The following is a 51,906-nucleotide window of genomic DNA, read 5'->3' as shown; positions in this document are numbered from 1 at the left end:
ACAAGCTTCACAGCGCCACAGCAACCGAAGGATTGATTCTGAATTTGTTTCCGGGGATCATGTTCACCACAAACCGGGAAACCAGCTTTAGCTTATTCTCCACAGGAACCTGTCCAACCTACCGGCACCACCGCAGGCTGCCGCTTTCAGCGTGATTTCGCCTCTAGTTTGCCGCTGAGATTTTCTCCATTTTTGCTTGCGTTGTTGTTACGCTGAATGGGCGCGGTCCGGAGCGTAGCTCACTCTACGCTAACAAAAATTTTTTGCTTCTTTTTTTCAAAAAAGAAGTCTTCCTGCGCTTGCCTGCCTCCTGCTCGCACTTCGAAGCGGTAACAGGGCGGTCACGAAAATATCGTTTGATGTCGAATGAATGTGGGTTTATGTGCAGGGTTCGGCAACATCCATAGGAGTGTGATCATGGCGAAGGTTTTGGTGCTTTATTACAGCACGTGGGGGCATGTGGAGGCGATGGCGAATGCGGTGGCTGAGGGGGCTGCCGGGGCTGGGGCTGATGTGACGGTCAAGCGGGTGCCGGAGACGATGCCGGCTGCGGTTGCGGCTTCGATTCATGCCAAGACGGACCAGGCGGCGCCGGTGGCTGAGCCTGGCGAGTTGGCGGATTATGATGCGATTATTTTTGGCACGCCGACGCGGTTTGGCAATATGTGTGGCCAGATGAGGAATTTTCTGGATCAGACGGGGGCTTTGTGGGCCAAGGGGGCTTTGGTCGGCAAGGTGGGGTCGGTGTTCATTTCGACTGGCAGCCAGCATGGCGGGCAGGAGACGACGATTACCTCGTTCCACACGACGTTGTTCCATCATGGCATGGTGGTGGTGGGCGTGCCGTATTCGGTGCCGGAGCTGGGCAATATGGATGAGATTACCGGTGGCACGCCGTATGGGGCTTCGACGATGTCGAAGAGTGACGGGTCGCGGATGCCGAGCGCGAATGAGCTGGCGATTGCGCGGGCGCAGGGCAAGCATGTCGCGTTGATTGCGGCGAAGCTGGCGGCGTAGGGTCTGGGCTGACACCGAACTGTCATATGACAAGCGTCCCTGTGCGGGATATGGCGGGAGCTGAACCGAGCAGGGACGCATCATGACGATATCACGCCGCCGTTTTCTGGAGTCGGGTGCCGAGCTCGGCGCGATTTCGATGCTGGCGGGGGCGCCGGCGCTGGCGGCCGCGGGCGGTGAGGCGCGGTTTTTCGTGATCGGCGATTGGGGGCGGGACGGGAAGCACCATCAGCGTGCGGTGGCGGGTGCGATGGCGGCGGCGGCGGTGGCGGCCGATCCGGCGTTCATTGTTTCGGCGGGCGATAATTTCTATGAATCCGGGGTGACGGGTCTGCATGATCCGCAGTGGCGGACGAGTTTCGAGGATGTGTATTCACAGGATTCGTTGCAGCGGCCGTGGCATGTGATTCTGGGCAATCATGATTACCGGGGCGATGTCGAGGCGCAGCTGGCGTATTCGACCCTGTCGCGCCGGTGGGAGATGCCGGCGCGGTATTATGCGCGCAAGCTGGCGGCGCCGGGGGGTGGGGCGGAGATTTTCTATCTCGATACATCGCCGTTCATTCGGAAATATGCAGGCACGGTGACGAACACGGCGGGGCAGGACCCGCGGGCGCAGCTGGCGTGGCTGGAGCGGGGGTTGGCGGCGTCGGGGGCGCGGTGGAAGATCGTGATCGGGCATCATCCGCTGTACACGGCGCTGGGCGGGCATGGGCATGACCAGCCGGACATGATTGCGGCGTTCGAGCCGGTGCTGCGGCGGCACAAGGTTGCGCTGTATATCAACGGGCATGACCATTCGATGCAGTATGTCGAGATGGGCGGGATTGCGTATGTGACGACGGGGGCGGGGTCGCACACGTATCAGCCGGGGCCGGCGAGCCGGGCGGGGTATTGTTCGGGCGACCATGGGTTTCTGGCGGTGGCGGTGGGTGCGGCTGCGGTGCGGCTGGATTTTATTGACGTGCGGGGCCGGACGGTGTTCGGCAAGACGCTGGCGGTGTAGCGGCGGCGGTGCCGGGGGGCACCGGCGGTGTTACAGTATTGCACATTCCGGCGCGAAATTGTGTGGGAGGGTTGCCCTATATCGGGCGCATCGGGGGTTGGCGGATCATGCCGGCCGGGTTGCGACCGATCATCCATTTCTGGAAAGGGGCTATTATGTTGAAACTTGCTTCACGCTCTCCCGTTCGTGTGCGGCTCCGCAAATTGGGGGCGGCTTTGTTGATTGCGGGTCTTGGATTGTCGCTGTCGGGCTGCGTGGTTTATCCTGGGCGGCCGGGCGGGTGGTGTTACTGGCATCCGTATCGCTGCCGGTGAGGGGTGACGCGGCGGGCGGTTGGGCGTGTGTGCTTGGCCCGCCGCTGTTTGCCGTCAATCCTCAAGGAAGCGTGATATTTCGAGCCGAAAAATGAATGCAGAAATTTGCGGAGGTTGGTCAGGCCTGGGGTGAGGCCGGGGCGTCCGTGAGGTGGCTGATGACGGCGCGCTGTTTGTTGCGGAGGTGCTGGAACAGCAGGTCGCTGAGTTCGGCGCCGGCGCGGCGGTGCAAGGCGTCGAGGATCGCTTCGTGTTCGCGCATGGCTTCGCTCCAGCGGTCGCGCTTGCGATCGAGGTTGGCGGCGTAGCGGATGCGGCGGATGCGGTTGGCGAAGCTGGCGTAGCTGGTGGTGAGGGTTTCGTTGCGGGCGGCGGCGACGATGTGGTGGTGGATGGCCTGGTTGCACTGGAAGTAGCCGTGCAGGTCGCGCCGGAGGTAGCAGCCGTACATCTGGTGGTGGAGGTGTTCGATGGCGGCGACTTCGTCATCGGTGATGCGTTCGCAGGCGAGGCGGCCGGCGAGGGCTTCGAGGCCGCCCATCAGGTCGAGCAGTTCGGCGATGTCCTGGGCGGTCAGGCGGCGGACGCGGGCGCCGCGGTTGGGCAGCAGGTCGATCAGACCTTCGGCGGCGAGGACCTTGAGGGCTTCGCGCAGGGGGGTGCGGGAGATGCCGAGCATGTCACAGAGCTGGCGTTCGGGCACGCGGGCGCCGTCTTCCAGATTGCCTTCGACGATGTAGTCGCGCAGACGGACCAGCACTTCGCCGTGCAGGGACTGGGCCGCCTGCGGTGCGGCGGCGAGTTCGGGCTGGGCCGGGTCGGTGGGCCGATGCTGCAGGGAGGCGCTATTCATTGCGGGGATGGTAATCCATTGCCTGCGGGGCGTCGACCGGTAATTGCATTCAAAAATAACTTGTTTTATATCGAATAAAATGCGATATCATTCGTGAAAAGCGGATCGTCGAGTCCGGCGGGAGGAGGAGCACCATGTCAGTGCCGCAAGGTCATCATTTTCTGCAGATCCCCGGGCCGAGTCCGGTGCCCGAGCGGGTGTTGCAGGCGATGCACAGGCAGATCATCGATCATCGGGGCCCGGCGTTCGCGCGGCTGGGCCGTGAGGTGCTCGAGGGGTGCCAGGCGATTTTCCAGACCGCCGGTCCGGTGATCATCTATCCGTCGTCGGGCACGGGGGCGTGGGAGGCGGCGATCGTGAATACGCTGTCGCCGGGCGTCCGGGTGCTGATGGCCGAGACCGGGCATTTCGCGACGCTGTGGCAGCGCATGGCGGCGCGGTTCGGGCTGGAGGTGGATTTCATCAGGGGGGATTGGCGGCATGGCGTCGATCCCGCGGCGATCGAGGCGAAGCTGGCGGCGGATGCGACGCGCTCGATCAGGGCGGTGATGGTGGTGCATAACGAGACCTCGACCGGGGTGCTGAGCCGGATACCGGATATCCGTGCGGCGATCGACCGGGCGGGGCATCCGGCGTTGCTGATGGTCGATACGATTTCATCGCTCGGTTCGGCGGATTACCGGCATGATGAATGGGGCGTCGATGTGACGGTGAGCTGCTCGCAGAAGGGGTTGATGCTGCCGCCCGGGCTTGGGTTCAACGCGATTTCGGAGAAGGCGCTGGAAGCGTCGCGGCGCAACACGATGCCGCGCTCGTACTGGGATTGGCAGGAGATGCTGAAACCCAATGCGAGCGGGTTTTTTCCGTCCACGCCGGCGACCAGCCTGTTGTATGGGCTGCGGGAATCGATTGCCATGCTGCTGGAGGAGGGGTTGGCGCGGGTGTTTGCCCGCCATGAGCGGCTGGCCGCCGCGACGCGGGCGGCGGTGAACGCCTGGGGGCTGGAGATTTTATGTCTGGAGCCGTCCGAGTATTCGCCGGTGCTGACCGCGGTGATCATGCCCGCCGGGCACGACGCCGATGCGTTCCGCAAGATTGTGCTGGAGCGCTACAACATGTCGCTCGGCTCCGGGCTGAGCCGGGTGGCGGGCAAGGTGTTCCGCATCGGGCATCTGGGTGAATGCAATGAGCTGACGCTGCTCGGCGCGCTGACCGGGGTCGAACTGGGGCTCGCCGCGGCCGGGGTGCCGCATCGGCCGGGCGGGGTGGCCGCGGCGATGGCCGATCTGGCGGGGCGCAACACCGACCCTGCGGTGCCATAGGGCTGACCCGATCGGGCCATAAAATTGCCGCGCTCCAGGGGCGCTATGGCAGCCTGACTGGAGCGGAGACCGATCATGGATAAGTTGACGATGGGTGTGCTGGGCGCGATTGCCGGTGTGGCGGTGGCGGGTTCGGCGCAGGCGGGCACGGGGACGGATGGCGGCGGGGCGCAGGCCCCGGCGGGGGTTTCGTCCTATGCTGATCTGCTGGCGCCAATTCCCAATGCCGCTGCCGTGCTCAAAGCGGAGGACGAGGCGATGCGGGCGGCGCCGCACATCGAGCTGGCGCAGGCTTATCTGCAGTTCCAGTATGGGCCGCCGCTGCCGCCGCCGCCGCCGTATTACGGGTATCCGGGCCCGTATTATCACCATCATCATCACCACCACCGGTATTACCGGCCGCAGTTTCATCATCATCACCACCACCATCACCACGGGTATGGCCGCGGCTGAGGCGCGCGACGGTCAGGCGGGGTCGCTGGCTGAATGTTCGGTGCGGGATTTTTCGAGCGCGGCGCGAAGCAGCCGGCGGTAGGTGGCATCGAACACCGTGTCGCTGGCGGAAAGCCAGCGGGAGTCGGCACCCAGCGTGTCGCGGCTGGCGTGGATGCGCCGGCCGCGCAGTTCGCGTTCGGCGGCTTCGTCGTCGTTCATCGGGACCAGGGTGAAATCGGGCGTGGTCGGCAGGAACAGCATCTGCATGAACGGCTCGCCGGGGCGGAAGATGTGGGTGACGCCCGCCGGTGGCGCCTTGAACACCACGAAGGAAATCATCGGCCACCAGCTGGTGCGGAGCAACGCGGGGACGGCGAGCGGCACGTCGTCCGCCGCACTCGTGTAGTAGCGTGGATGCGGCTCGGTGCGGACGGCGATATCGTCATCGACCATCAGGTCGAGGAGGAGTTGATAGGTGTAATACCCGTCGCCGAACGAGCGGAACGGCGGCCATTGCAGGTCGGGATCGGGCGGTGCGCCGAAATCGCCCTCGAGCGCGACGCGGCCATTGCGGCGCGTTACCCGTAATTCGGTGTCGTAGGGGTAGAACAGCTCGATGCCGTACTGCGCGCCTTCGACGAAGGGCATGCAGTGCCAGGCCTGTTCCAGCGAACCGTCCTTGCGGGGTTGCGCAACGCCGCCCCAGCCCGGCACAATGAGTTTGGTCCGCCGGGGCGCGAGGCGGGGTTCGAACAGGCGGTATTTGACGATGGTCATGACAATCTCCCTCGATACCAGGTGCCGGTGATCATGACCAACGACGCGCCGATGGCAATTTTTGGGCAGACCCTGGCGCGGGGCGGTGTGTGGTGACGGGGTATCGCGATCCGATCGACATCTATCTGCTGCGGGTGCTGCATACGCTGCTGGTGGAAGGCAGCGTGACGCGCACGGCGGTGCGGCTCAACCAGTCGCAGCCGGCGATCAGCGCGGCGCTGAAACGGTTGCGCGATATCATCGGTGATCCATTGCTGGTGCGAAGCCGGTCCGGCATGGTGCCGACCGAGCGCGGGGCGGCGCTGCTGGAGCCGACCATGATTGCGCTGCATGAGATCAGCCGGATCGCGATGCAGCAGACGCCGTTCGACCCGGCATCGAGCCTGCGGCGGTTTCGGGTGGGATCGCCGGATTATCTGAACATCCTGCTCGTGCCGACGCTGGTCGAACGGTTTCGCCGTGCGGCACCGAATGCGGCACTCGAATTGCATCCGCTGTCGCCGGATTCGCATTTCGAGGCCGGGTTGGAAGAGGGCCAGTTCGATCTGGTGATCGGCAACTGGCCCGATCCGCCGGCGCGGTTGCACCGGCGCGACCTGTTCACCGACGACGTCGTCTGCCTGGTCGGGCGCGCGCACAAGCTGGCGGGGCGCGCGTTGACCGAGGCGGATTATCTGGCGGCCGCCCATGTCGCGCCGACGCCCTATTCTTCGATGCAGCGCGGGCCGATCGACACGCATCTGGGCCGGGCCCGGCTCAAGCGGCACGTCGCGGTGATGGTGCCGTATTTCAGCCTGGCTCCGTCGCTGGTGGCGAAGACCGATCTGATGTTCACCACCACCCGACGCTTCGCCACCTACCACGCGCGCATCCTGCCGCTGGCGATACTGGAATCACCGATCGATTTTCCGCCGGTGCACTATTATGTCCTGTGGCACGCACGCTCGCATCTGTCGGCTGAGATCCAGTGGCTGATCGCGCTGATCGCAGGCGCGGTGTAAGGCGATCGGCGCACGGTCAGGTGATCAGGATCGCGCGGAAATCGTTGACATTGGTGCGGGTGGGGCCGGTGGTGATCAGATCGCCGAGCCGGCGGAACACCGTGTAGCCATCGTTATCGGCGAGCGCGGCGGCGGGGTCGATGCCGGCGGCGCGGGCGCGGGCGATGGTGTCGGGCGCGAGCCGGGCGCCGGCGTTGTCCTCGGTGCCGTCGATGCCATCGGTATCGCAGGCGATGGCGTGGATGCGCGGATGGCCGGCCAGCGCGATGGCGAGGGCGAGCAGGAATTCCGCGTTGCGGCCGCCACGGCCCCTGCCGCGCACGGTGACGGTGGTCTCCCCGCCCGAGATCAGCACGCAGGGCGGGGCGGCGGGTTGGCCGTGGCCCGCGCTGCTCTGCGCCATCGCGGCCATGACGCGGGCGACGTCGTTCGCTTCGCCTTCGATGGCATCGCCCAGGATGAGCGGCGTGATGCCGGCGGCGCGGGCGATGCCGGCGGCGGCTTCGAGCGCGTGCCAGGGGGTCGCGATCATGACGCTGGTGGCACGCCCGAACGCGGGGTCGCCGGGTTTGGGGGTTTCGGCTTCGGGGCGGCGCAGCCATGCGGCGACCGCGGCCGGCGGTTCGATGCCGTAGCGGGCGAGGATGGCGACGGCCTCGGCGCTGGTCGAGGCGTCCGGCACGGTCGGGCCGGAGCCGATCACCGAGGGATCGTCGCCCGGAACGTCCGAGATCATCAGCGTGACGATGCGGGCCGGCGCGCTTGCGGCGGCGAGGCGGCCGCCCTTGATGGCGGAGAGATGTTTGCGCACGCAGTTCATGTCGTGAATGGGCGCCCCGCTGCGCAGGAGGGCGCGGTTGATCGCCTGTTTGGCGGCGAGATCGATCCCCGGCGCGGGCAGGGCGAGCAGGGCGGAGGCGCCGCCGGACATCAGGCACAGGACGAGATCGTCCGCGGTGAGGCCCTGGACCAGGGTGAGCATGCGGGCGGCGGCGCGCTGGCCCGCATCGTCGGGTACGGGGTGTGAGGCTTCGACCACTTCGATCCGGGCGAGGTGATCGACGCCGTGGCCGTAGCGGGTGACCACCAGACCCGTGAGCGGCCGGTCCGCGGGCCACGCGGCCTCGACCACCGCGGCCATCGCGGCGGCGGCCTTGCCGGCGCCGACGACGATGGTGCGGCCCCTGGGCGGCGGCGGCAGGTGCGGCGCCATGCAGTGGGCGGGCAGCGCGGCGGCGACGGCGGCGTGGAACATGCGTTCCAGCAGCGCGGTGGCGGGTTCGCTCATCGGGGCGGGCGGTCCGGGCTCAGGCCGCGCCGATCTCGTGGTTGGCGAGGCGTTCGAGCACGCGGACCATGCCGGAGTGATCCCACCCGGCACCGCCAGCGGCGCTGGCCGCGTTGAACAATTCCTGGCAGGTCGCGGTGTTGGGCAGGCTGACGCCGAGGGCGCGGGCGCCATCGAGCGCGAGGTTGAGGTCTTTCTGGTGCAGTTCGATACGGAAACCAGGGGTGACGTTGTGCGCGATCATGCGTTCGCCGTGGACTTCGAGCACGCGCGAGCTGGCGAAACCGCCCATCAGCGCGGCGCGGACGCGGGCGGGATCGGCGCCGGCCTTGGAGGCGAACACGAGGGCTTCGCCGACCGCCTCGATGGTGAGGGCGACGATGATCTGGTTGGCGACCTTGGTGGTCTGGCCCGCGCCGTTGCCGCCGATCAGGGTGATGTTCTTGCCCATCAGCTCGAAGACGGGTTTGACTTTGGCGAAGGCGGCATCCGGTCCGCCGACCATGATGGTCAGGCTGGCGGCCTTGGCGCCGACCTCGCCGCCGGAGACCGGAGCGTCGAGATAATCGCAGCCGAGCGCGTTGATGCGTTCGGCGAAGGTTTTGGTCGCGATCGGCGAGATCGAGCTCATGTCGACCACGATCTTGCCGGGCGCGAGGCCGGCGGCGACGCCCTGCGGGCCGAACAGCACGGCCTCGACATCGGGCGTGTCGGGCACCATGGTGATGATGATATCGCTGGCGGCGGCGAGGCTGGCGGCATCGGCGCAGGATCTGGCGCCGGCTTCGACCAGGGCGGCACTCTGACGGCTGGCCGCGAGCACGAATACCTCGTGGCCGCCGGCGAGCAGATGGCCCGCCATCGGCCGGCCCATGATGCCGAGGCCGATAAATCCGATTTTACTCATAGGACGTTCTCCGTGCGATAGGTGTTCAGCCAGCCGAGGCCGGCGGTGGTCGTGGTCGCGGGTTTGTATTCGCAGCCGATCCATCCCTGGTAGCCCAGATCGTCGATCAGATGAAACAGGTGGGCGTAGTTGATTTCACCGGTGCCGGGTTCGTGGCGGCCGGGATTGTCGGCGAGCTGGATATGGCCGATGCGCGGGAAATGCGCCTCGATGGTGCGGCTCAGATCGCCCTCCATCACCTGGGCGTGATAGATATCGTACTGAAGTTTCAGGCTGGGGGATGCGACCGCATCGATGATACCGAGCGCCTGATCGGTGCGGTTGACGAAGAAGCCGGGAATGTCGCGGGTGTTGACCGGTTCGAGCAGCAAGGTGAGGCCGGCCTGTTGCAGGGCGTCGGCCGCGAAGGCGAGGTTTTCGATCAAGGTGTCGCGGGCGATGGCGTGGTGCCCGGCGGCGACGATGCCGGCGAGGCAGTTGAGCGCGGGGCAGCCGAGGGTGGTGGCGTAGTCGATCGCGCGGCCGACGCCGTCGCGAAATTCGCTGGTGCGGGCCGGATCGCAGGCGATGCCGCGTTCGCCCGCCTCCCAATTGCCAGCGGGCAGGTTGTGGAGCACGAGGCGGAGACCGTGCTGGCCGAGCGCGTCCTGCACGGCGGCTTTGGGGAAGGCGTAGGGGAACAGGAACTCGACGGCGTCGAACCCGGCGCCGCGCGCGGCGGCGAAGCGGTCGAGGAACGGCAGGTCGGTGAACAGCATGGTCAGGTTGGCGGCGAAACGCGGCATGGTCGGCTCCTGTCCTAAAGCGCGAGGTTGGGATCGAGGCAGAGGATGTCCTCGAATTCGTTGACCGCGTCGATCTCGGTGCCCATGGCGATGTTGGTGACGCGTTCGAGGATGAATTCGATCACCACGGGGACCTGGAACTCGGCCATCAGCGCATGGGCGCGGGCGAAGGCATCCTTGAATTCATTGGGGCTTTTTACCCGTATCGCCTTGCAGCCGAGCCCCTCGGCGACCGCGACGTGATCGACGCCGTAGCCGCGGACGTCGTCCTGATCGGGATCGGCGTTGATGTTGTCGAAGGCGAGGCTGACCTCGAAATCCATGCTGAAGCCGCGTTGCGCCTGACGGATCAGGCCGAGGTAGGAATTGTTCACCACCACATGCAGGTAAGGCAGTTTGTGCTGGGCGCCGACCGCGAGTTCCTCGATCATGAACTGGAAATCGTAGTCGCCGGAGAGGGCGACGATGGTTTTGTCCGGGCAGGCGGCGCGCACGCCGAGTGCGGCCGGCAGGGTCCAGCCGAGCGGGCCGGCCTGGCCGCAATTGACCCAGTTGCGCGGCTGGTAGACGCGCAGGAATTGCGCGCCCGCGATCTGCGACAGGCCGATGGTGGTGACGTAGCAGGTGTCGCGCGGCAGACTCTCGTTCATTTCCTGATAGACGCGCTGCGGCTTGAGGGGCACCTGATCGAAATGCGTCTTGCGCAGCATCACCGCCTTGCGATGGCCGCAGGCGGCGGCCCATTCGGACCGGTCGCGCAGCCGGCCTTGCTGTTTCAGATCGGCGGCGACGGCGATGAACTGGTCGAGCGCCGCGCCGGCATCGGAGACGATGCCGAAATCGGGCCCGAACACGCGGCCGATCTGGGTCGGTTCGATATCGACATGCACGAAAGTGCGGCCCCGCGTGTAGGTCTCGATCGAGCCGGTGTGGCGGTTGGCCCAGCGGTTGCCGATGCCCAGCGCGAAATCGGCGGCGAGGAAATTGGCGTTGCCGTAGCGGTGGCTGGTCTGCAGGCCGACCATGCCGGCCATCAGCGGATGATCGTCCGGGATGGCACCCCAGCCCATCAGCGTCGGGATCACCGGGATGCCGGCGAGCTCGGCGAAGGCGACCAGACGGTCGGCGGCGTCGGCGTTCAGGATGCCGCCGCCGGCGATGATGACCGGGCGCTCGGCGGCGTTGAGCATGGCAATCGCTTTTTCGGCCTGGCGGCGCGTGGCGGCGGGTTTGTGGACCGGCAGGGGTTCGTAGGTGTCGTCGTCGAATTCGATTTCGGCCATCTGCACGTCGATCGGCAGGTCGATCAGCACCGGACCGGGGCGGCCGGTGCGCATGGTGTGGAACGCCTGCTGGAACACCATTGGCACCAGGGCGGGTTCGCGCACGCAGACCGCCCATTTGGTGACGGGGCGGGCGATCGATTCGATATCGACGGCCTGGAAATCCTCCTTGTACAGACGCGCGCGCGGCGCCTGGCCCGTGATGCACAGCATGGGGATGGAATCCGCCTGGGCGGCGTAGAGGCCGGTGATCATGTCGGTGCCGGCCGGGCCGGAGGTGCCGATGCAGACACCGATGTTGCCGGCGGCGGCGCGGGAATAGCCATCCGCCATGTGGGACGCCCCTTCGACATGGCGCGCCAGGATGTGGCGGATGCCGCCATCCGCCCTGAGGGCGGCATAGAGCGGGTTGATCGCGGCACCGGGCACGCCGAACGCAGTGTTGACCCCCTCGCGCCGCAGCACGCGCACCGCCGCCTCGATTGCTTTCATTTTGGCCATTTTACCCCTCCGTCGGATTGTTTTTGTTTGGTGGCTGAGCATTGCGCCCGCTGATGTCGTTTGCAATAATGTTTTCACGATGTGAAAATGTCATTGGAATAGGCTTTTTTAACAACAGGTTGCGAGGTTCCATGCGGGCGCGCGTTTCGGCTGAGAGACCCCCGGCGGCGACGCGGGCGCGGACGGCGGCACCGGTGGAGCGGTCGATGCAGGTGCAATCGCTGGTGCGATCGCTGGCGATCCTGAACCGGCTGGCCGCGGCGGATGAGGGTGTGACGTTGACGGAGATCGCCCGGCTCGTGGGTCTGTCGCCCTCCACCGCGCATCGGCTGCTCACCACGCTGGAACAGGAGCGCTATGTGCATTTCGATGCCGAGCGGCGGTTGTGGTCGGTTGGGGTGCAGGCGTTCGTGGCGGGCAATGCGTTTCTGAAAACCCGCAATGTCGCGGGGCTGGCACGGCCGCATATGCGCGCGCTGATGGAGGAATCCGAGGAGACCGTGAACCTTGCGGTCGAGGATCAGCATGAGGCGGTGTATCTCGCGCAGGTCGAATGCCGGCAGATGATGCGCGCGTTCGCCCGGCCGGGCGGGCGGGTGCCGTTGCATTGTTCGGGTGTGGGCAAGGCGTTGCTGTCGGCGATGAGCGATGCCGAGATCGGGCGGGTGCTGCACCAGCGCGGCATGGCGCGGATGACGGTGAAGACGATCAACACCACGGCGGGCTTGCGCGCCGATCTGGCCGCGGCGCGGGCGCGGGGCTACGCGATCGATGACGAGGAGCACGCGATCGGCCTGCGGTGCATTGCCGCGGTGATCTTCAATGAGAGTGCCGAGGCGGTGGCGGCGGTTTCGGTGTCCGGCCCGATGGCGCGGATCAGCGATGCGCGCATCCCCCTGCTCGGCCAGCAGGTGAAGCGCAAGGCGGAGGCGATTACCGCGCTGTTCGGCGGGCGGATGCCATAAGCCTGCGCTTATGAGGTCGATTTGGCCTCACGGGGCCGATTTCGCTTGATTAGACCGGCGGCGATGTGTCCCAATCATGGGCTCGCAGGGTCCAATCGTCAGCGGAATCGGGACATGATGCAGCAGCCGATCAGTTTTTACTTCGACAACCGGATCGTCAAAATCGATGATCAACCGATCACCGCGACAGTGCTGGCGTGGCTGCGCGGCGTGGCGCGGCGGACCGGCACCAAGGAAGGTTGCGCCGAGGGCGATTGCGGCGCGTGCACGGTGATTGTCGCGGCGCTTGCCGATGAGGCGGGCGATGCGGGCGGCATCCGGGCGGGCGATCTGGTGTTGCGGCCGGTCAATGCGTGCATCCGGTTTCTGCCGACGCTGCATGGCAAGGCGCTGTTGACCATCGAGGATCTGGCGGGGATGACCGATCGGGTGCTGCACCCGGTGCAGCAGGCGATGGTGGATTGCCACGGGTCGCAGTGCGGTTTCTGCACGCCGGGCATCGTGATGTCGCTGTTCGCGACGTATCTGCGGCATCAGGCGGCGCGGACGACGCCGGACCGCACGGCGCTTGCGCATGATCTGGCGGGGAATTTATGCCGCTGCACCGGGTATCGCCCGATTCTGGATGCCGGGGCGCGGATGTTCACGCTGCCGCCGGCGATGCTGGATACCGCGCCGATCGAGGCGGCGCTGCGGGCGATCGCGGCGGAGACCGGCGCGGGGTTGCGGTATGCCGCGGCGCGCGAGGCGGGGGCGCGGTTTTATGCGCCGCGCACGGTTGAGGCGCTGGCATCCTGGTACGCCGGGCGGCCGGAGGCGACCTTGCTGGCCGGGGCGACCGACATCGGGTTGTGGGTGAACAAGCAGTTCCGTGATGTCGGGGATCTGGTCTATCTCGGCGATGTTGCTGCACTGCGCTGCATTGAACCCGAGGGCGACCTGCTGCGGATCGGCGCCGGGGCGACGCTGGAAGCCGCCTGGGCGGCGCTGGTCGGGCTGGAACCGGCCTTGGGTGAGATGGCGCTGCGGTTTGCCGGGCCGCCGGTGCGCCATGCGGGCACGATGGGCGGCAATGTCGCCAATGGCTCGCCGATCGGCGATGCGGCACCCGTTCTGATGGCGATGGATGCGCGACTGGTGCTGCAGCATGGCACGCGGTGCCGGGAAGTGCCGCTCGATGCGTTTTATCATGACTATATGCGCAACGATCTGGCGCCGGGCGAGTTTCTGCGCGCGATTCTGGTGCCGCTGCCGGACCCTGACACCCGGATGCGGGCCTACAAGATATCGAAGCGGTTCGATTGCGATATTTCCGCGCTGAGTTGCGGCCTGGCCGTGACGCTCGCGGGCGAGACGATCAGCCGGGTTCGGCTGGCGTTCGGCGGCATGGCCGCGACGGTGCGGCGGGCGCGCCATGCCGAGGCGGCACTGCAGGGTGCGGTGTGGGACGAGGCGGCGGTGCGGGCGGCGATGGTTGCGCTGGATGAGGATTTCGCACCGCTTTCGGATTTGCGGGCGAGCCGGGCGTATCGGCGCGTGGTGGCGCGGAACCTGCTGTGGCGGTTCTGGCTGGAGACGCGCAGGGCGGCACCGCTGCCTTCGGCTTCGGTGCGGGTGCGCCCGTTCGCGACGGCGGGGGCGGCATGAACCAGGATTTCAGCCCGGATCGTGCGGCGTGCGGGTTTGCGCGCGATATTCCGCTGCGGCTCGATGACAGTGAGGCGGCGGCGCTGCGCGCGGGCGCGCGGGTGGGGATCAGTGCCGCGCATGAATCGGCGCATCTGCATGTCGCCGGGGCGGCACCCTATGTCGATGACGTGCCGGAAGCGGCCGGCACGCTGCATGCGGCGCTGGCGCCCTCGCCGGTGGCTTCGGGTGTGCTGCGCGCGATCGATCGGGCCGCGCTGCTGGCGATGCCGGGGGTGGTTGCGGTGCTGACCGCTGCGGATATTCCAGGGGCGAATGATTGCGGCCCGGTGGTCCATGACGATCCGATTCTGGCCGAGGGCACGCTGCGCTATCGGGGGCAGCCGGTGGCGTTGATTGTTGCGACCGGGCGTGATCGGGCGCGCCAGGCCGCGGCGCGGAGCGGCCCGTGCCTGGACATCGAAGAGATGACGCCGGTGCTGAGCGCGCGCGAAGCCTATGCGCGGGGCGATGCGTTGGTGCCGCCGGCGCTTCTGGTCCGCGAATCGGCGCCCGGCGCGCTGGCGGCCGCGCTGGCGGCGGGGCCGCACCGGCTTGGCGGGCAGTTCAGTTTGGGTGGGCAGGAGCAGTTTTATCTGGAGGGGCAGATCACCTACGCGCTGCCCGCCGAGAACGAGGGGCTGCGTGTGCTGTGTTCCACGCAGCATCCGAGCGAGATGCAGCATCTGATCGCGCATGCGCTGGGGTGGCGCAGCCATCAGGTGCTGGTCGAATGCCGGCGGATGGGCGGCGGGTTCGGGGGCAAGGAATCGCAATCGGCGTTGTTCGCGTGCTGCGCGGGGATTGCCGCGGCACGGCTGGGCCGGCCGGTAAAATTGCGGCTCGATCGGGACGATGATTTCATCATGACCGGGCGGCGGCATCCGTTCGAATATGATTACGATGTCGCATTCGATGACGAGGGGCGGATCACCGGCATCGAGGCGACGCTGATCGCCAATGGCGGGCATTCGGCCGATCTGTCGGGTGCGGTGATGACGCGTGCGCTGTGCCATCTGGATAACGCTTATTACCTGCCGGAGGTCGCGATCCACGGGTTTGTCGCGCGCACCAATACCCAGAGCAACACGGCGTTTCGCGGGTTCGGCGGGCCGCAGGGGGCATTGCTGATCGAGATCGTGATGGACCGGATTGCGCGGCATCTCGGGCGCGATCCGCTCGCGGTGCGGCGGGCGAATTTCTACGGGGTGGCGGATCGCAACGTGACGCCATATCGCCAGACGATCGAGGATAATGTGAGTGCGGCACTGGTCGATGAGCTGGTGGCACAGGCGGATTACCCGGGGCGGGTTGCGGCGGTGGCGGCGTTCAATCGTTCGAATGTCGTATTGAAAAAGGGTATTGCGCTGACGCCGGTGAAATTCGGCATTTCGTTCAACGTGCCGCATCTCAACCAGGCCGGCGCGCTGGTGCATGTGTATGCCGACGGCAGCGTGCTGGTCAATCATGGCGGCACCGAGATGGGGCAGGGGCTGAACACCAAGGTGGCGCAGGTGGTCGCGGATGCGCTGGGTATCGGGTTTGCGGCGGTGCGGTGCAGTGCGGCAGATACCTCGAAGATCGCCAATACTTCGGCGACCGCCGCGTCGACCGGCGCCGATCTGAACGGCATGGCGGCGCGGGACGCGGCGATCACGATTCGCAACCGGCTGGCGGATTTCGCGGCGGCTCGTCATGGTGGCGAGGCGGGCGAAGTGAAATTCGCCAATGATGTTGTCCGGGTCGGCGGCACTGCGGTTTCCTTCGCGACCCTGGTGCGCCAGGCCTATGAGGCGCGGGTGCAGCTGTGGAGCGACGGGTTCTACGCAACGCCGAAAGTGCACTGGAATCCGAAGAGTTTGCATGGGCGGCCGTTTTATTACTTCGCCTATGGCGCCGCGGTGAGCGAGGTGATGATCGACACGCTGACCGGCGAGGTGTCGCTGCTGCGGGCGGATATTCTGCATGATGCCGGGCGCTCGCTGAACCCGGCGATCGATATCGGCCAGATCGAGGGCGGTTTCATCCAGAGCATGGGGTGGCTGACGACCGAGGAGCTGGTGTGGCACGCAACCGATGGGCGGCTGCTGACCCATGCGCCGAGCACCTACAAGATACCGACCGCGAATGATTGCCCGGCGGCACTGCATACCAGATTGTTTGACAATCCGAACGCCGAGCCGACGATCCACCGTTCGAAGGCGGTGGGTGAGCCGCCGATGTTGCTGGCGTTTTCGGTGTTGCTCGCAATTCGCGATGCGATTGCGGCAACCGGCGGGGTGGGGGCCGATCCGGATTTGCGCGCGCCGGCGACGCCCGAGGCGGTGCTCGATGCGATCGCTTCGATCGAGGCGAGGCAGCCATGACACCGTTGGGTGTGTGCATCGAAATATCGACGGTGCTGGGTTCGGCACCGCGCGAGCCGGGGGCGCGGATGCTGGTGCGGCCGGGCGACACCGAAGGCAGCATCGGCGGTGGTCAGCTCGAATATGGCGCGGTGGCGACGGCGCGGCGGCTGCTTGCGGCGTGGCGGGATGATCCGGCGCGTGCCACGGTATTTGCCGAAACCGCCGCGCTCGGGCCGCAGCTTGGCCAGTGCTGCGGCGGGGTGGTGAGCCTGCGCTATCTGCCCTGGTTTGCGGCGCATCTGCCGCCGGAGCCTGCGTTGTTTCATTTGCAATTGCACGGCGCGGGGCATGTCGGGCGGGCGCTGGTGGCGGTGCTGGCGGCTTTGCCGTGTTCGATCGACTGGATCGATAGCCGCGCCGGGGCGATGCCGGGGGATGAAGTGGGGGGCGTAGCGCGGATCGGCCGGCGGCACGTCGCGGACCCGGCTTGTGCTGTCGCCTGCGCGCCGGCGGGGAGTTTGTTTCTGGTGATGACGCATAGCCATGCGCTGGATGCGGCGATTACCGCCGCGGCGTTGCAGCGCGGCGATGCGGCGTATGTCGGGTTGATCGGCTCGGCGACCAAGCGGGCGCGATTTGAACATCGCTGGCGGCGACAGGGCTTTTCGGACCATACGATCGAGCGTCTGACATGCCCGATCGGGGTGGCCGGGATTGCGGGTAAGCAGCCGGCGGTGTTGGCTTTGGGGATCGCCGCACAACTGCTCCAGACATGTTCGGCGCGATCTGGCGTTCGATCGATCGCTGCGCTGCCGGCCGATGCCGCGTGCGGGCGGTGCGGCACGACGGCAGCGTGCGGAGCGCGGACGGAATGATCATACGAAGGCGCTTATGACCGGCATTTGCGCTCATCGTGCGGTCCGCCGGCGTGATAACCGCAGGACCCGCGACCATTGGAGACCCGCATGACCCGTTTGACGACCCATGTTCTCGACACTGCGACCGGCCGCCCGGCGGGTGGCGTTACGGTACGGCTGCACAGCGCGGCCGCACCGGCAACGCCGGTCGCCTGTGCGGTGACGGACGCCGACGGCCGTGCCCTATTGGTGAGCGGCGATCTGGCGAGCGGCGTGTACGATCTGGTGTTCGCGATGGGGCCTTATTTCGCAAACCCACCGGCGGCACCCGCATTTTTCGGTGACATCATCATTCGGGTCGGGATCGATGCCGCACAGTCGCATTATCATATTCCGCTCCTGGCATCGCCGTGGAGCTACACCACCTACCGGGGAAGCTGAACCCAGATGATGACGTACCTGACCGGCTGGGCGATGGCCCTGTTGATCTGGCTCCATGTGATCGCGGCGATCGCGTGGATCGGGGAATCGTTCTACTTCGTGATGCTCGATAACAGCCTGCACAAACCGGGTGACGCGGCGGCGCGGCAGCGCGGCGTGTTCGGCGAGCTTTGGGCGGTGCATGGCGGCGGGTTTTATCATTCGCAGAAATATCTGGTCTCGCCGCCGCAGATGCCGGCCGATCTGCATTGGTCGAAATGGAAATCCTACGCCACCTGGCTGTCGGGTTTTTCGTTGCTGACGGTGATGTATCTGCTCCAGCCCGGCACCTATCTGATCGACCCCGCGGTGGCGGCGCTGACCCCGCTGACCGCGGCGATTGCCGTGCTCGGTTTTCTGCTGGCCGGCTGGGTGGTGTATGATGCGGCGTGCCGCCTGCTGGGCGCGAACGACAGGCTGCTCGGTATCGTGATTGCCTTGTTCGTCGGTGCGGCCTGCTATGTTTCGACGCATCTTTTCTCGGCGCAGGCCGCGTTTCTGATCGTGGGCGCCATGCTGGGCACCATCATGACGGCTAATGTGTTCTTTCTGATCATTCCCGGCCAGCGCAAGATGGTCGATGCGCTGTCGCGCGGTGAGACGCCGGACCCGACGCCGGGCAGGCGCGGCAAGCAACGTTCGGTCCACAACACGTATTTCACCCTGCCGGTGGTGTTCGCCATGCTGAGCAGCCATTTCAGCATGCTGTATGGTGGTGCGGCGAATTGGCTGAATTTGTGGCTGGCGATGATCGGCGGTGCGCTGATCCGCCAGTATTTCGTCCTGCGCCACACGGGGCGCCAGGACTGGAAACTGCCTGCGGTGGCCGGAGTGCTGTTCGTTGCGTTGATCGTTCTGGTGGCGCCGACCGGCGGGCTCGGCCTGACCGGTCCGGCCCAGGCGGGGACGGCACCGATCGTGAAAACCGCAGCGATCATGCCCATCGTGCGCCAGCGCTGTGCGGCCTGCCATGCGGCGCACCCGCGCCTGATGGCGAGTGCGCCGGCCGGGTTGATGTTCGACACGGCGGTGGAGGTGCGCCGGCACGCTGCCTTGATCGATCAGCAGGCGGTGCAGGCGAAGTCGATGCCACCGGGCAACGTGACGCATATGACCAAGGCGGAGCGCGGTGAGATCGGTGCATGGTTTCGGGCCGGTGCGAAATGAGCCCGGATGCAGACATGATCGAGGCGCTCAACCGGATGAGTGCGGCCGGATTTTCAGCGACGCTGGCGGCTGTTTACGAGCATTCGCCCTGGGTTGCCGCGGAGGCGGCACGGTACCGGCCATTTGCAACGATCGAGGCTTTGGCCGAGACGATGCAGCGGGTTGTGCATGAAGCCGACCGGCAACAGGTGTTGGGGCTGTTGTGCGCGCATCCGGAACTTGGGCAGGCCGGATGCCTGACCGATCATTCATCGCGCGAGCAGAGTTTTGCCGGGTTCGATCGGCTCACGCCGGCGCGGGCGGCGGAGCTTGCCTGCCTCAATCGCCGCTATCGGGAGCGTTTCGGGTTTCCCTTCATCATCGCGGTCCGGGGGCAGAAGGATGCACCCGCAATCATCGAACGGCTCGAACAGCGGCTCGGTAACGATGCCTCCACCGAAACGACCATCGCGGTCGAGGAGATTGGCCGTATTGCGTGGTTTCGCCTGCAACAGTTGCGTGAGCTTGTGCGCTGAACCAACGGCGCCGGCAAAAATCAAGGAAACGTCATCATGAAGTCGAACGATATTCTGACGGTGGAAAGCAAGGGAATTGCCCGGATCGAGCCTGAAGAGGCGCACGGTACGCCGCGCGCACTGTTCCGCTTGTGGGCGGCGGCCAATGTGGAATTCGCGACGATCACCACGGGCGCGATTGCGACCGGCGTGTTCGGTTTGCCCGCGCTCGATGCGGTGGCGGCGATCGTGCTCGCCAATTTGATCGGCTGCACAATGCTTGGATTGTTTTCGACCTACGGCGTCGAATACGGCCTGCCGCAGATGGTGCAATGCGTGAACTGGTTCGGGGCGCCGGGCAACCGGTTCCTGTCGTTCCTCAATTTTCTCAATGGATTTTCCTGGTTCGCGATCAATACCGTGATCGGCAGCTACGCGCTGCATGCGACCGTCGGCATTGGGATCGATGCGGCCATCATGGGCTTGACGATTGCGCAGGTCTTCATCGCGCTGATCGGACATGATTTCATTGTGGCGGCAGAACGGTGGTTCTTCTATTTCCTGGCCTCCGTGTTCGTAATTTTGACGGTTCTGTCGGCTTTGAATATTACGCATCTGCCGCTCGCCAATCCGAAGAGTCTTGCGCAAGTCGGCGGCGTTTCCGGCGCGTTTTTATTGACGGTATCGATCATGCTGTCCTGGCTGGGCGGCTGGATATTGTATTCATCGGATTATACCCGCTACCTGTGTTATCGCGAGGGTCGCCCGGCGATGAAGCGGCGGGTGTTCGTGAACACGTTTCTGGGTTCGTTCATCTCCTGTGTCTGGCTGGAATGTCTGGGTGCGCTCATCGGGGCGACCGTGCAGTTGAATGCACCGTCCGATCTGTTCACGGCCTGGATACCCGAATGGTTTCGCCCGCTGTTGATCCTTGCGATCATTGTTGGCACCGTCAGCCCCAACATTCTGAACATCTATTCAGCCTCGCTCTCCGCGCTGGCGGCGGGTATTCGGCTCAAACAATACCAGGCGGCGTTGCTGACCGGCGTGGTCGGGCTGGCACTCGCTTTGTTCGGGCACAACAATTTCTACAAGCATTACGAGTTGCTGCTGTTCTTTCTGGGGTATGTGATCATTCCGCGCTTTCCGGTGATGATTATTGCGCATTTCTGGCCGCGCCGGGCGCGCTGGAATGGTGTTTCGGTCGGTCATCTCGGCTTCGTTGCGTGGTTGATCGGGGTCGCGTGCAGCGTGCCGTTTTTCAATCAATATCCGTTGTATGTCGGCGCGTTTGCGCGCGCCTGGCCGCAGTGGGGCGACATCTCGTTCTTCGTCGGTGCTGGCGCGACGACGCTCGCTTATCTAGCCTTGACGGCGCCACGCTATGCGCTGGCGCGGTCCGACGTGCCGTCCAACATCTGAACCCGGCTGATCACCATGCTGTCTGCGCTGCGCGGTCCGTTTTTGAGCTATACCGGCAATCCGTTCGAGGTGGATGATGCTTCATGCTTTCATTATGAATCCGATGGGCTGATCCTGATCGACCACGGTCGTATCCTGAGTGCGGGGGCGTATGATCCGGCCGTGCTGCCGGCGGGCGTGGTGCCGGTGCATTATCCCGATCATCTGATCATGCCGGGATTCATAGATGCCCATGTGCATTATCCGCAGATGCCGATGATCGGCGCGCATGGGCGGCAGTTGCTCGAATGGCTAAATCACTACGTATTCGAAACCGAACAGCGCTATGGCGATATCGATTTCGCGCGCCTGGTAGCGAAGGCGTTTTTGCGGGAATCGTTGCGCGCGGGCGTCACGACGCCGATTACCTATTGCACGGTGCATCCCGAATCGGTCGATGCCTATTTCGAGGAAGCATCGAAACTCGGGCTGCGGACCGGTGCCGGCAAGGTGTTGATGGATCGCAACGCGCCGGCGGGCCTGCGCGATACAGCACAGACGGGCTATGACCAATCAAAGCGTCTCGCCGCGCGCTGGCACGGCCAGGGGCGGTTGTTCTACGCGGTGACACCGCGCTTCGCACCGACCAGTACCGAGGCGCAGCTCGCGCTGGCGGGGACATTGCGCCACGAGATCGATGGGCTCTATCTGCAGACCCATCTTTCGGAAAATCGGGCGGAACTCGCGTGGGTCGCAGAATTGTTCCCCGGGTGCCGCGATTATCTCGATGTGTACGACCGGTTCGGACTGGTCGGCCGCCGCTGCCTGTTCGGGCATGCTGTTCATCTGAGCGAGCGCGAATGGGCGCGGCTCGCCCAGGCGGAGGCGACGGTGGTGCATTGCCCGACCTCCAATCTGTTTCTCGGCTCGGGGCTGTTCAATCTGAAGCGTGCGCTGGTTTCGGCCAATCCGGTCCGCACCGCGCTGGGCTCCGACCTGGGGGCGGGGACGAGTTTTTCACCGCTGGCGACCCTCGCCGAGGCCTACAAGATCGCCCAGTTGCGCGGCGATGCGTTGAGCCCGCATCAGGCGTTCTACCTCGCCACACGCGGTTCCGCCCACGCGATCGACCAGGCGGCGCATATCGGCCAGATTGCGCCGGGGCAGGACGCCGATCTGGTCGTGCTCGACCCCAGGGCGACGCCGCTGCTGGCGGCGCGGCAGGGGTTTGTTGATTCGCTGGAGGCGCTTTTGTTCGTGTTGATGACGCTTGGGAGCGATCGGGTGGTGCGGGCGACCTATGTCGCCGGGCACAAGCGCCACGATCGGGATGATGCGGCGGGCGAGCTCACATGAGTGGCGCGGAACGCGGTGCCCGTGTGATGGCGCGGCTCGATCAACTGGCGCGCCATTCCGCGACACCGGGCGCGCTGACGCGGTTGTATCTGACGCCGGAACACCGTGCGGCGGCCGATCAGGTAGCGGCGTGGATGCGCGAAGCGGGGCTGGCGGTGCGGATCGATGCGGTGGGTTCGGTGATCGGCCGGCGCGAAGGGGACCGACCGGGCTTGCCCGCGCTGCTGTTGGGCTCGCATATCGATACCGTGCGCGACGCCGGGAAATACGATGGCGCGCTCGGGGTGGTCGCCGCGATCGAGGCGGTCGCCGCGCTGGGGGATCGCCGGATGCCGTATGCGATCGAGGTGATCGCGTTCGGCGATGAGGAGGGCGTCCGTTTTCCGGTGACGCTGACCGGCTCGCGCGCGCTGGCCGGCACGCTCGACCCCGCTTCGCTCGATGCGTGCGACGCCGCCGGTGTTGCGATGCGGAGCGCGCTGGTGGCGTTCGGCGCGCCGGCGATTGGCGCTGCGGCGGCGCTCGGCTACCGCCGGGACGCGGTGCTTGGCTATTGCGAGGTGCATATCGAACAGGGGCCGGTGCTGGAGGCGGCGGGGCTGCCGGTCGGCATCGTGACCGCCATTGCCGGTGCCGCGCGCCACATGGTCGAGATCACCGGCGTGGCGGGGCATGCCGGTACGGTGCCGATGGCGCTGCGGCATGATCCGGTCTGCGCCGCCGCCGAGATGGTTCTCGCCGCCGAGCGGATCGCGCGCGAGACCGCGGGCCTGGTGATCACCACCGGCATCGTCGCGGCAGAGCCGGGCGCGATCAACGTGATTGCGGGGGGTGCGCGGCTTTCGCTCGATATCCGCAGTGGTGACGATGCGGTGCGCCATGCGGCGACCGCCGCGCTTCGCGCCGAAATTGCGGCGATTGCGGCACGGCGCGGTGTGGCGGTGGCGATCGCCGATCTATACGAGGCGAAGGCCGCGCCCTGCGCGCCGCCGCTGGTTGGCGCCCTTGCCGAGAGTGTCGCCCGCTGCGGCGTGACGCCGCGGCACCTGCCGAGCGGGGCCGGCCACGACGGGCTCGCCATGATCGATCTGTGCCCGATCGCGATGTTGTTCGTCCGCTGCAAATTGGGCATCAGTCACAACCCCGCCGAGTCGATCATGGCCGGGGATGCGGCGCTGGCCGTTGCCGTACTGACCGATTTTCTGACCCGTTTCGATCCCCGCCTTACCGAGCAAGGACCATCCCAGTGACCCAGCAAGTTGCCACCACGATCGCGACCTTTCTGCACGGCGAGCGCGCGCGCCAGACCGAATTTCTGGCCGCGCTGGTCCGTGCGCCGTCCGACAATCCGCCGGGCGATTGCGCGGGCCATGCCGAGGTTGCGGCACAATTGCTGGAAGGGTTGGGCCTGACCGTCGAACGCCATGTAGTGCCCGCGGCGCGCGCCGGCGCAACCGGCATGATCAGCGCGACCAATCTGGTGGTGCGCCATCGCTTCGGCCCGGGGCCGGTGGTGGCGCTGAATGCCCATGGCGACGTGGTGCCGCCGGGTGACGGCTGGACGCATGATCCGTATGGCGCGACGATCAAGGATGGCTGGATGTTCGGGCGCGGTGTCGCGGTGTCGAAATCGGATTTCGCGACCTATACCTGGGCGCTGCTCGCGTTGATCGCGCTCGATATACCGCTGCGGGGCGCCATCGAACTGCATTTCACCTACGACGAGGAAGCCGGCGGCGCGATCGGGCCGGGGTTGTTGCTGGAGGAGGGGATTTCGAAGCCCGATCTCGCGATCGGCGCCGGATTTTCCTATGCCGTGGTCAACGCGCATAACGGTTGCCTGCATCTTGAAGTGCAGGTCGAAGGCCGCTCGGCGCATGCCGCCATGCCGTTCACCGGCATCGATGCGTTGGAAGCGGGTACCGCCGTGCTCGCGGCGCTGTATGCCGAGCGCCCGGTGCTGGCCGGGACCACATCGGCGATCGGCGGCATCGGCAGTCCGCAGCTCACGGTGGGGCTGATCAAGGGGGGCATCAATACCAATGTGGTGCCCGATCGCGTCACGTTCCGGCTCGACCGGCGCATGATCCCCGAGGAAAATCCCGCAGCGGTTGAGGCGGACTTGCGCGCGATCATCGAGCAGGCGGTGCGGGCGGTGCCGGGCGCGACCGTGACGGTTCGCCGCATTCTGCTCGCCGAGCCGCTGGTGCCCGCGGCCGGGGCGGCGGCGCTGACCACGCTGCTGTGCCGCCACGCCTCGCGGATCATGGGCGAAACCGTGACCGCCAAGGGCGTGCCGCTCTATACCGATGCACGGCACTACGCGGCCGCCGGCGTGCCGATCGTGCTGTATGGCGCCGGGCCGCACACGATCGAAGAGGCGAACGCGCATCGGGCGGATGAAAAACTGCCGTTGAGCGATCTGTACAAGGCGACTGAGGTCGTGGCGCTGACACTTGTGGAGTTGTTCGGCGCGACGCCATGAGCGGTCCGGCGCCTTATCCGCGCGATCTGGCAGGATACGGGCGCACGCCGCCCGATCCGCAATGGCCGGGCGGGGCCAGGTTATGCGTGCAGTTCGTGGTCAATTACGAGGAAGGCGGCGAGAACAATATTCTGCATGGGGATGCTGCGTCCGAGGCGTTTCTGTCGGAGATTCCCGGTGCGGCGCCCTGGCCGCATGCGCGGCACTGGAACATGGAATCGGTGTATGAATATGGCGCGCGTGCGGGGTTCTGGCGGCTCTGGCGGCTGTTCAGCGGCCGGCAGATTCCGGTTACGGTGTATGGCGTCGCCACCGCCCTGATGCGCGGGCCCGAACAGGTTGCGGCGATGCAGGAGGCAGGGTGGGAAATCGCGTCCCACGGGCTCAAATGGATCGATTATCGCGATGTGCCGCGCGCGGTCGAGGCGGCGCATCTGCACGAGGCCATTGCGCTGCACACGCGGGTTACCGGCGCGGCGCCAAGCGGATTTTACCTCGGCCGTTGCTCGATGAACACGCGCGAGCTGGTGATGGCGGAGGCGTGTTTCGTCTATTCATCGGACAGCTATGCCGATGACTTGCCCTATTGGGTAGCGGCGGCGAACGGTAGCCATCTGATCATTCCCTACACGCTCGATGCCAATGACATGCGGTTTTCGACCAGCCCGGGTTTTGGCTCCGGCAATGATTTTTTTGCTTATCTGCGCGATAGTTTCGATTGGCTGCTGCATGAGGGACGCGCGGGCAGTCCGAAAATGCTGAGCGTCGGCCTGCATTGCCGTCTGGCCGGCCGGCCGGGGCGGGCAGCCGCGCTGGCCCGCTTCATCGACCATGTCGCGGCGCAGCCCGATGTGTGGATCGCGCGGCGGATTGATATCGCGCGGCATTGGCGTGCGGTTCACCCGCCGGGCTGAGGCGCGGATGATTCGAGCTGTGCGAGCGCGCGCGGCAGCAGGCGGGCGAGCCGGGCTGCCCAGGCAGCCTCGCCGGCCTGGGTCGCGATAAGGTCCTGGCGGATTTCGAGTTCGGCGTAATCGAGCCCGTTGCGTTCGGCGTGCACCGGCACACCGTAATCGGTGGCATCAGAGACGGCATAGGGGTCGTTTTCGGTGACGATCAGATCGCCCTCCGCACGCAGCAGATCGGCCAGGATCAGCGAGAGGCGGGGGTTGCGGTTGAACAGCACGGCGGCGTGCATCGGCCGGGCGTGGCCGTGAAAGACCGGTGTGAAACTATGCATGGCAAGGTAGATCGTTCGTTGGCCGCGCGCGCTGCGGGCCGCGATCTCGCCGGCGATCATGCTGTGATAGGGCGCGAAGATCGCCTGTATCCGCGCCTGTTTCGCCGCGTCGTCCAGCCCGCGATTGCCGGGGATCCGTGTCGCTTCGGAAACCTCTGGAAAGGCGCTTGGTACCGCGGGCGGGCGGTTGCAATCGATCACCAGGCGCGAATAAGTCTGCAAAATCGCGGTGGCATCAAGCTGTAGCGCGAGTTGTTCGGTCACGCCGGCGATGCCGATATCCCAGCCGATATGCCGCTGGCGGTCTGCCTCGCTCACGCCGAGGTCGCCGAGCGCGTGGGGAATGCGGCGCCCCGCATGATCGGCGGTGAGCAGGAAGGCGCTGGTGGCGTCGGGGTAGAGGCGGCGGCAGGGTGGCGGTTCGTCGGGAAGCAGCATGGGTGGAAGAGTATCGGGTTTTGGGCCGGGAGGCGAGGTTGGAAGTGAGGGAAGGGAAGGCTTCTTTTTTGTAAAAAAGAAGCAAAAAACTTTCCGACTCCGGAGCACGGGCGTTTTCAAAGGCACGGGCACAGATTAACGAGGTTTTTTTGCTTCTTTTTTGTTCACAAAAAAGAAGACTCTGCCCTTGCCTTCGCCTTCTACCCCCGCGCCCGCTGCGCCAACCCCAGCAGCGTCTGCCGCGCGATGGCTTCCGGGACGCTGCCGGTGCGTTTGCAATCGGCTTCGGCACGAAGAGCGCGGTCGATCGCGGCAATGATCGCGGGTTCGCGCCAGAGGCCGGCGGCCTTGATCACCGCGCCCTGGCGGCGAAAGAACACCGGCGGCCGGCGGGCGGCGAGCGCATCGCGCGGGTTGGCGCCGCGTGCGATGGCTTCCGCCATCAGGCGCAGGCCGGACAGCTCGGCGAGCAGGACGCGAAGGATCGCCACGGCCGCCGCGCCCTCATCGATCGCGAGGCTGATCGCGTGGTCCGCGGCGCTTGGGTTGCCGGCGAGGGCTGCGTCGATCGCATCATGCATCGAGGCGGTACCTTGGTCGTCGAGCACGGTATCGACATCGGCGAGGGTGATCGTGCCGCCGGGGCCGGCGTAGAGAATGAGGCGTTCGGCGGCATCGGCCAGGGCGCCGGATTCACCGCCCAGCCGGCCGGCGGCGAGGGTCAGCGCATCGCGCGCGATGCCGACACCCGCGGCGCGCAAGGCGGCCTCCAGCATCGGGCCACGCGCCGCGGCATCGGGGATGTAGCAGGCGATCGCGGCGGCGTCGCTGTGCTTTTCGGCGAGTGTGCGCAGTTTCGAGCGGCCGTTGAGGTCGCCGCCGGTCGCGATGACCAGCGCATCGCCCTTTGTGGCGAGTGCGGCCTCGACCGAGGGTGCCTGCTTGTCGCCGACATCGCGGATCAAAATCACTTTGCGACCGCCCCCGAATGCCTGCGCCGTCGCTTCCTCGGGCAGCCGATCCGCCTGCTCCGCATCGAGCTCGGCGAGGCGGAACGGATCGTCGAGCGAGCCGGCAATGCGCCGGGCGAGCGCGCGGGCCCGGTCGGTAACCAGGGAGGTATCCGGGCCGTAGATCAGTACGAAACGGGTGGCGCCGGGGTCGGCCAGAAACCGATCGGCCTGGCGCGCGTCCAGTTTCATGGGGTGGTGCCGTTTGGGAAGGAAGGCCAGATCAGTCGAACCATCGAGGCAGCGCCCTCCCCTTGCCTGAAACCGGCGGGTTCCAAGGGCTCCGCCGTTAGTGGGGGGTTCGGGGGGAAAAGCCCCCTGATCTTCCTTCCCAAACGGCACCACCCCAACGGCCCGGCACTACGCCCCATGATCGGGGTGAGCGCGGAAATAGAGTGCCAACTGCATCGCGATCTGATTGGCCAGTTCGCGCGCCAGCTGGTGGCGCATGACGCCGCCATCGAGCGTGTTGGCGAAATACTGGTTGTCGATGATGTTCTCCGCGTCCATCGCCTGGGCATTGCCTTCGGCGAGTTTCGTGGTCAGATTGCCTTCGGGCGTGAGTTCCCAGTGCGCGGTGGCGAGGAAGCGGTTGCGCGTGTTCGAGGTGTCCTGCTGCACGCCGATGATCTGCACTGAAATGCCGTACTGCACGGTCAGATGATAGCGGTAGAAGCTGGGCGCGCCATCGCGCTGCAACGCCGCTTCCAGCGCCTGGTGCATCACCTGACCCTGACGATCGGCCAGCGGTGCGATGTCGATTTCATCCATGCGTGAAGCGATGCGCGCGGGCTGTCCGGCCTCGGGGCCGTACAGCGGATGAAAACCGCAGGCCGACAGGGCCAGCGCGCAGGAGAGGGCGAGGTACCTACGCACGGATCACGAAATTCAAAATCCGGTCCGGCACGTGGATGCGCTTGACGATGGTGACGCCCGCGAGCGCCTGCGCGATTTTCGGCTCGGCCATCGCGGCGGCGATCGCGGTTGCGGCATCCGCTCCCGGCGCGAGTTCGATGGTGCCGCGCAGCTTACCCATGATCTGGACCGCGAGCGTCACCCGGTCGCGCCGCAGCAGGTCGGGCTCGGCGGTGAGCCAGGGCAGGTCCGCCACCAGCGGTGCGCCCGGTTCGATCAGCGCGTGGGCTTCCTCGGCGACGTGGGGAATGATTGGCGCCGCGAGGCGGATCAGCGCCGTTACGGCTTCGCGCTGTGCCGCCGCCATGCCGGGTGCGGTCCTGGCCTCGGCATCGGTGATCGCGTTGCTCAATTCATACAGCCGCGCAATCGCGACGTTGAAGGCGAAGGCATCAATCGCCTCGGTGACGCCGGCGATCGCCCGGTGGGTGGCCTGGCGCAGCGCGCGGGCGGGACCCTCTGCCTGATCGAGCGGCGTGGCATCGGGTGCGTCCTGCGTCAGGCCGCGCGCGAGGCGATAGACGCGCTGCACGAAGCGGAACGCGCCCTGGGCGCCGGCCTCGGTCCATTCGACATCGCGTTCCGGCGGATTGTCCGACAGGGTGAACCAGCGGGCCGCATCCGCGCCGAACCGCTCGATCACCACGCCGGGATCGACCGTGTTGCGCTTGGATTTCGACATTTTCTCGATCGGGCCGACGATCACGGGCCTGCCGTTGCTGGTCGCCGTGCCATCGCTGTGCTTGATCACCTCATCGGGATAGAGCCAGCGCCCGTCTTCGGATTTATAGCTCTCGTGGGTGACCATGCCCTGGGTGAACAGTCCGGCGAAGGGTTCATCGACCCCGACATGGCCGAGCCGGTGCATCGCCCGGGTGAAGAACCGCGCATAGAGCAGGTGCAGGATCGCGTGTTCGATGCCGCCGATATATTGATCGACCGGCATCCAATGTTTCGTCGCCGCCACATCGGTCGGGGTTTCGGCATGGGGGGCGCAGAACCGGGCGAAATACCACGAGCTGTCGACGAAAGTGTCGAACGTATCGGTCTCGCGCAGGGCAGCGGCGCCGCATTGCGGGCAGGCGACGTGCTTCCAGGTCGGGTGGTGATCGAGCGCGTTGCCCGGCCGGTCGAACGGCAGGTCGTCGGGCAGGCGCACCGGCAGGTCCTTGGCCGGCACCGGTACCGTGCCGCAGATTTCGCAATGGATCACCGGGATCGGGCAGCCCCAGGCGCGCTGGCGCGAGACGCCCCAGTCGCGCAGGCGCCAGTTGACCACGCCCTGGCCGATGCCGCGCTGTTCCAGCTCGGCGATCACGCGGGTTTTGGCGGCAGCGACATCGAGCCCATCGAGGAAATCCGAGGCGACGATCACGCCATCGCCGGTCAGGGCGGTCGTGCCGACTGTGGGTGCCGCTTCGCCTTTGGCCGCGACGACCACGGTCACGTCGAGCCCGTATTTGCGGGCGAAATCGAGGTCGCGCTGGTCATGCGCCGGGCAGCCGAAAATCGCGCCAGTGCCGTATTCCATCAGGACGAAATTGGCGATCCACACCGGATAGGTCGCGGCGGTGAACGGGTGTTTCACACGCAGGCCGGTATCGAACCCGCGCTTTTCCGCGGCTTCGATCGCGGCTTCGGAGGTGCCGTTGCTCTGGCACTCGGCGATGAAGGCAGCGGCCTCGGCGTTTTGGGCGGCAACCGCGGTTGCCAGCGAATGATCCGGCGCAATCGCGAGGAAGCTCATGCCGAACAGCGTATCCGGCCGCGTCGTGTAGACCTTGACGTGATCGATGCCGTCGAGCGGGTTGGCGAGGGCGAAGGACACATTCGCCCCTTCGCTCCGGCCGATCCAGTTGCGCTGCATGGTACGCACCCGTTCCGGCCAGCGGTCGAGCGTGTCGAGCCCGGCGAGGAGATCTTCCGCGAATTCGGTGATCTTGAAAAACCATTGGCGCAGCTTGCGCTTTTCGACCAGTGCGCCGGATTTCCAGCCGCGCCCGTCGATCACCTGTTCATTCGCCAGCACGGTGAGATCGACCGGGTCCCAGTTGACCGCCGATTCCCGCCGGTAGGCGAGGCCCGCGCGCCAGAAATCCAGAAAGATCTTTTGCTGCTGGCCGTAATATGCGGGATCGCAGGTGGCGAATTCGCGGGACCAGTCGATCGACAGGCCGACCAGTTTGAGGTCGTCGCGCATCGCCGCGATGTTCTGATGCGTCCATTGCGCGGGATCGACGCCGCGCTCACGCGCCGCGTTTTCCGCCGGCAGGCCGAAGGCGTCCCACCCCATCGGGTGCAGCACATCGAACCCCTGGGCGCGGCGGGTGCGCGCGATGACATCGCCGATCGCGTAGTTCCGCACATGACCGATGTGGATCTTGCCCGACGGATAGGGAAACATTTCCAGAACGTAGCATTTCGGCCGCGTGCCGCCCGGCTGGTCGGTCGTGATGAAACATCCGGCCGCAGCCCATGCCGCCTGCCAGCGCGGCTCGGCCGCCCGGAAGTCGTAGGCGTGGTCGGAGCCTTGATCGGGCGCGAGATCGGGCTTGTTCTGGTCCATCCGATCAGCCGTTCAACTGCCCGGCCGCCTTGAGTTGCGCGGCGCGCGCCAGGATGCGATCCTCGATGCCGTTGGCGGTTGCGGGATCGACCGGTTGATCGACCCAGCCGCCGCCCTGGCGGACCTGGCGGAAAATCGACACTTTCACGTCGTTGGCCGAGAGCATGCTGCCCAGCACGTAGGCGGTCGCCTTGAAGCGTTCGTTGGGGGTGGCGGGCGGGGAATACCAATCGGTGATGATGACGCCGGCGAACGGATCGGCCGAGGCGAGGGGCATGAAGCTCAACGTATCGAGCGAGGCGCGCCACAGATAGGCGTTCACCGCGACACCGGTTGCTGAGCCACCCGGCGCGGCGTGACCACCGCCACCGAGCGTGAGCAGATTGCCGAGCCCGCCGCCGGGATGGTTCATCGCGGGCGGGGTGTATTGCGTCTGCGGATTGTTGATCTGTGCCGCCGTCAATGGTTTGCTGCTGCTGCATGACGCAAGACCGAGGGCCGCGACCGCCAGACATGCCAGCGCCGGGCCTTGGTTGAAACGCTTTGTGACCAGTTTGCTGTGAAGCCGCACGTTCATCTCCGCTCAGTCGCAGCAGGAAGTCTGCGCGACACTGTGGGGTGTTTAGCCTTGCTGCCGGTTCACGCCAAGGGCAAGCGCGGCACGGGCAGGCAGCATGTGTTTTTTTGGAAATAACCCGTGCCGCCGCGCCCCGGGGCTGGCCGGCATGAAAAAAGGGGGCGACGGCTCGTACCGTCGCCCCCTTTATGGTCCCGGCGTTTCAGCCGATCGTCAGATTACCACTTGAGCGCGGCACCCGCGCCGATCGCCTGGCTGTGCATGCGGTTGCCCACCGTGGTGTCGGTTTTGCTGTTGGCAAAATCGAAGCCGTACTGCTTGCGCTGGCCATACAGATAGGTGACGAACAGGCCGAGGTTCGGGCTGACGGCGTAATTGGCGCCGATCGCAACACCATTGTCCTGCTCGGTCCGGCCGACGCCATTGCCCGGCAGATGCGCACCGGCGCTCTGGTTGTTGAAGTAGTAGCCGCCGAGGGTGACCGGGCCGGCAGTGTATTCGGCGCTGACCAGCCAATCGAAGGCGTTGCGCTGGCCGGGAAGCAGGAAGGTGTAGCCATTGTTGACCTGGCCGTCCTTCATGTTCGCACCGAGCATGAAGCCTGCGTAGGAAACCTGGCCGCCGACCGTGGCAATGCCCAGACCCTTGTAGCCGGTTTCATGCGTGATCGCGCCGGTTTCCGGCGAGACGATCGTCTCAAGCGAGGCGCCCGAGCTGTTGCCGATCGGCGAGGCCTTGATGTAGCCGGCCGAGACCTTCACGCCGACGCCGCTGAATGCACCGGTATACTGCACCATCGCATCGAGCGTGTTCTTGCGGCGGGCATTGCCCGCGCCGCCAGGCGCGCTGGCGAGGGCCGCGCAGGTGCTCTGCGCCACGGTGCAGGCCGCGAGGCCTTCCTTGATGCCGTTCGAATTCGGCTCGAAGCCGATTCCTGCATTGAAGCCGGCAAAGGTCGGGGTGAGGTAGACGATCTTGAGGCTGGTATAGAGCGCGCCGGTGTCAGAGAACAGCCAGGTCGGGTGCGCAGCGCTCGGCACGATCGAGCCGATGCCGCCGTCCGAGTTCCACTGATTGCCGTCACCGAAGTTTTCGAACACGCCGTCCTGCATCAGCGTCCACGGACCATCGCCCTGGCCGATCCGCACGATGCCGGCTTCTTTGGTGCCCAAATAGGCGTACGCACGGCGGATCACGAGCGATTCCGTTCCGTTCGCGGCACCGTTTGCGACAGCGTTTTCCTGTTCGCCCTGACCAGGATTGGTGTAGGCATCGCGGATTTCCGATGCAACGCCGTATTCGAACCCGTTTGTCGTCATCGCGTCAAAACCGGGGTACAGGCGCAGGAACCCTTCGTTTGCGATCGGGTTGAGCTTGTAACCGCCATAGCTGTTGACCGAGGAGCCAACGGCATCGAGCTGATAGGTGAACAAACCGTTCAAATGAACGACCAGCGTGCCCGGCTTCGGCGGCGTGGCCGCCTGTGCGTGCGCGGCACCGGTTGCTCCGGCTACCATGCCCAACGTGGCCACCGAGGCCAGTAGGAATTTGCGCATATAAACCTCCATGTTGCCGACCTAGCGGCGTTTAACCCTGTTTTCGATCGGGCCGGTGCTTGGCATCGACCTCTTGGCTGGCGCGCCCCAACACCGGCGCGAACGGCTGACCCACAGATAAAACGCATTTACCGAGACGGAAGCAACATGCTGAGCCGGTGTTTCCGGCTATTTCGATGGCCTGTTGTTTCGGGGCCACAGTATATGTCAACAGGATGACAGAGCATCGATGGCGCCGAATCCGGCGCAACCAGCCCGGAAGTGCCGCCCGACCGCGCCGGTGATGCCGCCCAGTGCCAGGACCGGTACGCGGCAGCGATGGGCCAGCGCGGCCCAGCGCACCGGGCCGAGAGCGCTGGCGCCCTGATGGCTCCGGGTTGCACAGGCTGGGGACAGGAACAGGAGCGATGCATCCGCCCGCCGCGCCGCGATCATCTGCCCACGATCATGCGCCGAAGCGGTGTTTACCGTGCCGCGATAACGCGACTGCGGTGGCACGCCACCGCGCAGATGCACCCCCGCCCCCAACGCGGCCGCCAGCCGCCAATCGCCGGCAATCACCAGCGTGATCCGCCGGCTCCGGCACAGCGCCGCCACCTGTCGGGCCAGCGCCGGCCGGCCGGGCGCACCGTCATGACGGAACACCACGCCGCTGATCCCGCGCGGCAGCGCCGCGATCGTCGCCAGCAGATCAGGCTGGCGACGTTCATCGGTAAACAGCCATAAAGTCGGATGCCGCGCCCGCCGCCGGCGCTTGACCGCGCGGGCCAGGCTGATCAGGTGTTGATCCATGACCGATGATCATCCGATTCCCCCTATCGCCGCAACCATCGCTGCCCTCAACCGCCGCCTCACCCAGGCCGCCGCCGGGCGCGCGGTCACGCTGATCGCCGTTTCGAAAACCAAACCCGCCGCCGCGATCGAGGCGGCGCTGGCCGCTGGCCAGTTGGTGTTCGGCGAAAACCGCGTCCAGGAAGCCGCGCTGAAATTCCCGCCGCTGCGGGTGACCCACCCGGATATCGACCTGCACCTGATCGGCCCGCTGCAAACCAACAAGGCACGCGACGCAGTTCTGCTGTTCGACCAGATCGAAACGCTCGACCGCCCCAAACTCGCCGACGCGCTCGCCGCCGCCGCCGAGCGTGAGGGGTCGATGCCGAACCTGCTGGTGCAGGTCAACATCGGCGATGAACCACAAAAAGCCGGCGTCGCGCGCGCGGAGGCCGATGCGTTCATCCGCGCGATGCGCGCCCGCTTCGGCACCGCGCTGCGCGGGCTCATGGCCATCCCGCCGGTCGGGCAGGACCCGGCACCCTATTTCCGTGATCTCGTGGCGATGGCCGATCACCACGGCCTGCCGGTTCGCTCGATCGGCATGTCGGATGATTTCGAAATCGCGATCGCCTGCGGGGCGACGCAGGTGCGGATCGGGTCCGCCTTGTTTGGCGGGCGGTAAGGCGGGGAAGCAAGGCCTACTTTTTTGTAAAAAAGTAGCAAAAAACTTTTATTCGTCAGTATAGAGTAGTGTTTTTACTGTTCTGATCATACTTGGCACTGAATCAGTGGTGGTCAGCCTCAGGATGGGGGTGGTCTGCGTTGCCAGCCATGTTTCGTGGCTGAGCAGGCTGCGGTGCCCGAGGCCACCGTCGTCATACGATGCCGCCCATTCCATGAACGCGGTGTGAATTGCCGCCATGTCGCCGCCCGCCGCGATGCGGTCACCATACCGGGCCACCTCACGCCGGCGCAACCGCGCCATGCGCTCGACCGGATCAAGCCGCAGAAACACGATCAGATCGTAGAACGGGGCAATTTCATCGTCCCATGACAGGGCCGATCCCGAAAAAACCCATGACCCCGAAACCGGCAGCGGCGCCCGCAGCAAAGCCCGCCGGTCAACGGTATCGCGCTTGGTGGTGAACGGCGGATTGGTCGGCAACCATAAAAAATCATCCGAATCCGCATGAGGCACGCCAAGCGCCGCCGCCAGCGCGTCTCCCTGCGTCGTCATGCCGGACCCCGAAGCACCCAGGACATAGACGCGCGGCATTATCGGTCGATCGCGGCGACCGATCGGCTCATATGAACGATCGTGCGGCCATCGTCCTTGACCTCCTCATGATCGATCGCAAAGCCAAGTTGTTGGTACAGCGAAATGTTACGGGTCATTTTCCGGTTGGTATAAAGCCGCACCCGGCCGAGCCGATGGTCCGCGGCCACACGATCCGCATGCGCCATCAACCGCCTGCCGTGGCCACGACCGGCATGTGCCGGCAGCACCGCGATATTCTCGATAACAAGACAGCGAGGCTCCGGCACCAGTTCGATCAGCGCGATGATCGTGCCATCCGATTCAAGCACGTCGATCAGGTGATCGCGCACCGCGACGGCATAATCCACCATCATCGGCACCGGCTTGCGCCCGATGATCGGCACCCATTTCGCATAGGGCGCGTCGGTCACCGCGGCAATCGCGTCGGCATCGGCTGCGGTCGCGCGGCGTAGGACCGGACCGATCGAGGCTTCGGCAGTGATCTCGAACGGCTTCAAACCAATCGGATCGTGAGCAAGGCTGTCCGCGATATCGCGCTTCATGTGCAGAAACCGCAGGATCTCCACGCGATCTTCATATTCCAGATAGAACAATCCATAGGGAAATTTTGGCAGCGTCCAGTGCCGTAGCCCCGGTATCTCCAGCAGGGCGGCGTAGCGCGGCGACCCGATACCAGGGTGGGCGGCCATTCGGCCGATTGCGGTCTCGATCGCATCGATCATGGCGGAGACCTGTTCAGGCGCTTCGGCCAAAAGGTAGTCGAGTGCTTTCCGAATATCCGCGTCCGCGCGCCGAGATCGCCTGACTTCCGTCAATTTCCGGACTTCGGTCCGGCTGGTTCGCTCGCGGATTCGGCATAACCCCGCAGGGATTGAATGAAACGCGCATCGGCTAGGCCTGCACTGCCCGACTCCAGTCCCTCGACGATCAAAGCCCTCAACGCCAACCGATCACGGTCTCGCCTGATCAATTCGCGGATATATTCGCTCGATGTGCCATAGCCGTGATCCTGCCGCTCATCGACGAAGCGCTTCAAATCGTCGGGCAGGGATATGTTCATCGTGGTCATCAGCACACGATATCAATTTGACAAAATTTGACAAGCCGCATCGTTGAGCACTGAGCGCAAATGTTAGAAAGCAAGGCCTTCTTTTTTTGAAAAAAAAGAAGCAAAAAAAACTTTTATCCATCAGGCCGCCGAAGATAAAACCAACGACGACCCAACGAATAAAAGTTTTTTGTTTCTTTTTTACAAAAAAGACGTCTTGTCTGACCTAAACCTCAAGCCGAGTAGTACATCTCAAACTCAACCGGATGCGGCGTATGCTCGAACCGGTACACTTCCGACCATTTCAGCTCGATATAGCTTTCGATCTGTTCCTTGCTGAACACGTCGCCGGCCAGCAGGAACTCGTGGTCGGCGGCGAGCGCGCCCAGGGCTTCACGCAGCGAACCGCAGACGGTGGGGATGCCTTTCAGCTCTTCCGGCGGCAGGTCGTAGAGGTCCTTGTCCATCGGGTCGCCCGGGTGAATCTTGTTCTTGATGCCGTCGAGTCCGGCCATCGCGATGGCCGAATAGGCCAGATACGGGTTGGCCGAGGCATCCGGGAACCGCACTTCGACGCGTTTGGCCTTCGGATTGGTGGTGTAGGGAATCCGGCATGAGGCCGAGCGGTTGCGTGCCGAATACGCCAGCAGCACCGGCGCCTCGAACCCGGGGATCAGCCGTTTGTAGCTGTTGGTCGAGGGGTTGGTGAACGCGTTGATCGCCTTGGCGTGTTTGATGATGCCGCCGATGAAATACAGGCACAGTTCCGACAGGTCGGCATAGCCGTTGCCGGCGAACAGCGGCTTGCCGTTCTTCCAGATCGACTGATGGGTATGCATGCCCGATCCATTGTCGCCATAGATCGGCTTGGGCATGAAGGTCGCGGTCTTGCCGTAGGAATGGGCGACGTTGTGGACGCAGTATTTATAGATCTGCATCTGGTCGGCCATTTTGGTCAGCGAGCCGAACCGGGTGCCCAGCTCGTGCTGGCTCTGTGCCACCTCGTGGTGATGTTTCTCGATCGGCAGGCCCATTTCGCCCATGGTCGCCAGCATTTCCGCACGCAGATCGCTTTCGGAATCGACCGGCGGAACCGGGAAATATCCGCCCTTCACGCTCGGCCGGTGGCCCATGTTGCCTTCGGGATAATCCTTCAGCGACGAGCCGGGGCCTTCCATGCTGTCGATCTGATACATGCCGAAATTGCCGCCGGTGCCGAATTTCACTGAATCGAACACGAAAAACTCAGCCTCGGCGCCGACCACGATGGTATCACCGATGCCGGTCGACTTCAGGTATGCCTCGACGCGCTTGGCCGTGCCGCGCGGGTCGCGCGCATAGCCCAGACCGGTCGAGGGTTCGATAATGTCGCAGAACAGGATCATGCTTGGCTTGGCCGAGAACGGGTCCATCACCGCGGTCTCGGCATCCGGCATCAGGATCATGTCGGATTCATTGATCGCCTTCCAACCGGCGATCGAAGACCCGTCGAACATGATGCCGTCGCGGAATGCATCCTCGTCCATCGTTGAAATATGCTGGGACGTATGCTGCCACTTGCCACGCGGATCGGTGAACCGCAGGTCGACGTAGTCGGCCCCGTTCTCCTTCATCATCGCGATCGCTTTTGCTACTGCATCGCCGCTGCCGGCTGGCTTCTTCGCCATCTTGGTCCTCACTGCTGGTCAGATTTAAGATGCCGCACGATGCGGCACCGTTACGGAAACTGTCAAATCGCGGCTTCGCCCTTTTCGCCGGTCCGAATGCGGATGACGTCTTCGATGGTGGAGACGAAAATCTTGCCATCGCCAATCCGCCCGGTGCGGGCGGCATTGGTGATCGCCTCGATCGCGCGCTCGGCGACGCCATCCTCGCAGATCACTTCGATCTTCACCTTGGGCAGAAAATCCACCACATATTCAGCGCCGCGATACAATTCGGTATGACCCTTCTGGCGGCCGAATCCCTTGGCTTCCATCACGGTGATGCCCTGAAGCCCAACCTCGTGCAAGGCTTCCTTCACCTCGTCCAGCTTGAACGGTTTGATAATCGCTTCGATTTTTTTCATCCGGTTCACGCCCGATCCGAGACGGGCACCCTCCTTGTTGCTGGTTTATCTCGGCGGGCAAATGCACGCACCGGCCCTTGCCCGACCGGCGACACAATGATGCATATGCCGTGCCAACCGCATGTGACGCCATGGATCGTTGCGTTGCTCACGGCGTTGGCATGATGAATGCTCAAAACAAGGGCAATTCATGCCTAGTTAACGAACGCCCCATGCCAAACCCCTTGCCCTTCCGCTCTTCGCCACGATACTGCACCCTCAGCGCGGTCAGCGCCATGCCCACCACCACCACATCGGGAGCCAAGCCGTGAAATCGCCCAACCTCATGCTCGACGCCATCGGCACCACAATCTTCACCGTGATGTCCGCGCTCGCGACCCGGCATGGCGCGATCAACCTCGGCCAGGGCTTCCCCGATACCGATGGGCCGCAGGACGTGATCGATGCCGCCGCCGCTGCCCTGCGCGATGGCCGCAACCAGTACCCGCCGCTGACCGGCGTTGCCGAACTGCGCGAAGCCGTCGCCGCCGCCAACCAGCGTTTCTACGGCATTACCGTTGACCCCGCGACCGAAGTGGTCGTCACCTCCGGCGCCACCGAGGCGATCACCGCCTGCCTGATGGCGCTGCTTAACCCCGGCGACGAGGCCGTGCTGATCGAGCCGCTCTACGATACCTATCTGCCCGTCGTGCGGATGCTCGGCGCCACCGCCAGGCTGGTCCGCCTCGATCCGCCGGACTGGCAACTGCCGCGCGCCGCGCTCGAAGCCGCGTTCGGCCCCAAAACCAAACTGCTGCTGCTCAATTCACCGATGAACCCGACCGGCAAGGTCTTCTCCGCCGACGATCTCGCCTTCATCGCAGACCTGCTGGCCCGGCACGATTGCTACGCCGTATGCGACGAGGTCTACGAACATCTGATTTTCGATGGTCTGAAACACACGCCCCTGATGAGCCTGCCCGGGATGCGCGAACGCTGCCTGCGCATCGGCAGCGCCGGCAAGACCTTCAGCCTGACCGGGTGGAAAATCGGCTACGTCACCGCCCCTGCCCGTCTCGCCACGCTGGTCGCCCGCGCGCACCAGAACCTCACCTTCACCACGCCGCCCAATCTGCAACGCGCCGTCGCCCTCGGCCTCGCCAAGGACGATGCCTATTTCGCGGGCCTCAGCACCGACCTCGCCGCCAAGCGCGACATCCTCGCCGCCGGCCTCCGCGACATCGGGTTCATCGTGCTGCCGAGTTCCGGCTCCTACTTCATCACGACCGATTTCACCCCGCTCGGCTTCGAGGGCGATGATGTCGCCTTCTGCCGGCACATCACCGAACACGCGGGCGTTGCCGCCATTCCGGTCTCCGCCTTCTATCCGGCTGACGCGCCGACCCACTACGCCCGCTTCGCCTTCTGCAAACGCGAAAGCGTGCTGCGGGATGCGATCGATCGCCTCCGCCGGCATTTTGCTGCGCGACAGGCGGCGGAGTAGGGTAGGAGACGCAAGAAATCGCTACTTTTTTTGAAAAAAGTAGCAAAAAACTTTTCGGAATCGCGTGCCGGGCCCTTCGAATGGCTATTGGCCGATCGGCTCGGTCCGTTTCGGGCGTTTTTCATCTTGATGACAGATCGAATAAAAACGCCTAACAGAAACGATATCATAATAAAGGGATGGCAATGAAGCGCTCGAATCTGACCACAGCGATACTGGTTCTCACCATGCTCGGGGTTGCCACGGTGGCGCACGCCACTACCCCGTCGCAAAGCGCCAGTGGATCGAAAAAGACTACAAACAAGGCCGATCAGCTCAACAAGAAGGAACTGGCCAAACTGCATCACGGGCCCGCCAACCAGGCGAAAATCACGACACCCACCAATTGAGGCATCGCGGCCCTCAGACCGCGCAGGCCAGCACGGCCGCCTCGCGCAGATTGAGCGGCGCCGCGTCCGTTCGCAGATCACCCAAAATTGCGATCATCGCTGCCCAGACCGTCTGCTCCGCGACATCGCGGACCATGCCGCGTGACGCGAAAAACTCATCCGTGCAGGCCGCGATGGCGAGCGCCGTGGCGGACGCACCCGACAGGGCCGCCAGATACGCCATGCTCTCGCAGCAGATCGCCAGAAACACCTCGTCGCTCTGTTCCAGCAGCAGCCCGATCGCCTCGCGGCCGGCGCTCCGCGCGGTTGCGGTCTCGCCGATCATCAGAGAATAGGTCGTGAGGTTGGTCAGCGCGCTCGACAGCAGGGCCTGATCCTCGCTGTCGCGGCAGGTCTGCACCACCTCCGCCGTCGCGCGGGCGGCCTCGGCGTATTGGCCGAGCGAGGCCTCGAAATCCGCGAGGTTGAGGGCTGCCAGCCGCACCGTGATCGTATCCTGGAACCGCTCGGCGATGCTGATCGCCTCCTGCCACAGCAGGCGCGGCTGCGCCTGATCGCCGGCGTAGCACGCAAGCGTCGCCAGCCGGTGCAGAATGATCCCCCGATGCTTGTCGATCGGCAGGCTCGGCAGGCAGGACATCACATAATCGATATAGGGTTGCGCCGGCGCCACATCGCCCGGCCGCGCCAGCGCCCAGGCCAGCGACATCGCGGCCCGGCAGCCGCGCACGGTGTCGCCCAGCCCGACGAACAGCGCATGAGCCGCGCGGCATCCCTCGATATCGCGCGCATCGCCGATCGTGTAGCCGCCCGAGGCAATGAAACGCAGCCGCGCCACACTCTCCGGTGCCGTATCAGGGCCCATCGCCGCGATCGCCTGGTCCACCCAGCCCGCGTGCTCCCGGCCCACCAGCCCGTCCCGCGCGGCCTCCGTGGTGCGGGCGACCAGCGCCACCCCCAGCGCCGGGTCGCCGTGCGGGCCGAACGCCCAGGCGATCGCCGAGCGTAGATTGTCGATATCGGGCTGATATTCGGCGCGCCAGCTCGGCGTGTCGCACAAGGCCCAGCGGGCTTCGGCCTCGGCGAACACCGCGACCAGATGCGCCGCCAGCACGCGCTGCACCGCATCGGCCTCGCCCGAGGCTTCGAGCTGTTCCAGCGCAAAGGCGCGCGTCGATTCCAGCAGCCGCAGCCTTGTGTCATGGGCGAGTTGCGGCACCCGCGCGATCAGTGATTTGTCGAGCAGCCCGGTCACCAGATCGAGCGTGGCGAACGCCTCGATCGGGCCACCGGCGATCACCGCCTCGGCGGAGGCGAGGGTGATGCTGCCGGCGAACACCGCCAGGCGCCGAAACGCGATCTGTTCCTGATGGTTCAGCAGATCATGGCTCCAACCGATCAGCGCCCGCAACGTCTGCTGATGCGGCAGGCCGGATCGTGCGCCGCCGGTGAGCAGACGAAACCGATCATCGAGCCGGGCCAGCAACGCCGCGGGGTCGAGCAGCCGCACCCGTGCCGCCGCCAGCTCGATCGCGAGCGCAATGCCATCCAGCCGCCGGCAGATCGTGGCGACCACCGGCGCATTCGCGTCGTCGAGCACGAACCCGGGGTGGGCATTCTGCGCCCGTGCAACGAACAGGCGCATCGCCGGGTAGTCGCGCGCCGCCGCGGCGGTGACCGGTGTGCGGCCGGGCCGCACCGGCGGTGGCGCATCGAGCGGCGGTACCGGATAGCATTGCTCGCCCGCCACGCCCAGCTTCATCCGGCTCGAAGCGAGCACCACGACGCCACGGCACGCCCGCAACAGCGTCGCGACCACCTGCGCCGCGCCTTCGATCAGGTGTTCGCAATTATCAATGATCAGCAGCAGCGTGCGCTGGCGCAGCGTTGCCGCCACCGTCTCGATCACCGGCCGCCCGCCCTCGGCGCGGATGCCGAACAGCCTTGCCAGCGCCTCGCCGATCTGGGCGGCCTCGCTGAGCGGTGCCAGTTCCAGAAACCAAACGCCATCAGCAAACCGGTCGAGCCGGTCGGCGCCGATCTGCAACGAAAGCCTGGTCTTGCCGATGCCGCCGGGACCGAGCAGCGTCACCAGCCGGTGGCCTGCCAGCATATCCTGCAACACCGCCAGATCCCGCTCGCGCCCGATGAAGCTGCTGGCATGGATCGGCAGGTTGTTCGGCCGCGCATCGAGCGAGCGCAGCGCCGGGAACAGATCATCGAGCGCGGGACCGGTCAACTGATAAAGCTCTTCCGCCTCGGTCAGGTCCTTCAACCGATGCGCGCCCAGGCCGCGCAGGCCGAACCCGGTGGCGTGCAGCGCATCATCCGCCGCTTCGGCGGCCGCGGCGGACATCAGCACCTGCCCGCCATGCCCGATCGCCATGATCCGGGCGCAGCGGTTAAGGGTCGGGCCAAAAAAATCGCCATCCCGCGCCTCGGCCGGCCCGATATGCACGCCGATCCTGACCCGCAGCCCATCGACCGCGCTGAAATCCGCCGCCGCCATACGATGCTGGATCGAAGCCGCCGCGCGCAACGCATCCGCCGCGGTCGCAAAGGCCGCGCACGCGCCATCGCCGGTGCGCTTGATCAAGGTGCCGCCCGCCTCTGCGATCACGGCGGCGATCAGCCGGTCATGCAGGGCGACCGCTTCACCCATGGCATCGCGGAACCGCTCCCAGCGCCGGGTCGAGCCTTCGATATCGGTGAACAGGAACGCCAGAACCGGCTGTGCCGCCACCGCTTCCTGGATCAGCCCCGCCATCGCCGTCCGCACCTCTCCACATCCCAGATCCCGCCGGCTTACCAAGCCCCAACCGCGGGCCGTTTGCAACCGACCGGCGCGGATCACATCGCCCGATCTTGCTTGCGGGCGGTACTTGGCGCACCATGGCAGCCATGCAGGAACCGTTGCGTATTACCGTCGTTCAGCTCGCGCCCGGCGCCGACAAGGCTAAAAACATCGCCCAGGCGCGCGGCCTGATCGAAGCCGCGGTGGCGCAGGACCGGCCGCAGTTGATCGCCCTGCCGGAAATCTGGACCTGCCTCGGCGGTGACCGCGCGACCAAATTCGCCGCCGCCGAAACCCTGCCGCAACCGGGCGGCATCGGCGGTCCGGCCTATGAGTTTCTGCGCGAGATGGCGCGCACCCACCAAATCCACGTCCACGGCGGCTCGATTGGTGAATCGGGCGGCGACAAGTTGTTCAACACCACGCTGGTGTTCGACCCCTCCGGCACCGAGATCGCGCGCTACCGCAAGATCCACCTGTTCGACATCGTCACGCCGGACGGCCAGGGCTACCGCGAAAGCGCCATCTACGGCGCGGGCGACCAGATCGTGACCTTCAAGCTCGGCACCGCCACCATCGGCTTGACCATCTGCTACGACATGCGCTTCCCCGAACTCTATCTCGCGCTGCGCCGCGCGGGTGCGGACATCATTCTGGTTCCCGCCGCCTTCACCCTGCAGACCGGCAAGGACCATTGGGAGGTGCTGCTGCGCGCCCGCGCGATCGAAACCCAGTGCTGGGTCGCCGCCCCCGCCTGCACCGGCACGCATTTCGACGGGTCGAACGAACCCCGCGTCACCTATGGCAACTCTCTGATCGCCGACCCCTGGGGCATCGTCACCGCCCGTTGCTCGGATGGTCCGGGCTTCGTGACGGCGCGGATCGATCTCGCGAAATCCGCCAAACATCGTGCTGACATGCCGGTTCTCGAACACCGAAAACTGGTGTGACCAAAATCCACTTCGCCGCCGCCGCGACCGGACAGGCGCGCGCGGCGCGGGAAAAACTGGTCGCCGCCTACGGCACCGTCGCGCCGCAGGAGGCCGAGGTGGTGGTCGCCCTCGGCGGCGACGGGCTGATGCTGGAAACCATCCACCGCATGCTCGACCACAAACTGCCGGTCTATGGCATGAACTGCGGCTCGGTCGGTTTTCTGATGAACGATTTTGCCGAAGCCGATCTGCCCGCCCGCATCGCGCGCGCCATGAGCAACGAGCTGCACCCGCTGCGGATGCACGCCGTCACCATGACCGGCGCGGTCGAGGAAGCGCTGGCGTTCAACGAGGTCAGCCTGCTCCGCCAGCTCCGCCAGGCCGCGAAAATCCGCATTCTGGTCGATGGCAAGATCCGCATGCCCGAATTGATCGGCGATGGCGTGCTGATCTCCACGCCGGCCGGCTCGACCGCCTATAATTTGTCGGCCTATGGCCCGATCGTGCCGCTCAGCGCCAATCTGCTGCCGCTCACGGCGATCGCCGCGTTCCGCCCCCGGCACTGGCGCGGCGCTTTGCTGCCATCGTCGTCGGAGGTCGTGTTCGAGATTCTGGAGCCGGAAAAACGCCCGGTCTCCGCCGTCGCCGACTCGACCGAGGTGCGCCGCGTCATCTCGGTCGCCGCCAGCGAAGACCGCTCGGTCTGCGCGCGGATATTATCCGACCCCGATCGCGCGCTGTCCGAACGCATCATCCGCGAACAATTCACGGTGTAACCCGCATCGGTGTCCTGGTGCACGCCCGGCGCGAAGTTCCTGTCCGCGCCGTAATGCCGGCTTGATGTCAATTCGGGCTTTTTCATGTCACTCCCGGCAAACATACGCGCAACCATACCGGGATGAGGCAAAATAAAGGCGTTGACCCCTATAGTAAAAATTTAAACGCCTCTCGACACTGTAATCGAGTTTTAAATGGAATGATCGACGATCCCTCCCCAAATGTTCCTTCATGGTTACGGATTGCATCTAAATACTATTGAGGAGACATCGCATGAACAAGTACGTACTGGCCTCGATTGCCGCCCTGGCAATGACCGGCGCCACCGCCATGGCGCAAAGCGCCACCTATCAGTCGAGCACCACCACGACCGAGGTCGCCCCGGCGCAGGCAGCGCCCGCGCCCGCGCCGATCGATCCGCCCGCCCCGGGGGTTCTGAGCCGCACCACCATCTCCAAGACCAATGATGGCATGGGCGACCGGACCTATTCGCGCAAAACCACCTACGGCAACGGCGAGGCCGCGGTGTCGCAGAGCACACAGACCAAAGTGGTGCAGCCGCCCGTCGCAATCGAGCGCAGCGAGCGTACCACGACAACGACAACGACACCCTCGAATTAAGCGCGACCCGAAAAATCAGACAGGAGCGATGATGACACGCACGCGAACGATGAGGCTGGCGATGGTCGCCGGCATGGCCGCTGTCGGGATCGGGCTGGCCGGCTGCGCCGACCATACGCCCACCACGACAACAACGACGACCCGGGAGACCACGACCAAACCGGTGCTCGCCGCCCCCATGGCACCGCCGGCGACGGTGACGACGACCCATTCGGAAACCGAACAGGTCAATCAGTAATTCAAACGCCGCGCCTCGGAATCCATCGCCGGCCGCAAGACCGGCGATGGATTTTCATTTGATCGACGGTCAGTTCAGATCCGGTTCGTCGAACACCGCATAGGCGCGGCCGTTCGCATCGCGCGCCTTTATCACCATGTCCGGCCGGTGGTGAATGCCCGAGTAATGCGTGATCAGCGATTTGCGGAGCCGGCCCGGCTGGCTGGGCGAACCGCGGTGGATCAGCCGGCTATGCCAGATCAACACATCGCCCTTCCTGCCCAGAAACGGTACGACGGGAATGCCGCAGCCCGCGATCTTCGCCTCGATCGCGGGGGTTACGAACCGCTCAGCGTATTTCGGCCATTGGTTCATGCCATGCGCCGGCTCGATCCGCGTGAGTTCTTCTTCGGTCAGATGCGCCCGCACGCGTGCGCCGCGCATCAAACCCCAGCGATGCGAACCCGGCACGTATTCGAACGGCCCGCTGTCGGGCGCGATATCATCCAGCGCGATCCACGCCGCCGCGTACCAGGTGTTGACGAAATCCGGGTTCAGATAATCGTCCTGATGCCATTCGCGCCCGGTGGTCACCCAAGCGGTCAGCGCCAGATGAAACAGCATTTCTTCACCGATCAGCGCGCCCAGCAGATCCATCAGCGGCGGATACAACGCGACATCGCGCAGGCTCGGCAGGCCGACATAGCAATGCCCGTATTGCCATCCCGCCAGATGGCCTTTTGCGCCCGCGCGATAGGCGGCACGCCGCTCGATATAGGGATCGAGCAGGGCATCGGGGATGAAACCGCGCTTGATCACCACGCCATCCCGCCGCCACGCAGCCTGATCCGCGGTCAGACCCGCCTCATCGACCCCGGGCCGATCGAGCGGCGGCAGGGTCGCCGGGTCGGGGAACTCGACCAGATCCTCGAAATTCACCATCGTCTCCGATTCCGACATCGCCCGGTCTCCCCCTGTACCAGCAGAGTCTAACGGGCGGCGCCGGGTCGGGCAACGTGTCAGGCCAGCAGATGCGCCACCGCGTCGCGTTCTTCCTTCAACTCGTTCAACGTGATCGCGAACCGCTCCTTCGCGAATTCATCCATCGCGAGCCCTGGAATGCGCGTCACGACGCCGCGCTCCGCGGTCACCGGCACACCGAACATGATGCCCTCGGGCACGCCGTAGCTGCCGTCCGAGGCAATCGCCATCGACACCCATTTGCCATGCGAGCCCACCACCCAGTCGCGCATCTGATCGATCGCGGCATTGGCGGCCGACGCCGCGGAAGAGGCTCCGCGCGCCTCGATCACCGCCGCACCGCGCTTGCCGACGGTGGGGATGAAGACTTCGCGGTTCCACGTCTCGTCATTGATAATCGCGGCGAGCTTGCGCCCACCCGCCTCGGCGAAGCGGTAGTCGGGATACATTGTCGGCGAGTGGTTGCCCCAGACCACCAGTTTCTCGATCGTGCCGACATCGATGCCGGCCTTGCCCGCCAGCATGGAGGCGGCACGGTTGTGATCGAGCCGGATCATCGCGGAAAAACAGGCAGGCGACAGGTCGGGGGCGGATTTCATCGCGATATAGGCATTGGTGTTGGCCGGGTTGCCCACCACCAGCACCCGCACATCGCGTGACGCCGCCTCGTTCAGCGCGCGGCCCTGCACGGTGAAAATCTCGGCATTGGCGCCGAGCAGATCCTTGCGCTCCATGCCCTTGCCGCGCGGCCGGGCGCCGACCAGAAAGGCGATGTCGGCATCACGGAACGCCACTTTCGGATCATCGGTCGCCTCCATGCCCGCCAGCATCGGGAAAGCGCAATCCTCGAGCTCCATCATCACGCCCTTGAGCGCGCCCTGCATTGGCGGCAGGTCGAGCAGCGTGAGGACGACCGGTTGATCCGGCCCGAGCAGCGCGCCGCTCGCGATGCGAAACACCAGCGCATACGCAATCTGACCGGCGGCGCCGGTGACAGCGATGCGGACGGGGGATTTGGCCATGGGACTTGCTCCTGATTTGATGCGCCGCACTATCGCCCGCCGGGGCTTCCGGTCAACCCATGCGCCATGCCACACTGAAGCGATGAAACGCGCGGAACGCAAGCCGGGCCCACCGCCCACCGATCATCGCCTGCGCGAAGCCGCCATCGCCCACCTCGCCCGCTTTGCCGCGACCGAAGCCGGCCTCGCCCGCGTGCTGACCCGCCGGGTCGATCGCTGGGTGCGCGCCGCCGAAGCCGATGGCGCCGAACCCGCAACCATCGCCGCCGCCCGCACCGCCGCGCGCGCCGCAATCCCCGGCATCATCGCCTCGCTGCGCGCGCTCGGTGCCGTCAACGATGCCGAGTTCGCCGCGTCGCGCGCCCGCCGCCTCGCGCGCGAAGGCAAGTCCCGCCGGGCCACCATCGCCCATCTCGCGACCAAAGGCATCGATACCGAGGTCGCGGCGCGGCTGGTGCCGGATGATGCGACGCGCGACCTCGCCGCCGCCTGCCTCTATCTGCGCCGCCGCCGCCTGCCTCCGTTCGGCGATGGCGACCGGATGCGCGCGCTCGGCAGCCTGGCGCGGCAGGGATTTGACCGCGGGACGGCCGAGCGAGCCCTGGCGCTGGATCGGCCGGAGGCCGAGGCGCTGGTCCTGGCCGCGCGGCGGGGCGATCCGGGCTGACGCATATTCATGTCGGCGCATCAATGAATGTTATGCCGATTTGTGACATCACCATGACAGCGTCCCAGCCCTATGTTGCGTTGCAGCAGACGAGGACGCGGTAACGACCCCATGGTGAGGCCGGCCGCGCTCCGCACTGAATTGGAGTTCGTTATGAAACATGTTTCTCTCGCCGCCGCGTTCGTCCTGATGAGTTTGGCCGGTGCCGGCACTGCCCTGGCCGACCAGGGCATTCCCGTGGTGCCGGCTCAACCGCTGGTGTCATCGGCCGCCAATGGTGTGGCGGGTGAGGCGTATCCGTCGTTTCGGGTTGCCGGGGTACCGGTGATTTCCGAGCCTGCCAATCCTGGCAACGGTGCGCAGACCTATCCGACCTTTGCGACGCCCAGGAGCCCCGCAAAGCTGGCGCAGTCGCAGATCGGTCTGGTCCAGCCGGGCTTCGCGACCGCGTTCAACGCGGTGCCGAACAGCGATCGCGGTTGATACGCTGAGCCGGCGTTTCACCGGTCCGGCATGAGCAGCAGGCGGCACCGCGGATGGTGCCGCCTGCTTCATTTCAGGCGTCGGTTCCGTCAGGCACCAAGCCGTGTCGTGCGGTTCCGCCGGCCGCGGGTCAGGCCGATCAGCCCGACAACGCCGGTCAGCAGCAGCGCCAGGCTGCCGGGTTCGGGCACCGTGGTTTCCACCTCGGTGATGATGGTGCCCCACGATCCGTTGGTGGTCGGATATTCCTCGAAGAACCAGAAATTATTCGGGTTGGCGGTGTCCGGTGCAGTCCAGGAATAGTCGCCCCAGCGGTTCGAGGGACCGCCGAAGGTCACGTTATAGTTGCTGGCGAGACCGCTGTAGAGCAGCGAGGGTGAATTGCATGCGCCGCTCATCACCGAGCAGACCGTCCCATAGTCGCTGATGTTCGTGGTCGATCCCGAACCGTTGAAGCCGATCACGAAAGTCCCCGCGGCGTTGCCGGAAATCGAGCCATAGGTCAGGTCTTCGTTGGCGAGCGAGACAAAGCCCGACTTGATCAGGGAATCGGTCTTGGCATTGAGCACGCCCCACTGGATCTGGTCCGACCCGCCGTGCAGCACCGAGTTGGCGAAATAGATGTAGTTGCCGGCCTGATAGCTGCCGGAACTGATCCGGTTATCGCCGGGATCGTAGGTCGTGCCGCCCGGTTGGGTGGGCGCGTTGGTCAACGTGCCCGAGAAATGATTGATCGTCCTGGTGAGTTTCAGGTTTGCATTCTTGCCTGCATTGTTCGAAATGGTCGAGACCAGCAGACCGCTCGCGCCGTAGTTGTTGCTCAGGATCGTCGTCTTGTTGCCTGAGCCATCCGATGTGACGGCTTCGGGCGTAAAGCCGATTTTACTGATGCTGTTGAACTCTTTGACATTGGAAAGATTGGTGACACCCTTGATCAACTGTGCCTTCGGGATCGAAAAGACCGAAGAGCCGGTGTAATTACCTTTGCGATTGAAATTGTTCGACGAGATCGTGACGGCACCATGATCGACGCCGAGTGTCGGAAAATCGGCGAACTGGTTCTTCTTCGAAGCGATCGCATAACCGGTAAAGCCATCGAGCGGGTTGCTGTCCTTGGAGACGGCCAGCAGGATCGTGTTGTTGACCGCGTTTGCGACGGTGATTGCACTTGCGTACCATCGTTTCGATGTCGGATCATAAATAATTCGCGGATCGGAAATATCCGGGTTGCCGCCCTGCTTGTATGTATTCACACCAAGCCCGGCATAGAATGCATCGAGCGACACCGCAGGCGTCGCGAGCGCGCCGGACGGGGTGTAGATGGCGAACTCGTCATTGACCATCTGCGCGACATAGCCGTTCGCCACCGCACCGCCCATGTCCGGCGGGATGAACCCGAAGCCGGTCAGGTTGCCGCTGCTATCGATACTGGCTCCCTGAAACTGATCGACCTGGTAGAGATTAAGCGCCAATGGCGCCGCGGCGGCCAGTTTCATTGCAGCAAGAATGACGAGGACCGAGGATGCGACAAGTTCAGGCCGGAGACGCCGGCGCGCGGGAGAACTGCATTGATTCAATCGATTGTTTTTCATTCGTTGACCCCAGTGTGAACGCGGAAAATACCGCAACATGACCAACAGATCAGCTTTTGAAATCTCAAGCTGATATTTATACAGAACAGTACAACCAGAAGGTGAATAAACCGATTTTTTGCTGTTCCGTTTCCGAGGATCATAGATTTCGATCTGGGAAAGCAAGTCATTTCTGTATTTTCGTTGAATTATATTTTTACTCTATCCCTAGTATCAGAGTCTTGACAAAAATAGTTTCAAAATAAGACTGTCCAACAATAATATATGGATATCAAAATTAGCGACAGTCGGCCGCCGTCGATCCTGGCGCGCCGTACGCAGCGGCGCCCTGGATGCTCAGTCGAAGATCGGCGCCTGCGGCACGCCCGCGACACCCGTGGTGGATTGCAGGAACGGCGTGGTCTCGAATTCGGCGACCAGAAACTCAAGGATCGCGCGTGTGCGCGCCGGAATGTAGCGCCTTGACGGCAGGACGGCGTAGACCTTGACCTTCATCGGACAGAACGCATCGAGCAACGTGACCAGCCGGCCGGTGTTGACGTCATCGATCGTGGTCAGGCGCGGCAACATCGCGATTCCCAATCCGGCGCGCGCGGCCCGGCGGACCGCCTCGCTCGAATCGGCGTGGAACCGGCCGTGCACCGTCACGGTTTCATCGACCCCCTTGCCGAAGAAGCGCCAGTTCCGGTCGATCCCCGGGCGGGTGTAGACAATGCACTCATGATCGAGCAGCTCCTGCGGGGTCGCCGGCTTGCCGCGGGCGGCAAGGTAGGCCGGCGATGCCACCAGCACCGAGGCGGCACTGCCGATGGTGCGGGTGATCACGCTCGCCTGCGTCGCCTCCGCGACCGAGATCACCAGGTCGAGCCCTTCCTCGACCAGATCGAACGCGCCATCGCGCATTTTCAGATCGATCGACATTTCCGGGTAGCGCGCGAAAAATTCGGGGAGCCTCGCCGCGAGATACATGCCCACCGAGGTCGGCACGCCCAGGCGGACCTGCCCGGTCGGGGTTTTCTGGGCAACGCCGACGCTCGCCTGCGCCGCTTCCATCGCCTCGACCACGGCGCGCGCGTGATCCAGATAGACCTGGCCGTCCTCGGTCAAGGACAGGCGACGGGTGGTGCGCTGGATCAGCCGCACGCCGAGCTGGTCCTCCAGCGCCGCGATCTGGCGGGAGATCACCGGCTGTGAGGTATTGAAATCCCGCGCCACCGCCGAAAACGAACCGCGCTCGGCAACGCGGACAAAGGTATTGAGCAGGCTTAACTGGTCCATCGGGGGGTGCCTTGGCGATTTATGGTGAATTCCGCATGAGATAAATCAGATTTTGGTTTAACTTAACCGAACAAATATGAATATATCATTCTCGTCATGGCGGTTCCCGGTTTCACACAGTTGCGCTCCTCGGCTGCGGCCCTAGCCGCCGATCTGCCGCGCGATCTGGGGTTCGCGGTGCGGACCGCGCTCGCCGCGCTGCTTGCGCTCTATCTGGCGATGCGGCTCGACCTCGATACCCCGCACTGGGCGGCCTGGACGGTGTTGACCGTAAGCCTGCCATCCCCGGATCATGCCTTTGCCAAATCGTTCTACCGCATGGTCGGCACGCTCGTGGGCGCGGCGATGGGTGTGGCCTTCGTCGCCTTGTTCGCGCAGGCGCCTTTGGTGTTCGACGCGGCAATGGCGATCTGGGCGGCGGTCTGTGTGTATTTCGGCACCAAGGCCCGCCAGTTCGCCACCTATGCATTC

At 65.1% G+C, this 51,906-nt stretch carries 51 protein-coding genes (1 of these 51 running past the window's edge); 27 read left to right on the top strand and 24 right to left on the bottom strand.

The genetic code is table 11. The features are described from left to right. The first annotated feature begins 417 nt into the window (after positions 1-417). Both wrbA and AruPA_RS14555 read left to right on the top strand, forming a co-directional pair. The gene (wrbA, locus tag AruPA_RS14560; protein ID WP_265637461.1) at positions 418-1,017 is read left to right on the top strand and encodes an NAD(P)H:quinone oxidoreductase; all 600 of its coding nucleotides are present in this window, start codon (positions 418-420) and stop codon (positions 1,015-1,017) included. Between the two features lie 82 nt (positions 1,018-1,099). Beyond that, on the top strand, positions 1,100-2,023 hold the full coding sequence (locus tag AruPA_RS14555) for a metallophosphoesterase (RefSeq protein ID WP_265637460.1): 924 nt from the start codon (positions 1,100-1,102) through the stop codon (positions 2,021-2,023). A gap of 432 nt (positions 2,024-2,455) precedes the next feature. On the opposite strand, the gene AruPA_RS14550 is transcribed toward AruPA_RS14555, so the two are convergent. Further along, entirely contained in the window at positions 2,456-3,190 is a 735-nt protein-coding gene (locus tag AruPA_RS14550; RefSeq protein WP_265637459.1) for a GntR family transcriptional regulator, read from the bottom strand. A 134-nt stretch (positions 3,191-3,324) separates the two neighbouring features. On the opposite strand from AruPA_RS14550, the gene AruPA_RS14545 reads away from it, so the two are divergent. Both AruPA_RS14545 and AruPA_RS14540 read left to right on the top strand, forming a co-directional pair. Continuing rightward, positions 3,325-4,512, top strand: a complete 1,188-nt coding sequence (locus AruPA_RS14545; RefSeq protein ID WP_265637458.1) for an alanine--glyoxylate aminotransferase family protein — start codon at positions 3,325-3,327, stop codon at positions 4,510-4,512. 75 nt (positions 4,513-4,587) lie between these two features. After that, on the top strand, positions 4,588-4,965 hold the full coding sequence (locus AruPA_RS14540) for a hypothetical protein (protein WP_265637457.1): 378 nt from the start codon (positions 4,588-4,590) through the stop codon (positions 4,963-4,965). Between the two features lie 12 nt (positions 4,966-4,977). On the opposite strand, the gene AruPA_RS14535 is transcribed toward AruPA_RS14540, so the two are convergent. Continuing rightward, entirely contained in the window at positions 4,978-5,724 is a 747-nt protein-coding gene (locus tag AruPA_RS14535; RefSeq protein ID WP_265637456.1) for a hypothetical protein, read from the bottom strand. A gap of 92 nt (positions 5,725-5,816) precedes the next feature. On the opposite strand from AruPA_RS14535, the gene AruPA_RS14530 reads away from it, so the two are divergent. Continuing rightward, complete coding sequence (locus AruPA_RS14530; RefSeq protein WP_265637455.1) at positions 5,817-6,725, top strand: LysR family transcriptional regulator; 909 nt, start codon at positions 5,817-5,819, stop codon at positions 6,723-6,725. A 16-nt stretch (positions 6,726-6,741) separates the two neighbouring features. Here AruPA_RS14530 and AruPA_RS14525 read toward each other — a convergent pair whose 3' ends face one another. From AruPA_RS14525 to gcl, 4 genes are read right to left on the bottom strand one after another with little or no spacing between them, the layout of a single operon-like run. Continuing rightward, entirely contained in the window at positions 6,742-8,013 is a 1,272-nt protein-coding gene (locus AruPA_RS14525; protein ID WP_265637454.1) for a glycerate kinase, read from the bottom strand. A gap of 19 nt (positions 8,014-8,032) precedes the next feature. After that, positions 8,033-8,920 (bottom strand): 2-hydroxy-3-oxopropionate reductase, encoded by an 888-nt coding sequence (locus AruPA_RS14520; protein ID WP_265637453.1) that lies wholly within the window; start codon positions 8,918-8,920, stop codon positions 8,033-8,035. Then, positions 8,917-9,705 (bottom strand): hydroxypyruvate isomerase, encoded by a 789-nt coding sequence (gene hyi, locus AruPA_RS14515; RefSeq protein WP_265637452.1) that lies wholly within the window; start codon positions 9,703-9,705, stop codon positions 8,917-8,919. The genes AruPA_RS14520 and hyi overlap by 4 nt, the downstream gene beginning before the upstream one ends. 14 nt (positions 9,706-9,719) lie before the next feature. After that, positions 9,720-11,489 carry a glyoxylate carboligase gene (gene gcl, locus AruPA_RS14510; RefSeq protein WP_265637451.1) on the bottom strand — a complete coding sequence of 590 codons (1,770 nt, stop codon included), beginning with the start codon at positions 11,487-11,489 and terminating at the stop codon, positions 9,720-9,722. A gap of 131 nt (positions 11,490-11,620) precedes the next feature. Here gcl and AruPA_RS14505 point away from each other — a divergent pair, with 131 nt between their 5' ends. The 12 genes from AruPA_RS14505 to puuE all read left to right on the top strand — a co-directional run bounded on the left by AruPA_RS14505 (position 11,621) and on the right by puuE (position 25,642). Next, positions 11,621-12,454, top strand: coding sequence for an IclR family transcriptional regulator C-terminal domain-containing protein (locus AruPA_RS14505; RefSeq protein ID WP_265637450.1), 834 nt, complete (start codon positions 11,621-11,623; stop codon positions 12,452-12,454). Positions 12,455-12,568: 114 nt separating this feature from the next. Next, positions 12,569-14,101 carry a xanthine dehydrogenase small subunit gene (gene xdhA / locus AruPA_RS14500; protein WP_265637449.1) on the top strand — a complete coding sequence of 511 codons (1,533 nt, stop codon included), beginning with the start codon at positions 12,569-12,571 and terminating at the stop codon, positions 14,099-14,101. Then, positions 14,098-16,506, top strand: a complete 2,409-nt coding sequence (gene xdhB, locus AruPA_RS14495; RefSeq protein WP_408858728.1) for a xanthine dehydrogenase molybdopterin binding subunit — start codon at positions 14,098-14,100, stop codon at positions 16,504-16,506. The genes xdhA and xdhB overlap by 4 nt, the downstream gene beginning before the upstream one ends. Further along, positions 16,503-17,363 (top strand): xanthine dehydrogenase accessory protein XdhC, encoded by an 861-nt coding sequence (gene xdhC, locus AruPA_RS14490; protein ID WP_265637447.1) that lies wholly within the window; start codon positions 16,503-16,505, stop codon positions 17,361-17,363. The genes xdhB and xdhC overlap by 4 nt, the downstream gene beginning before the upstream one ends. 90 nt (positions 17,364-17,453) lie before the next feature. Further along, a complete protein-coding gene (gene uraH / locus AruPA_RS14485) occupies positions 17,454-17,786 on the top strand; it encodes a hydroxyisourate hydrolase (RefSeq protein WP_265637446.1) in 333 nt (110 codons plus the stop codon). Positions 17,787-17,792: 6 nt separating this feature from the next. After that, positions 17,793-18,992, top strand: coding sequence for a urate hydroxylase PuuD (locus AruPA_RS14480; RefSeq protein ID WP_265637445.1), 1,200 nt, complete (start codon positions 17,793-17,795; stop codon positions 18,990-18,992). Further along, positions 18,989-19,507, top strand: coding sequence for a 2-oxo-4-hydroxy-4-carboxy-5-ureidoimidazoline decarboxylase (gene uraD, locus AruPA_RS14475; RefSeq protein ID WP_265637442.1), 519 nt, complete (start codon positions 18,989-18,991; stop codon positions 19,505-19,507). The genes AruPA_RS14480 and uraD overlap by 4 nt, the downstream gene beginning before the upstream one ends. 36 nt (positions 19,508-19,543) lie before the next feature. Next, positions 19,544-20,908, top strand: a complete 1,365-nt coding sequence (locus AruPA_RS14470) for a cytosine permease (protein ID WP_265637441.1) — start codon at positions 19,544-19,546, stop codon at positions 20,906-20,908. 15 nt (positions 20,909-20,923) lie between these two features. Continuing rightward, complete coding sequence (gene guaD / locus AruPA_RS14465) at positions 20,924-22,243, top strand: guanine deaminase (RefSeq protein WP_265637440.1); 1,320 nt, start codon at positions 20,924-20,926, stop codon at positions 22,241-22,243. Then, entirely contained in the window at positions 22,240-23,493 is a 1,254-nt protein-coding gene (locus tag AruPA_RS14460) for an allantoate amidohydrolase (protein ID WP_265637439.1), read from the top strand. Before guaD ends, AruPA_RS14460 begins: the two co-directional genes overlap by 4 nt. Next, positions 23,490-24,728, top strand: coding sequence for a M20/M25/M40 family metallo-hydrolase (locus AruPA_RS14455; RefSeq protein WP_265637438.1), 1,239 nt, complete (start codon positions 23,490-23,492; stop codon positions 24,726-24,728). The genes AruPA_RS14460 and AruPA_RS14455 overlap by 4 nt, the downstream gene beginning before the upstream one ends. Continuing rightward, a complete protein-coding gene (puuE, locus tag AruPA_RS14450) occupies positions 24,725-25,642 on the top strand; it encodes an allantoinase PuuE (protein ID WP_265637437.1) in 918 nt (305 codons plus the stop codon). Before AruPA_RS14455 ends, puuE begins: the two co-directional genes overlap by 4 nt. On the opposite strand, the gene AruPA_RS14445 is transcribed toward puuE, so the two are convergent. The 7 genes from AruPA_RS14445 to AruPA_RS14415 form a co-directional block, all read right to left on the bottom strand. Further along, on the bottom strand, positions 25,627-26,406 hold the full coding sequence (locus tag AruPA_RS14445) for an N-formylglutamate amidohydrolase (protein WP_265637436.1): 780 nt from the start codon (positions 26,404-26,406) through the stop codon (positions 25,627-25,629). The two genes, puuE and AruPA_RS14445, sit on opposite strands and share 16 nt — an antisense overlap. A gap of 200 nt (positions 26,407-26,606) precedes the next feature. After that, entirely contained in the window at positions 26,607-27,608 is a 1,002-nt protein-coding gene (gene holA / locus AruPA_RS14440) for a DNA polymerase III subunit delta (RefSeq protein WP_265637435.1), read from the bottom strand. 168 nt (positions 27,609-27,776) lie between these two features. Beyond that, positions 27,777-28,292 carry a hypothetical protein gene (locus AruPA_RS14435; RefSeq protein WP_265637434.1) on the bottom strand — a complete coding sequence of 172 codons (516 nt, stop codon included), beginning with the start codon at positions 28,290-28,292 and terminating at the stop codon, positions 27,777-27,779. Further along, positions 28,285-30,897: a leucine--tRNA ligase gene (gene leuS, locus AruPA_RS14430; RefSeq protein WP_265637433.1), complete on the bottom strand. Its 2,613-nt coding sequence runs from the start codon at positions 30,895-30,897 to the stop codon at positions 28,285-28,287. The genes AruPA_RS14435 and leuS overlap by 8 nt, the downstream gene beginning before the upstream one ends. A 4-nt stretch (positions 30,898-30,901) precedes the next feature. After that, positions 30,902-31,474: a DUF3576 domain-containing protein gene (locus tag AruPA_RS14425; RefSeq protein ID WP_265637432.1), complete on the bottom strand. Its 573-nt coding sequence runs from the start codon at positions 31,472-31,474 to the stop codon at positions 30,902-30,904. Positions 31,475-31,692: 218 nt separating this feature from the next. Further along, positions 31,693-33,030 (bottom strand): porin, encoded by a 1,338-nt coding sequence (locus AruPA_RS14420; RefSeq protein ID WP_265637431.1) that lies wholly within the window; start codon positions 33,028-33,030, stop codon positions 31,693-31,695. Between the two features lie 207 nt (positions 33,031-33,237). Then, positions 33,238-33,822, bottom strand: a complete 585-nt coding sequence (locus tag AruPA_RS14415) for a thiamine phosphate synthase (RefSeq protein WP_265637430.1) — start codon at positions 33,820-33,822, stop codon at positions 33,238-33,240. On the opposite strand from AruPA_RS14415, the gene AruPA_RS14410 reads away from it, so the two are divergent. Continuing rightward, a complete protein-coding gene (locus tag AruPA_RS14410) occupies positions 33,821-34,486 on the top strand; it encodes a YggS family pyridoxal phosphate-dependent enzyme (RefSeq protein WP_265637429.1) in 666 nt (221 codons plus the stop codon). The genes AruPA_RS14415 and AruPA_RS14410 overlap by 2 nt on opposite strands. 48 nt (positions 34,487-34,534) lie before the next feature. On the opposite strand, the gene AruPA_RS14405 is transcribed toward AruPA_RS14410, so the two are convergent. The 6 genes from AruPA_RS14405 to AruPA_RS14380 all read right to left on the bottom strand — a co-directional run bounded on the left by AruPA_RS14405 (position 34,535) and on the right by AruPA_RS14380 (position 38,503). Then, a complete protein-coding gene (locus AruPA_RS14405) occupies positions 34,535-35,080 on the bottom strand; it encodes a hypothetical protein (protein WP_265637428.1) in 546 nt (181 codons plus the stop codon). Next, the gene (locus AruPA_RS14400; protein WP_265637427.1) at positions 35,080-35,898 is read right to left on the bottom strand and encodes a GNAT family N-acetyltransferase; all 819 of its coding nucleotides are present in this window, start codon (positions 35,896-35,898) and stop codon (positions 35,080-35,082) included. Before AruPA_RS14400 ends, AruPA_RS14405 begins: the two co-directional genes overlap by 1 nt. After that, the gene (locus AruPA_RS14395; RefSeq protein ID WP_265637426.1) at positions 35,895-36,152 is read right to left on the bottom strand and encodes a type II toxin-antitoxin system ParD family antitoxin; all 258 of its coding nucleotides are present in this window, start codon (positions 36,150-36,152) and stop codon (positions 35,895-35,897) included. The genes AruPA_RS14400 and AruPA_RS14395 overlap by 4 nt, the downstream gene beginning before the upstream one ends. 212 nt (positions 36,153-36,364) lie before the next feature. Then, a complete protein-coding gene (gene glnA, locus AruPA_RS14390; protein ID WP_265637425.1) occupies positions 36,365-37,798 on the bottom strand; it encodes a type I glutamate--ammonia ligase in 1,434 nt (477 codons plus the stop codon). A gap of 62 nt (positions 37,799-37,860) precedes the next feature. After that, complete coding sequence (locus AruPA_RS14385; protein WP_265637424.1) at positions 37,861-38,199, bottom strand: P-II family nitrogen regulator; 339 nt, start codon at positions 38,197-38,199, stop codon at positions 37,861-37,863. A 172-nt stretch (positions 38,200-38,371) separates the two neighbouring features. Continuing rightward, on the bottom strand, positions 38,372-38,503 hold the full coding sequence (locus AruPA_RS14380; protein ID WP_265637423.1) for a hypothetical protein: 132 nt from the start codon (positions 38,501-38,503) through the stop codon (positions 38,372-38,374). 21 nt (positions 38,504-38,524) lie between these two features. Between AruPA_RS14380 and AruPA_RS14375 the strand changes: the two genes are divergently transcribed. Both AruPA_RS14375 and AruPA_RS14370 read left to right on the top strand, forming a co-directional pair. Next, positions 38,525-39,682, top strand: coding sequence for an aminotransferase (locus AruPA_RS14375; protein ID WP_408858726.1), 1,158 nt, complete (start codon positions 38,525-38,527; stop codon positions 39,680-39,682). A 185-nt stretch (positions 39,683-39,867) separates the two neighbouring features. Then, on the top strand, positions 39,868-40,071 hold the full coding sequence (locus AruPA_RS14370; protein WP_265637421.1) for a hypothetical protein: 204 nt from the start codon (positions 39,868-39,870) through the stop codon (positions 40,069-40,071). A gap of 13 nt (positions 40,072-40,084) precedes the next feature. Here the strand turns inward: AruPA_RS14370 and AruPA_RS14365 are convergent, their stop codons facing one another. Continuing rightward, positions 40,085-42,838, bottom strand: a complete 2,754-nt coding sequence (locus tag AruPA_RS14365; RefSeq protein ID WP_265637420.1) for an adenylate/guanylate cyclase domain-containing protein — start codon at positions 42,836-42,838, stop codon at positions 40,085-40,087. A gap of 134 nt (positions 42,839-42,972) precedes the next feature. On the opposite strand from AruPA_RS14365, the gene AruPA_RS14360 reads away from it, so the two are divergent. The 4 genes from AruPA_RS14360 to AruPA_RS14345 all read left to right on the top strand — a co-directional run bounded on the left by AruPA_RS14360 (position 42,973) and on the right by AruPA_RS14345 (position 45,433). Continuing rightward, positions 42,973-43,815, top strand: a complete 843-nt coding sequence (locus AruPA_RS14360; RefSeq protein WP_265637419.1) for a carbon-nitrogen hydrolase family protein — start codon at positions 42,973-42,975, stop codon at positions 43,813-43,815. Beyond that, positions 43,812-44,573, top strand: a complete 762-nt coding sequence (locus AruPA_RS14355) for an NAD kinase (protein WP_265637418.1) — start codon at positions 43,812-43,814, stop codon at positions 44,571-44,573. The genes AruPA_RS14360 and AruPA_RS14355 overlap by 4 nt, the downstream gene beginning before the upstream one ends. A 274-nt stretch (positions 44,574-44,847) precedes the next feature. Then, positions 44,848-45,195: a hypothetical protein gene (locus tag AruPA_RS14350; protein ID WP_265637417.1), complete on the top strand. Its 348-nt coding sequence runs from the start codon at positions 44,848-44,850 to the stop codon at positions 45,193-45,195. 31 nt (positions 45,196-45,226) lie between these two features. Continuing rightward, positions 45,227-45,433 (top strand): hypothetical protein, encoded by a 207-nt coding sequence (locus tag AruPA_RS14345; RefSeq protein WP_265637416.1) that lies wholly within the window; start codon positions 45,227-45,229, stop codon positions 45,431-45,433. Positions 45,434-45,502: 69 nt separating this feature from the next. On the opposite strand, the gene AruPA_RS14340 is transcribed toward AruPA_RS14345, so the two are convergent. After that, a complete protein-coding gene (locus AruPA_RS14340) occupies positions 45,503-46,372 on the bottom strand; it encodes a phytanoyl-CoA dioxygenase family protein (RefSeq protein ID WP_265637415.1) in 870 nt (289 codons plus the stop codon). 59 nt (positions 46,373-46,431) lie between these two features. Beyond that, positions 46,432-47,415 carry a malate dehydrogenase gene (locus tag AruPA_RS14335; protein WP_265637414.1) on the bottom strand — a complete coding sequence of 328 codons (984 nt, stop codon included), beginning with the start codon at positions 47,413-47,415 and terminating at the stop codon, positions 46,432-46,434. Positions 47,416-47,497: 82 nt separating this feature from the next. Here AruPA_RS14335 and AruPA_RS14330 point away from each other — a divergent pair, with 82 nt between their 5' ends. Then, positions 47,498-48,082 (top strand): RecX family transcriptional regulator, encoded by a 585-nt coding sequence (locus AruPA_RS14330; RefSeq protein WP_265637413.1) that lies wholly within the window; start codon positions 47,498-47,500, stop codon positions 48,080-48,082. A gap of 153 nt (positions 48,083-48,235) precedes the next feature. Next, positions 48,236-48,565, top strand: coding sequence for a hypothetical protein (locus tag AruPA_RS14325; protein WP_265637412.1), 330 nt, complete (start codon positions 48,236-48,238; stop codon positions 48,563-48,565). Between the two features lie 89 nt (positions 48,566-48,654). On the opposite strand, the gene AruPA_RS14320 is transcribed toward AruPA_RS14325, so the two are convergent. Both AruPA_RS14320 and AruPA_RS14315 read right to left on the bottom strand, forming a co-directional pair. Beyond that, the gene (locus AruPA_RS14320; protein ID WP_265637411.1) at positions 48,655-50,061 is read right to left on the bottom strand and encodes a PEP-CTERM sorting domain-containing protein; all 1,407 of its coding nucleotides are present in this window, start codon (positions 50,059-50,061) and stop codon (positions 48,655-48,657) included. Positions 50,062-50,493: 432 nt separating this feature from the next. After that, positions 50,494-51,435, bottom strand: a complete 942-nt coding sequence (locus AruPA_RS14315; RefSeq protein ID WP_265637410.1) for a LysR family transcriptional regulator — start codon at positions 51,433-51,435, stop codon at positions 50,494-50,496. A gap of 96 nt (positions 51,436-51,531) precedes the next feature. Here AruPA_RS14315 and AruPA_RS14310 point away from each other — a divergent pair, with 96 nt between their 5' ends. Further along, positions 51,532-51,906, top strand: the start of a protein-coding gene (locus AruPA_RS14310; protein WP_265637409.1) for an FUSC family protein. It continues 681 nt past the right edge of the window; only the first 375 of its 1,056 coding nucleotides appear in the window; it begins with the start codon at positions 51,532-51,534; the stop codon falls past the right edge of the window.

The sequence above is a fragment of the Acidiphilium sp. PA genome (assembly GCF_026191915.1).
Lineage (GTDB): Bacteria > Pseudomonadota > Alphaproteobacteria > Acetobacterales > Acetobacteraceae > Acidiphilium.
Note: the sequence above shows the minus strand (reverse complement) of the source record. Positions and strands in the feature narration are given on the sequence as shown.

Coding starts and splice junctions, on each gene's coding strand:
- wrbA (WP_265637461.1), top strand. CDS start 418: ATGGCGAAGGTTTTGGTGCTTTATTACAGCACGTGGGGGCATGTGGAG.
- AruPA_RS14555 (WP_265637460.1), top strand. CDS start 1,100: ATGACGATATCACGCCGCCGTTTTCTGGAGTCGGGTGCCGAGCTCGGC.
- AruPA_RS14550 (WP_265637459.1), bottom strand. CDS start 3,190: ATGAATAGCGCCTCCCTGCAGCATCGGCCCACCGACCCGGCCCAGCCC.
- AruPA_RS14545 (WP_265637458.1), top strand. CDS start 3,325: ATGTCAGTGCCGCAAGGTCATCATTTTCTGCAGATCCCCGGGCCGAGT.
- AruPA_RS14540 (WP_265637457.1), top strand. CDS start 4,588: ATGGATAAGTTGACGATGGGTGTGCTGGGCGCGATTGCCGGTGTGGCG.
- AruPA_RS14535 (WP_265637456.1), bottom strand. CDS start 5,724: ATGACCATCGTCAAATACCGCCTGTTCGAACCCCGCCTCGCGCCCCGG.
- AruPA_RS14525 (WP_265637454.1), bottom strand. CDS start 8,013: ATGAGCGAACCCGCCACCGCGCTGCTGGAACGCATGTTCCACGCCGCC.
- AruPA_RS14520 (WP_265637453.1), bottom strand. CDS start 8,920: ATGAGTAAAATCGGATTTATCGGCCTCGGCATCATGGGCCGGCCGATG.
- hyi (WP_265637452.1), bottom strand. CDS start 9,705: ATGCCGCGTTTCGCCGCCAACCTGACCATGCTGTTCACCGACCTGCCG.
- gcl (WP_265637451.1), bottom strand. CDS start 11,489: ATGGCCAAAATGAAAGCAATCGAGGCGGCGGTGCGCGTGCTGCGGCGC.
- AruPA_RS14505 (WP_265637450.1), top strand. CDS start 11,621: ATGCGGGCGCGCGTTTCGGCTGAGAGACCCCCGGCGGCGACGCGGGCG.
- xdhA (WP_265637449.1), top strand. CDS start 12,569: ATGATGCAGCAGCCGATCAGTTTTTACTTCGACAACCGGATCGTCAAA.
- xdhB (WP_408858728.1), top strand. CDS start 14,098: ATGAACCAGGATTTCAGCCCGGATCGTGCGGCGTGCGGGTTTGCGCGC.
- xdhC (WP_265637447.1), top strand. CDS start 16,503: ATGACACCGTTGGGTGTGTGCATCGAAATATCGACGGTGCTGGGTTCG.
- uraH (WP_265637446.1), top strand. CDS start 17,454: ATGACCCGTTTGACGACCCATGTTCTCGACACTGCGACCGGCCGCCCG.
- AruPA_RS14480 (WP_265637445.1), top strand. CDS start 17,793: ATGATGACGTACCTGACCGGCTGGGCGATGGCCCTGTTGATCTGGCTC.
- uraD (WP_265637442.1), top strand. CDS start 18,989: ATGAGCCCGGATGCAGACATGATCGAGGCGCTCAACCGGATGAGTGCG.
- AruPA_RS14470 (WP_265637441.1), top strand. CDS start 19,544: ATGAAGTCGAACGATATTCTGACGGTGGAAAGCAAGGGAATTGCCCGG.
- guaD (WP_265637440.1), top strand. CDS start 20,924: ATGCTGTCTGCGCTGCGCGGTCCGTTTTTGAGCTATACCGGCAATCCG.
- AruPA_RS14460 (WP_265637439.1), top strand. CDS start 22,240: ATGAGTGGCGCGGAACGCGGTGCCCGTGTGATGGCGCGGCTCGATCAA.
- puuE (WP_265637437.1), top strand. CDS start 24,725: ATGAGCGGTCCGGCGCCTTATCCGCGCGATCTGGCAGGATACGGGCGC.
- AruPA_RS14445 (WP_265637436.1), bottom strand. CDS start 26,406: ATGCTGCTTCCCGACGAACCGCCACCCTGCCGCCGCCTCTACCCCGAC.
- holA (WP_265637435.1), bottom strand. CDS start 27,608: ATGAAACTGGACGCGCGCCAGGCCGATCGGTTTCTGGCCGACCCCGGC.
- leuS (WP_265637433.1), bottom strand. CDS start 30,897: ATGGACCAGAACAAGCCCGATCTCGCGCCCGATCAAGGCTCCGACCAC.
- AruPA_RS14425 (WP_265637432.1), bottom strand. CDS start 31,474: ATGAACGTGCGGCTTCACAGCAAACTGGTCACAAAGCGTTTCAACCAA.
- AruPA_RS14420 (WP_265637431.1), bottom strand. CDS start 33,030: ATGCGCAAATTCCTACTGGCCTCGGTGGCCACGTTGGGCATGGTAGCC.
- AruPA_RS14410 (WP_265637429.1), top strand. CDS start 33,821: ATGACCGATGATCATCCGATTCCCCCTATCGCCGCAACCATCGCTGCC.
- AruPA_RS14415 (WP_265637430.1), bottom strand. CDS start 33,822: ATGGATCAACACCTGATCAGCCTGGCCCGCGCGGTCAAGCGCCGGCGG.
- AruPA_RS14405 (WP_265637428.1), bottom strand. CDS start 35,080: ATGCCGCGCGTCTATGTCCTGGGTGCTTCGGGGTCCGGCATGACGACG.
- AruPA_RS14395 (WP_265637426.1), bottom strand. CDS start 36,152: ATGACCACGATGAACATATCCCTGCCCGACGATTTGAAGCGCTTCGTC.
- glnA (WP_265637425.1), bottom strand. CDS start 37,798: ATGGCGAAGAAGCCAGCCGGCAGCGGCGATGCAGTAGCAAAAGCGATC.
- AruPA_RS14385 (WP_265637424.1), bottom strand. CDS start 38,199: ATGAAAAAAATCGAAGCGATTATCAAACCGTTCAAGCTGGACGAGGTG.
- AruPA_RS14375 (WP_408858726.1), top strand. CDS start 38,525: ATGCTCGACGCCATCGGCACCACAATCTTCACCGTGATGTCCGCGCTC.
- AruPA_RS14370 (WP_265637421.1), top strand. CDS start 39,868: ATGAAGCGCTCGAATCTGACCACAGCGATACTGGTTCTCACCATGCTC.
- AruPA_RS14365 (WP_265637420.1), bottom strand. CDS start 42,838: ATGGCGGGGCTGATCCAGGAAGCGGTGGCGGCACAGCCGGTTCTGGCG.
- AruPA_RS14360 (WP_265637419.1), top strand. CDS start 42,973: ATGCAGGAACCGTTGCGTATTACCGTCGTTCAGCTCGCGCCCGGCGCC.
- AruPA_RS14350 (WP_265637417.1), top strand. CDS start 44,848: ATGAACAAGTACGTACTGGCCTCGATTGCCGCCCTGGCAATGACCGGC.
- AruPA_RS14345 (WP_265637416.1), top strand. CDS start 45,227: ATGACACGCACGCGAACGATGAGGCTGGCGATGGTCGCCGGCATGGCC.
- AruPA_RS14340 (WP_265637415.1), bottom strand. CDS start 46,372: ATGTCGGAATCGGAGACGATGGTGAATTTCGAGGATCTGGTCGAGTTC.
- AruPA_RS14335 (WP_265637414.1), bottom strand. CDS start 47,415: ATGGCCAAATCCCCCGTCCGCATCGCTGTCACCGGCGCCGCCGGTCAG.
- AruPA_RS14330 (WP_265637413.1), top strand. CDS start 47,498: ATGAAACGCGCGGAACGCAAGCCGGGCCCACCGCCCACCGATCATCGC.
- AruPA_RS14325 (WP_265637412.1), top strand. CDS start 48,236: ATGAAACATGTTTCTCTCGCCGCCGCGTTCGTCCTGATGAGTTTGGCC.
- AruPA_RS14320 (WP_265637411.1), bottom strand. CDS start 50,061: ATGAAACTGGCCGCCGCGGCGCCATTGGCGCTTAATCTCTACCAGGTC.
- AruPA_RS14315 (WP_265637410.1), bottom strand. CDS start 51,435: ATGGACCAGTTAAGCCTGCTCAATACCTTTGTCCGCGTTGCCGAGCGC.